The organism is Microbispora sp. NPDC049633 (assembly GCF_040675265.1).
Classification (GTDB): Bacteria; Actinomycetota; Actinomycetes; order Streptosporangiales; family Streptosporangiaceae; genus Microbispora; species Microbispora maris.
Map to the genome: position 1 here is coordinate 1 of NZ_JBFAOO010000027.1, position 54,599 is coordinate 54,599.

Sequence of the window (54,599 nt, forward strand, 5' to 3'; positions counted from 1 at the left end):
ACCGGCACGGGCAAGACCTATGCCTTCGGCGTCGCCATGCTGCAGCTCGTCGGCAAGCCGAGGAAGAACCGCAGCAGGCGGCCGGCACGCCGGGCGACGGCGCCGTCGCGTGGACGATCGAGCGCGCGGCGGTCGCGCTGGCGGCCGTGCAACTCGGCGTCGCCCAGGGCGCGCTGCGGCACGCCGTGACCTATCTGTCCGAGCGCACGCAGTTCGGCCGTCCGCTCGGCACCTTTCAGGCGGTGCAGCACCAGCTCGCCGACTGCTACATCGACGTCGAGGCGATGCGCGTATGCCTGTGGCAGGCCGTCACCCGCATCGAGGAGGGCGGGGACGCCGCGGCGGCCGTGCTGGTCGCCAAGTGGTGGGCGGGGGACGCCGGGCTGACCGTGGCGCACCGGGTGCAGCACGTTCACGGCGGCATCGGGGTCGACGTCGACTATCCCGTGCACCGCCACTTCCTGTGGGCCAGACAGATCTCCGGCACGCTGGGCGGGCCGAGCGCCGACCTCGCCAAGCTCGGCGCGGTCGTCGCCGCCGGAAGGACCGCCTCATGAACGCGCGGACGTACGACGAGGTGAGCGTGGGGGAGGAGCTGCCCGCGCTGCCGATCCCGCTGACCCGCACGCTCATCGTGGCGACCGCGATCGCGAGCCGCGACTACCAGGACGTCCACCACGACCCCGGCCTCGCGGTCGAGCGCGGGTCGAAGGACGTCTTCATGAACATCCTCACCACCAACGGGCTGGTGGACCGGTACGTGACCGAATGGGCGGGCCCGGCCGCCGTCGTCACGGCGATCAGGATCAGGCTCGGGGTGCCCAACTACCCCGGCGACACGATGACGCTGACCGGCACGGTGACCGCCAAGCACGACGAGGACCGCCGGGTCGAGATCGCCGTACGCGGCGAGAACGGCCTGGGCGCCCACGTCACCGGCACCGCCGTCGTACGGCTTCCGGCGAAGGGCGCGGCATGACGAGGCTTTCCGGCGCCGCCGCGATCGCCGGCATCGGCGCCACCGAGTTCTCCAAGGACTCCGGCCGCAGCGAGCTGCGGCTCGCCTGCGAGGCGGTGCTCGCGGCCCTCGCCGACGCGGGGCTGAAGCCGTCCGACGTGGACGGGATGGTGACGTTCACCGCCGACACCAGCGCCGAGATCCATGTCGCCCGCAACACCGGCATGGGCGAGCTGACGTTCTTCTCCCGCGTCCCGCACGGCGGCGGTGCGGCCTGCGGCACCGTCCAGCAGGCCGCGATGGCCGTCGCGGCCGGCGTCGCCGAGGTGGTCGTCTGCTACCGGGCCTTCAACGAGCGGTCCGGTGTCCGCTACGGCCTCGGCCAGGCGGACCGCCCGATCGAGACGGGCGCCGACAGCGCCGCGTACGCCTGGCTGAACCCGTTCGGCCTGTCGACGCCCGCGCAGTGGGTGGCCATGTTCGCCCGCCGCTACATGCACGAGTACGGCGCGACCAGCGAGGACTTCGGCCGGGTGGCGGTGGTGGACAGGAAGCACGCCGCGACTAACCCGGCGGCCTGGTTCTATCAGCGGCCCATCACCCTGGAGGACCACCAGGCGTCGCGCTGGATCGCGGAGCCGCTACGCCTGCTGGACTGCTGCCAGGAGACCGACGGCGGCCAGGCGCTGGTCGTGGTCTCGGCCGAGCGGGCGCGCGACCTGCCGCACCCGCCCGCCGTCGTCCTCGGCGCGGCCCAGGGATCCGGCGACGACCAGCACATGATGACCAGTTACTACCGTCCCCGCGTCACCGGCATCCCCGAGATGGGACTGGTCGGGCGGCAGCTGTACGCGCAGAGCGGCCTCGGCCCCGCCGACGTGGACGCGGCGATCCTGTACGACCACTTCACCCCGCTGGTGCTGCCCCAGCTGGAGGAGCTGGGCTTCTGCGCCCCCGGCGAGGCCAAGGACTTCGTCGCCGAGGGCAACCTGGAGCTCGGCGGGCGGCTGCCGTGCAACACCCACGGCGGCCAGCTCGGCGAGGCGTACCTGCACGGCGTGAACGGCGTCGCCGAGGCCGTGCGGCTGGTGCGGGGCACCAGCGTCAACCAGCCGGAAGGAGTGCGCACCGTGATCGTGACGGCGGGCACCGGGGTGCCCACCAGCGGCCTCGTCCTCGGCGCGGACCGGTGAACGCGGGCCAGACGAACGCCGCCGGGTGGGCCGGCCGTGAGCTCGGCGAGCGCACGGCCGCCTACGACGAGCGGGAGGCGATCCGGCGACGCGGTCGTGTTCGAGGCCGCGGTGAACGGCACGCCCGTGCTGACGGGCGGGCGTGCCGTCTTCCGCGCCGCTCAGCCGCGCGTCACTCCGGTCCCGGTCACGAGGTAACGGGCCGGCACCTCGCCTCCGCCGTGCACCGGGACGTCCGCCCCGGTCAGGTAGGAGGCGAGGTCGCTGGCGAGGAAGAGGCAGGCGTTCGCCACGTCCCGCGGCACCGCCATCCGGCGCATCGGGATCACCTCGGACAGCGCCGCTCCGCCGTCCTCGCCGTACATGGAGGCGGCGGCCTCGGTCCTGATGAGGCCGGTGGTGATGTGGTTGACCCGCACCTTGGGCGACCATTCCAGCGCCAGCGCCCTGGTGAGCACGAGCAGCCCGGCCTTGGCCGCCGAGTACGCCGCGGTGCCGGGCTGCGGGTCGGCGCCGGACACGCTGCCGATGTTGATGATCGAGCCGCCGGTCTCCTGCTCGCGCATGACGAGGTTGGCCGGCTGGGCCACGTAGAACGGCGCGAGCAGGTTGAGGTCCACGATCCGCTCGACGAACCGCGGCGAGACCGTCGCCGCGTCGGAGTTCGGCGAGCCCCCGGCGTTGTTCACCAGCACGTCCAGACGGCCCAGGTGATCCACGGCCCGCTCCACCAGCCGCGCCGCCTCCCCGGGGTCCCGGATGTCGGCGGCGGCGAAGCGCGCCGTCCTGCCGTCCGCGGCGGGCAGCGTGTCCGGCTCGTTCCGCCCGCACACCACGACCTCGGCGCCCGCGGCGAGGAACGCCTCGGCGATCACGAAGCCGATGCCCTTGGTGCCCCCGGTCACCAGCGCCGCCCGGCCGCCGAAATCCATCGTCACGTTCACCGCGTCCTCCCGCCTCTCGATACGCCCCAGGGAGGGTACGGCCGCCCGTCCGCCGACGGGGGAGACGTACCGGCCAGCGGGACCACGGCTGACGGGCCGGGCCGCGACGGCCACCATGACGGTCATGACCGACAACGAGGCGCTGACGATCCCGGGAGTGCTGGAGCGGGCGGCGCGGGAGTTCCCGGGCGCGGAGGCCGTGGTGGACGGCGCGTCCCGCCTGACCTACGCGGAGCTGCACGCCCGGGTGCGGGAGGCGGCCCGCGGCTACCTCGCGCTCGGCGTCAAGCCGGGGGAGCGGGTCGCGATCTGGGCGCCCAACAGCACGCGGTGGATCGTCACCGCTCTCGGCGCGCTCCGCGCCGGGGCCGTGGTGGTGCCCATCAACACCAGGTACAAGGGTGAGGAAGCCCGCTGGCTCCTGGCCCGCGGCCGCGCCCGGGTCCTGTTCACCGAGGACGGCTTCCTCGGCAACGGCTACCTCGCCATGCTCGGTGTCGCCGCCGCCGGCACGCCGGACCTGCCCGGCCTGACCACGGTGGTGGCGTACGACGGCCCGCGGCCGGGCGCGACGAGCTGGGACGATTTCCTCGCGGCGGGCGTGCGCGTGCCGGAGGAGGAGGCCCGGGACCGCGCGGCGGCGGTGCGCCCCGACGACGTGGCCGACATCCTGTTCACCTCCGGCACCACCGGCAGGTCCAAGGGCGCGATGTGCACCCACCGCCAGAACGTCCGCACCTACCTGGCCTGGAGCGCGCGGACCGGCCTGCGCCACGGCGACCGCTATCTGATCGTGAACCCGATGTTCCACACCTTCGGCTACAAGGCCGGGGTGTTCGCCTGTCTGCTGAAGGCGGCCACGATGGTGCTCCAGCCGGTGTTCGAGCCGGAGGAGACGATGCGGCTGATCGAGGCCGAGAAGATCACCGTGCTGCCCGGGCCGCCGACCGTCTACGTCTCCATGCTCGACGCCCCCGGCCGCTGCCGTCACGACCTGTCGTCGCTGCGGCTCGCGGTGACCGGCGCCTCGGTCGTCCCGGTGGCGCTCGTACGCCGCCTGCGGGCCGAGCTGTTCCCCCAGGTCGTCACCGCGTACGGGCTGACCGAGTCGTGCGGCACGGTCACCGCCTGCTCGGTGGAGGACGACGACGTGACCGTGGCCACCACCTCCGGCCGGCCGATCGAGGGCGTGGAGGTGAAGGTGACCGGCCGGGACGGCGCCCCGGTGCCCGTGGGGGAGGACGGCGAGATCCTGGTGCGCGGGCACAACGTCATGCTCGGCTACCTGGACGACGACGAGGCGACCGCGGCGGCGGTCGTGGACGGCTGGCTGGTCACCGGCGACCGCGGCCGCCTCGACGAGCGGGGCTACCTCGCCGTCACCGGCCGCTCCAAGGACATGTTCGTGGTCGGCGGCTTCAACGTGTACCCGGCGGAGATCGAGCAGGTGCTCGCCGCCCACGAGGACGTCGCCGAGGCCGTGGTGATCGGCGTGCCGGACGCCCGCATGGGCGAGGTCGGCCGCGCCTACGTCGTGCCCCGCCCGGGCACGGTGGTCAGCCCCGAGACGCTGACGGCCTACTGCCGGGAACGGCTGGCCGACTTCAAGGTCCCGCGCGAGGTCGTCCTCGTGGACGGCCTGCCGCGCAACGCCACCGGCAAGATCGACAAGGCGGCCCTATGGGAGCGTTTCGAAAAAACTGGTCCGGCCTCATTGTCCGAATAGGGCCGGACCGGATCCGGCGGCATCGAACGGAGAAGTTTCCAGGTTGTCAAACGCCGGGACGGAGCCCTTCCCGGCGGTGTCCGCCACGTGCGGAAACCGCCTGCCGTCCCGGCCGGGTCACGCCGGGCCGCGGCGAACGACGACAGAGGATCTTGACCGGCCCAGAGACGAAACCTAGCCTTCATGGGAGCGTTCCCACGGCTGCCCCGCACCACGCGTTCGCGCGGGCGGTGACCCAGGTCTGCGGCTGTCCGGGATCGGGGCCGCGGGCCGGAGATTTCGGAGTCAGACGTCTCTGACCGTCAAAGGAGAGGCATGCGGCTTACGGTGGACTTCGCCTCCGACCGTTCCGGTAGGGCGGAGCTCGCATGGGGACAGCGGGCCATCTGGGAGGCAATCCACGGAGTTGGGCCGGACGACGCCCACTACTTCAACGTGCCCCGGGTGCTCGCCGTCCCCCGCGCGGGCGATCCGCGCCGCCCCGAGGCCGTGGCGGCGGCCCTGGCCGAGGTGATGGGCAGGCACGACGGCCTGCGATCCCTGGTACGGCTGGGCGCGGACGGGCCGTACCAGGAGGTGGCGGCGGCCGGGACCCTGCCGATCGAGGTGGTCGAGGCGGCACGCGGCGACGCCGACGCCGCCGCTGCGGACCTCGTCGCCCGTCTGGCCGGTCGATCCTTCGGCGACGGGGAGCAGCCGCTGCGCGCCGGTTTCGTGGTCTCCGACGGCGCCGCCACCCACGTGGCGCTCGCGATCAGTCACGTCGTCGCGGACTGGCGCGCGGCCGACGTCGTGGTGCGCGACCTGCGGATGCTGCTGCTGCGCGGAGCGATCGCGCGACCGCCGTCGTCGCAGTTGCTCGACCTGGTACGGGAGGAGAAGGCCGCGTCGGCCCGCTCCGACCGGGCGATCGCGCAGTGGGAGGCGCTTTTGCGGACCGTGCCGTCCGGTATGTTCCCGAAAGCGGTCGGAGCGGGCTCGACGCCGAGGTACGCACGGGCCGTGTTGTCCTCGCCCCGGCTCAACCACGCCGCACATGTGCTCGCCCGCCGTACCGGCGTCAGCACAGCCACGGTGCTGCTGGTGGCGGTCACCATGCTGCTGCGCGAGCTGACCGGGCACGAGGTGTGCGCGATCACCCCGATCGTGCACAACCGCTTCGACGATCGGACCCGAGACCTGGTCACCAGCCTGAATCAGCTGGGACTGTTCACCCTGGGCTCGTGCGGAAGCCTCGGCGAGACCCTCGTGAGCGAGTATCCGGCGGTTCTCGCGTCTTACCGGCGCGCGCGTTTCGACACGCGGGCCTTCGACGCGATGATCGACCGAGTGAGCGCCGACCGGGGCGTCTCCGTGTTTCCGTCGTGCTGCTTCAACGACCTGCGTCCCGGCGAGGATCCGGGCGGCGCCGGCAGCGGGGACGGGGAGTCCGAGCTGGAGTGGCTTCCCGGCACGGACCAGCGCAGCTGCTACTTCTGCCTGGCCCTGATGCGCTGGAAGGGCACTCTCGGCGTGGAGCTGAGCGCCGACACCACCCGCCTGCCCGAGGGCGAGATGGCCGCCCTGCTGCACCGGCTGGAGTCCTTCGTGGTCGGCGCGGCTCAGTCGCCTTCCTAAAGGGGGTCGACACAGGGCAGTTCGACGGCGGCCGTCAGGGCCGCCCTCCTCGCGAGGGGTGGCGGTGACGGTGTAGATCTCGGCCTGCAGCCGGTTCAAAGTCTCCCTGCCCTCGGCGTCGTCGAGTTGCAACGGGGAGGTCGGTCCGAAAAGGTCGGCTCCTGTCTCGACGGCGTGCAGAACTCGGCCGTATCGCTCGAGCGTCGAGTGACGTCCATGCGCCGGCTGAGAAGGCTCGCGGCGAGGCGTTCGAGGTCGGCGAGGAACCGGTGCAGATCATGCGTGTGGACCGTCGGCCGGCTGAGGTAAAGGATCGCCGGGGGGATCCGATCGTCGTTGTCGAGGAGATTCAACCAGCGGAGCAGGCGGTCGACCTCGTCGGCTCCGGTAGCGGCCTTGTAGTCGGCTCGTCTGACCACCTCGTATGCGTCGGACAGCGGGACCAGTACTTCGTCGATGAATGCCCTGCCATCGTCGAACCTTGAAAGCACCGAGGTCAGATTTCATCGTCCCGCTGGTGCGCTCTTCCCTACAAACGATTCGGGTGGCGTAGACGCTCGGATGACGCCGCCGGGCGCGGTTTCACCAGGCCCAGGCCTCCGGGGCGGGGCCGCCCTTGCCGACCGGAGGGAACAGCTCGTCCAGCCGGGACAGGATCTCGGCGGACAGCCCGGTGCGCAGCGCGGTCAGCGGCAGGTCGAGCTGCCCGGGGGAGCGCGGCCCGATGACCGGGGCGGTCACCCCGGGACGCGACAGCAGCCAGGCGAGCGCGACGGTGGTGGGCTCCTCGCCGATCTCGGCGCACAGCTTCTCGTAGCCCTCGATCGCCGCCCGGTGCGGCTCGACCCGCTCGGGGGCGTGCAGCACGCTGCGGCCGCCCGCGCCCTCGCGCCGCTTGCGCAGCGCCCCCGACAGCGCGCCGAAGTGCAGCGGCGAGTAGGGCAGGATCCCGATCCCCAGCTCGACCGCGGCGGGCAGCACCTCCAGCTCGGCGTGCCGGGTGAGCAGGTTGTATTTGCACTGTTCGGAGACCAGGCCGAGGAAGTTCCTCCGATCGGCCGCCGCCTGCGCGCGGGCGAGGTGCCAGCCGGCGAAGTTGGACGAGCCCACATATCGCACCTTGCCCTGGACGACCAGGGTCTCCATGGCCTGCCAGATCTCCTCCCACGGCGTGTCCCGCTGCACGTGGTGCATCTGGTAGAGGTCGATCCGGTCGGTCCGCAGGCGGCGCAGCGACGCCTCGCAGGCGGCGATGATGTGCCGGGCCGACAGCCCGCCGTCGTTCGGCCACTCGGTCATCGGGGCGTACACCTTCGTGGCCAGCACGATCCTGTCCCGGTGGCCGGTCTTGTCGAACCAGCGGCCGATGAAGCGTTCGCTCAGGCCGTCACCGGTCTCCCGGCCGTACATGTTCGCGGTGTCGACGAAGTTCACGCCGTCGGCGTGCGCCCGGTCGAGGATCGCGTGGCTCTCGGCCTCGTCGATCTGCCAGCCGAAGTTCATCGTGCCGAGGCAGATCCGGCTGACGCGCAGGCCGGTCCGCCCCAAACGGGGGTATTCCATGCGCCGACCGTACGAACGCGGGGGCGCTGTCCGTCAGCCGTTCGAGCATGCTCGAATGGACGGGTGATCCGGATCGAGCTCGCCCCCGCCGACCTGCTGCGGCTCAGGTTCGCGCACAGCCCGATGGCGGAGGTCGTCGCCAGTTGCCTCGCGCTGCGCTCCCGCTCGGCGCGGCTGGTCCCCGCGTCCTGGCGGGCCCGGGCCGAGCCGTCGCTGCGGGGCCTGACCACCCTCGGCCCGCTGGTCCCCGGCCCCACCGGTTATGTGCCCGACTTCCTCACCCCCGCGCCCGTCACCGCCCGGCCGACCCTGGAGCAGGAGCTGCGGGTGGTCGCCGCGACCCCGCCCGGCCGGGCCGCGGCCGAGGTGGACCGAGCCTGGGCCGGGCACCGGGCGCCGCCGGAGATCGAGCGGTTCGCGACCGACCCGGCGGGCGCGCTGGCCGAGACGGTGCGGGAGGCCAGGCGCTACTTCGCGGTGGCGATCGCGCCGGCCTGGCCGCGGCTGCGCGCGCTCGCCGAGGGCGAGCTGACCCGCCGCGGGCTCCTCGCCGCCGAACGCGGGCCGCGGGCGCTGCTCACGGACCTGCACCCGCGCCTCGACTGGGACGGCGAGGCGCTGCGGCTCGCGTACGCCAAGGACGGCGAGTTCGGCCTGGACGGGCATCCGCTCACTCTGCTGCCGACCGGGTTCACCGGTCCGCACGTGTACACGATGACCGGCACCCCGTCGGGACGTGCCCTGTGGTACGCCCCTGGCGGTTACGGCCGGTTGTGGGACCGGCCCGTGCCGGCCGAGCCGCCCGCGGCGCTGGCCGCCCTGCTCGGCCCGACCCGCGCGGCCGTGCTCGCACTGCTGGCCGAACCGGCCAGCACCGGGCAGGTGGCCGCCGCCCTCCGGCTGGCTCCGGCGACCGCCTCGCACCACCTCACCACGCTCAGGGACGCCGGCCTGGTGACCGGCGAACGGGAAGGCCGCCGTCTGCGCTACCGCCGCACCGGCCTCGGCGAACAACTCGCCGGGGAGAGCCGGGCGCCCTGAGCGCCCGTCGCTCCCTGCCGCCCGCCGTTCCGGTGGCCGACCCGCCCTCGCCGGACAGGCTCAACCCGAGGTCGTCGACGACGACCCGGTCACTGCAGATCATCCCGGTCTCTCCGACCCGACAAGGGGCATCGCCTGCGGCGATCCGCTCTGCTAGCGTAATTTCTAACAAATGTTAGATGGAAAGGTGTCGCATGGGAATCTCGACCAGCCGTGACGGCGAGGGCGTCGCCGAGGTCGTGGTGGACGCCCCGCCGGTCAACGCGCTGACCGTGCGCGGATGGTTCGACCTGGCCGACGCCGTACGGGAGGCCGGGCGCGACCCGGAGACCCGCGTCGTGGTGCTGCGGGCCGAGGGCCGCGGGTTCAACGCCGGCGTGGACATCAAGGAGATGCAGGCGACCCCCGGGTTCGACGCGCTGGTGGGGGCCAACCGCGGCTGCTACGCGGCGTTCGAGGCGGTCTACGAGTGCGAGGTGCCCGTGATCGCCGCGGTGCACGGCTTCTGCCTGGGCGGCGGGGTCGGCCTGGCCGGAAACGCCGACGTCGTGGTCGCCTCCGACGACGCCTATTTCGGCCTGCCGGAGGTGGAGCGGGGCGCGCTCGGCGCGGCCACCCACCTCGCCCGGCTGGTGCCCCAGCACCTGATGCGCGCGATGGTCTACACATGCCGCAACGTCACCGCCACCGAACTGCACGCGTTCGGCTCGGTGCTGGAGGTCGTGCCGCGCGAGCGTCTGCGCGACGCGGCGCTGGAGGTGGCGGCGCGGATCGCGGCCAAGGACCCGTACGTCATCCGGCGGGCCAAGGAGTCCCTCAACGGCATCGACCCGGTCGACGTCAAGCGCAGCTACCGGTTCGAACAGGGCTTCACCTTCGAACTCAACCTGATGGGCGCCGGCGACCGGCACCGGGACGCCTTCGTCGCGGAAGGAGGCCGGTGATGGGCACTCGGATGACGATCGAGGAGATCGTCGGCTCGCTGGAGAGCGGCATGACGATCGGCATCGGCGGCTGGGGCTCCCGGCGGAAGCCGATGGCGCTGGTCCGGGCCGTCTACCGGTCCGCGCTGACGGACCTGACGATCGTGTCGTACGGCGGGCCTGACGTGGGCCTGCTCTGCGCGGCGGGCAAGGTGCGCAAGGTCGTCGCCCCGTTCGTGACGCTCGACTCGATCGCCCTCGAACCCCACTTCCGGGCCGCCCGGCAGCGCGGGACCGTCGAGTTCACCGAGTACGACGAGGGCATGTTCATGTTCGGCCTGCTCGCGGCGGCACACCGGCTGCCGTTCCTGCCGACGCGGGCCGGGCTCGGCTCGGACGTGATGCGGGTGAACCCCGGACTGCGCACGGTCCGCTCGCCGTACGACGACGGGGAGGAACTGATCGCGGTACCCGCGCTCACGATGGACGTGGCGCTGGTGCACGTGGACGTGGCCGACACCCGGGGCAACGGGCGCTACCTCGGCCCCGATCCGTACCTGGACGACCTGTTCGCGAAGGCGGCCGGGCGGTGCTTCGTGTCCTGCGAGCGGATGGTCGAGCCGGGCGAGCTGGGCGGACCGCCGCAGACGCTGCTGGTCAGCCGCATGCACGTGACCGGCGTGGTCGAGACCCCCGGCGGCGGTCACTTCACGGACTGTCACTCCACCCACGGGGGGCAGGGCCGGGACGAGATGTTCCAGCTGCACTACGCCGCCTCGGCGGCCGACCCGCAGGCGTGGGCGGCGTTCGCGGACCGGTTCCTGTCCGGCGACGAGGCGGCCTACCGGGAGACCGTGCGGCAGTGGCGTGAGGAGGGGCGATGAGCGCGACCCGGGCGGAGATCTGCGTCGTGGCCTGCGCGGAGGCGTGGCGCGGCGACGGCGAGATCCTGGCGGCGGCGATGGGCACCTGCTCGATCCTGGGCGCCCGGCTGGCCCGGCTCACGTTCGAGCCTGGCCTGCTGACCACGGACGGCGGCGCGCTGCTGACCGCCGAGGCGGTGCCGTTCGGCGCCCCCGCGGGGGCCGTGGAGGGCTGGCTGCCGTTCCGTGAGCACCTGTGGCTGGTGCAGAACGGGCGCAGGCACGTGATGATGGGCGCCTCCCAGATCGACAGGTACGGCAACACGAACATCTCGGCCATCGGCGACTGGGCGCGGCCGAAGTCGCAGTTGCTCGGCGTGCGCGGGGCCCCCGGCAACACGATCTGCAACCCGACCAGCTACTGGATCCCCAAGCAGTCCACCCGGGTCTTCGTGCCGGAGGTGGACGTGGTCAGCGGCGTCGGCCGCGACCGTGCGGCCGGGCTGGGCCCGCGGGCCGCCCGTTTCCACGACCTGCGCCGGGTGGTGACCGACCTCGCGGTGTTCGACTTCGGCACCTCCGACGGCTCGATGCGGCTGGTCTCGGCGCATCCCGGCGTCGAGGTCGAACAGGTGAAGGCGGCCACCGGCTTCGACCTGGTCGTCGAGGGCGACGTGCCGCGGACGCGGCAGCCCGCCGACGAGGAGCTGCGGCTCATCCGCGAGGTGCTGGACCCGAAGTTTCTGCGTGACCTGGAGGTGCGGGTGTGATCGGGCCGATGCTGGACACCCCGCTCACGCGGCTGACCGGCGTGCGGCACCCGGTCGTGCAGACCGGCATGGGCTGGGTGGCCGGTCCCCGGCTGGTGTCGGCGGTGGCGAACGCGGGCGGCCTCGGCATCCTCGCCTCGGCCACGATGACCGTGGCCCAGCTCGCGGCCGCCGTCGAGGAGGTCCGCTCGCGCACCGACGCGCCGTTCGGGGTGAACCTGCGCGCCGACGCGGGCGACGCGGCGGAGCGGGTCGACGTCCTCATCCGGAACCGGGTGAAGGTGGCCTCGTTCGCCCTCGCCCCGCGCCGGGAGCTGATCGCCAGACTCAAGGACGCCGGGATCGTGGTCATCCCGTCCGTCGGCGCCCGGCGGCACGCGGAGAAGGTCGCCGCCTGGGGCGCCGACGCCGTTCTCGCGCAGGGCGGCGAGGGCGGCGGCCACACCGGGGCGGTCGCCACGACGCTGCTGCTGCCGCAGGTCGTGGACGCCGTCGACATCCCGGTGATCGCCGCCGGCGGCTTCTTCGACGGGCGCGGCCTCGCCGCCGCCCTCGCGTACGGCGCGGCGGGCGTGGCGATGGGCACGCGGTTCCTGCTGACGGCCGACAGCTCCGTTCCGGAGGCGGTGAAGCGGACCTACCTCGGCATGTCCGAGACCGTGGTCACCCGGCAGGTGGACGGCATGCCGCACCGCGTGCTGCGCACCGACCTGGTGGACGGCCTGGAGCGGTCGGGGAAGGTGTCCGGACTGGTGCGCGCGGTGCGCAACGCGGCGCGCTTCCGGAAGATCTCCGGCATGTCGTGGCCGGGCATGATCCGCGACGGCCTGGCCATGAAACACGGCAAGGAGTTGAGCTGGTCGCAGGTGCTGATGGCGGCCAACACCCCGATGCTGCTGAAGGCGGCCATGGTGGACGGTCGCCCGGACCTCGGCGTGATGGCGTCCGGGCAGGTCGTCGCGCTCATCGACGACCTGCCCACGTGTGAGCAGCTGATCGACTCCGTCGTCACCCAGGCCGCCGGGGTCGTCCGCGGTCTCGGCGGGAATCTTGCCGAGACTATGTAGACCGGTCTAGTCTGAGGGTATGACGCGAAGGAACGACACGCGCGAGCGCGTCCTGCGCACCGCCGCCGGGCTCTTCCAGCGGCAGGGCTACAACGCCACCGGCCTCAACCAGGTGCTGGCGGAGAGCCGGGCGCCCAAGGGCTCGCTCTACTTCCACTTCCCCGAGGGCAAGGAGCAGCTGGCCGCCGAGGCGGTGGCGGTGGCGGGCGGTGAGCTCGGCGGGCGGATCGCCGCCGCCGTGGCCGCCGCCCCCGGCCCCGCCGAGGCCGTCGCCAGGATCGGCGACCTGCTCGCCCGCAACCTGGAGGAGTCGGGGTTCGAGGAGGGCTGCCCGGTGGCCACGGTCGCCCTGGAGGCCGCCGGCGGCAGCGAACCCATCCGATCGGCCTGCGACGCGGCGTACGCCTCCTGGCTGCGCGGCCTGGCCGACCACCTGCGGGGGCACGGTGTTGACGAGGCCGAGGCGCTCGCCGACCTGGTCCTGTCCTCGCTGCAGGGGGCGCTCCTGCTCGCCCGCGTGCGTCGCGACACCGGCGTCATCCACACGGTCACGCGACGGATCGGCGGACTGGTCGCCGACGCCGCCGGACGGAAGGGTTCCGAGTGAAGGTCCACCACCTCAACTGCGGCTCGATGCGGAAGATCGAGCCCATCGACGACGGCCGGGCTTCCGCACACGCGGTCAGCCACTGCCTGCTCGTCGAGACCGCCCGCGACGGCCTGGTGCTCGTGGAGACGGGGCTAGGGCTCGGCGACGTACGCGACCCGGCGGGCTCGCTCGCCGCGGACTGGACGGAGATGGTCGAGCCGGTGCTCGACCCGGCCGAGACCGCCGTGCGACAGGTCGAGCGGCTCGGTCACGCGCCCGCCGACGTGCGGCACATCCTGCTGACCCACCTCGACGTCGACCACTCCGGCGGCCTGCCGGACTTCCCGGACGCCCGGGTGCACGTCCTGGAAGAGGAACTGGCCGCCGCCGTGGCCGAGGCCCCAGCAGGCGCTACCGGCCGGCGCACTGGGCCCACCGGCCCCGCTGGACGACGTACGAGTCCGGTGCGGGCGAGGAGTGGTTCGGCTTCGGCGGGGTGCGGCAGCCGGACGGGCTGCCGCCGGAGTTCCTGCTGGTGCCGCTCGGCGGCCACACCGCCGGGCACGCGGCGGTGGCCGTCCGTGACGGCGGACGCTGGCTGCTGCACGCGGGCGACGCGTACTTCTACCACGGCGAGCTGCGGGCGGGGGAGCCGGAACCGCACCCGATGCTCGACATCGTGCAGACCGGCTCCCAGGTCGACGCGGAGCTGCGGCTGCGCAACCGCGACCGGCTGCGCGCGCTCGTCCGCGACCACGCGGGCGAGGTCGAGGTCTTCTCCGCCCACGACCCCTGGGAGTTCGAGCGGTACGGCCCCGCGTAGGCGTACCCGTCCACGGCGGGACCACCGGGGCGCGGGAACGTCACCCGCGCGTCAGCGCCGCCATGACGCGGGCCCGATGGTCCGACGGCGAGCCCCACGCCGTGTGCAGGGCGCGCGCCCTGCGGATCAGCAGGCTGGGGTCGTACTCGTCCGTGTAGCCGATCGCGCCGTGCACCTGCAGGGCGATCTTCGCCGCCGCGTACGCCGCCTCGGACGCCGCGGCCTTGGCCGCCGACACGTCCCGGGCGAAGTCCGGCGTCCCGTACGCCAGGGCGGCCCCGTGCACCAGCGGCCGGGCGTACTCCAGCCCGACCAGGGCGTCGGCCAGGTGGTGCTTGACCGCCTGGAACTCGCCGATCGGCCGGCCGAACTGCCGCCGGACCTTCGCGTGGTCCACCGACACCTCCAGCAGGCGGCGTCCCGTGCCGACCAGCTGCGCGGCGCACACCAGCACGCCCATGTCGTACGCCTCGGCCGCGGCGGCCGCGACGCGCGCTCCCTCGGCGAGCACCTCGCCCGGTGCGACGGGGAACAGCCGCCGGGCGGGGTCGAGGGACGCGCGCATCTCACCGGGGACGGCGGCGCACAGCCGCCCGCCGTCCACCAGCAGCGCCAGGTCGGCGGCGTCGGCGTCCGGCGCGTACGGCGCCGCCGGGGGCAGCGCGAGCGTGACGAGGGCCGCGCCCTCGGCGATCGCGGGCAGCCACCGGCCCGCGAGCGCCTCGTCGCCCAGCCGGTCGAGCAGCCGGTCGAGCAGCACGGCGGCGGCCACGGTCTCGGCGTACGGCCCGGGCACGCCGTGCCTGCCGAGCTCGTGGAACGCGGTCACCAGCTCGACCGGCAGCGGCCCGGCCCCTCCCGCAGACCGGGGCACGGCGATCGCGAACACCCCGGTCTCGGCCAGGGTGCGCCACAGCGCGAGGCCGCGCTCGCGCCGTCCGGCCGCCCAGTCGCGCACCACGCCCGGCACGGCCGCCCCGGCGAGCAGTTTGCCGAGGGTCTCGCCGAACAGCCGCTGCTCGGCGTCGAGGACGAATCTCATCGGCTTCCCGCCTTCGGCAGGCCGAGCACGCGCTCGGCGATCACGTTGCGCTGGATCTCGTTGGTCCCGGCGTAGATCGGGCCGGCCAGGGAGAAGACGTAGCCCTCCAGCCACTCGCCCGCCAGCTCGCCGTCCGGGCCGAGCAGGTCGAGGGCCGTCTCGTGCAGCGCCACGTCCAGCTCCGACCAGAAGATCTTGTTGACGCTCGACTCCGCGCCCACGTGCTCGGTTCGGGAGATCGTCTCGAAGCCCTTGAGCCGGTAGGCGCGTGCCTTGATCCACGCCTCGGCCACCCGGTCGCGCGTCGCGGTGTCGGCGGGGTCGCCGCGCTCGCGCCACAGCCCCAAGAGGCGGTCGGCGGCGGCCAGGAACCGGCCGGGGCTGCGCAGCGTGAGCCCGCGCTCGTTGTCGGCGGTGCTCATCGCGACCGTCCACCCCGAGCCCGGCTCGCCGATCACGTCGCGATCGGGGACGAACACGTCATCGAAGAACAGCTCGGCGAAGGCCGGCTTGCCGTCGATGCGGCCGATCGGCCTGCGGGTGATCCCCTCGGCGTCGAGCGGGAACATGAGGTAGGTCAGCCCCCGGTGCCGCTCGGCCTCCGGGTCGGAGCGGAACGGCCCGAAGCCCCAGTCGGCGAAGGCGGCCCGCGAGCTCCACGTCTTCTGGCCGTTGAGCAGCCAGCCGCCGCCGGTCCGGGTCGCGGTCGCGCGCAGGGACGCCAGGTCGCTGCCCGCCCCCGGCTCCGACCACGTCTGCGCCCAGATCACCTCGCCGGAGGCCATCGACGGCAGGACGCGGGCGAGCTGCTCGGGCGTGCCGTGCCGGAACAGCGTGGGCGCGAGCAGGTTGATGCCGTTCTGGCTGACCCGTCCCGGCGCGCCCGCCGCGTAGTACTCCTCCTCGAAGACGAGCCACTCCAGCGGGGTGGCGTTCCGGCCGCCGTAGTCCTCGGGCCACGACACCACCGACAGGCGGGCCTCGTGCAGCTCGCGCTCCCAGACGCGGTGGGCGGCGAAGCCCTCCTCGATCTCCAGGGACGGCAGGGGAGCGGCGGGCACGTGCTCGCGAAGCCAGGAGCGCACCTCCGCGCGGAACGGCTCCACGGACGACAAGTCAAGATCCATCGGCGGCCGCCTTCATGCTCTTGGGATCCATCCCGGCCAGGGAGTCGGCCGAGGTCTCGGCGTTGTGGGCGTGGGCGAGGTGGTGCAGGCCGAAGACCGAGTCCATCCCGGCGTGCATCCCCTGCAGGTCCTCGGCCTGGTTGACCGCCCTCTTGGTCAGCGCCAGGCCCATCCGCGGCATCGCCGCGATCCTCCCGGCCAGCGCGAGGGTCTCGGTCTCCAGGTCCTCGCGCGGCACGACCCGGTTGACCATGCCCACCTCGTACGCCCGCCGGGCGGGCATCCGGTCGCCGGTGAACAGGAACTCCTTGGCGATCCTGGGCGGCATCGCCCAGGGGTGGGCGAAGTACTCCACACCCGGGATGCCCATCCGTACGACGGGGTCGGCGAAGAACGCGTCGTCGGAGGCGACGATCAGGTCGCAGACCCAGGCGAGCATGAGCCCGCCCGCGATGCACGCGCCCTGCACCATGGCGATCGTCGGCTTGGGGATCTCCCGCCACCGCCGGCACATGCCCAGGTAGACCTCCGACTCCCGCGCGTAGCGGCTCTCGGCGCCCTCCTTGCCGACGTGGTCCCACCACAGGCTCGCCCTGCGCTCGAACGACACGTGGGCGTCCCTGCCAGGCGTGCCGATGTCGTGCCCGGCCGAGAAGTGCCCGCCCTCCCCGGCCAGGACGATCACCTTGACCTCGTCGTCGGCCACGGCCCGGTAGAAGGCCTCGTCCAGCGCGTACGTCATCGCCGAGTTCTGCGCGTTGCGGTACTGCGGGCGGTTCATCGTGACCACCGCCACCGGGCCGCGCCGCTCGTAGCGGACGACCTCCGTGGGACCCTTCTCGGAACCCTTCTCGGAACGCTCCGTCATGAGAACCTCCACGTCATGGGACTCTCGCTCTTTTCTAACAACTATTTGGTAGAGTAAATCACGAGGCGCACGGCGAGGAGAGGGCCTTCCGGGTCCGTGAAGGGGTAGGGGGCATGCCGACCTACGTGACCGGTCACGGTCTGCTGCGTGATCGGGTGGCCGTGGTGACCGCCGCGGCCGGCACCGGCATCGGGGGCGCCTGCGCCCGGCGCATGCTGGAGGAGGGCGCCCGGGTGGTCCTGAGCGACGCCCACGAGCGCAGGCTCGGCGAGAGCCTGGCCGTGCTGCGGGAGGAGTTCGGCGCGGACGCGGTGACCGCGGTGTCCTGTGACGTCACCTTGGAGGAGCAGGTCCAGCGCCTGTTCACCGAGGCGGAGGAGCGCTTCGGCCCGGTCGGCGTCGTCGTCAACAACGCCGGGCTCGGCGGCACGGCGACGCTCGTCGAGATGACCGACGAGCAGTGGGGCCGGGTGCTCGACGTCACGCTGACCGGCACCATGCGCTGCACCCGCGCCGCGCTGAGGCGCATGCAGCCGAGGGGCCGCGGCGTCGTCGTCAACAACGCCTCCGTGATCGGCTGGCGGGCGCAGGAGGGCCAGGCGCACTACGCGGCGGCCAAGGCCGGCGTCATGGCGCTGACCAGGTGCGCGGCGATCGAGGCCGCGCCGTACGGCGTGCGGGTCAACGCCGTCGCGCCCTCGCTGGCCATGCACCCCCACCTGGCCAAGGTCACGACCGAGGAACTGCTGGCCGAGCTGACCAGGAAGGAGGCCTTCGGCCGCCACGCGGAACCATGGGAGGTCGCCAACGTTATCGTCTTCCTCGCGAGCGACTACTCCTCCTACATGACCGGAGAGATCGTCTCGGTCTCCAGCCAGCATCCCTGAGAGGTCGACCAGCCATGAGCCCACGACGCAGAGACGCAGAGAGCACCGCCGCCGCCCGCGCCGAGCGGCGGGCCGAGCTGCTGGCCACCGCGGCCGAGGTGTTCGCGTCCCGGGGCTACGCGGCCACGACGGTCCGCGAGGTGGCGGAGGCCGCCGACATGCTCGGCGGCAGCCTCTACTACCACTTCGACTCCAAGGAGTCGATGGTCGACGAGATCCTCTCCGCGTTCCTCACCGAGCTGTGGGCGGCGTACGACAAGGTGACCGGCTCCGGTCTCGGCGCACGGGAGACCTTCGAGGCGCTGATCGTGGAGTCGTTCCGCACGATCCACCGGCACCGTCCGGCCGTCGTGATCTATCAGAACGAGTCCAAACACCTCGCGACGAGCCCGCGCTTCTCCTATCTGACGGAGTCGCAGCGGCGCTTCCGCGAGCTGTGGCTGTCGGCGCTGGACCGCGGGGTCACCGACGGCGTCTTCCGTGCCGACCTCGACACGGGCCTCATCTACCGCTTCATCCGCGACACCGTGTGGCTGGCCGCGAGCTGGTACCGCGGTGACGGCAGGCTGCCGGCCGAAGAGATCGCCAGGCAGTACATAGCGATGGTCCTGGAAGGGATCCTGACGACCTGAGGAGTTCCGCGATGGCGGAGGCATACATCGTCGAGGCGGTGCGCACCCCCGTGGGCAGGCGGAACGGAGGCCTTTCCGGCGTCCACCCCGCCGACCTCGGCGCGCACGCGCTCGCCGAGCTCATGAAGCGCTCCGGGGTAGATCCGGCCGCGGTGGAGGACGTGGTCCTCGGCTGCCTGGACACGGTGGGCCCGCAGGCCGGCGACATCGCCCGCACCTGCTGGCTGGCCGCCGGGCTGCCCGAGGAGGTGCCGGGCGTGACCGTCGACCGGCAGTGCGGCTCCTCCCAGCAGGCCGTCCACTTCGCCGCGCAGGCCGTGATGTCCGGCACCAGCGAGCTCGTCGTCGCCGGCGGCGTGCAGAACATGTCCCAGATCCCGATCGCCTTCGCCTCGCGCGGCGCCGCCGGCTCCCTCGGGCTCACCGAGGGCCCGTACGTCGGCTCGCGCGGCTGGCAGGCCCGCTACGGCAGGCAGGACGTGTCGCAGTTCCGCGGCGCCGAGATGATCGCCAGGGACTGGGACATCTCCCGCGAGGACATGGAGGCGTTCGCCTTCGAGTCGCACCAGCGGGCCGTCCGGGCGACCGACGAGGGCCGCTTCGCCCGCGAGATCGCCCCGCTCGAGGGCGTCACCGCCGACGAGGGCCCCCGCCGGGACACCACCCTGGAGAAGATGGCCGGCCTGAAGCCCCTGGAGGAGGGCGGGCGGCTCACCGCCGCCGTCGCCTCGCAGATCTCCGACGGCGCGGCCGCCCTGCTGATCGCCTCCGAGGCCGCCGTCACGGCGCACGGCCTGCGGCCCCGGGCCCGGATCCACCACCTGTCCGCCCGTGGCGAGGACCCCATCCGCATGCTGTCCGCGCCGATCCCCGCCACGGCGTACGCGCTGAAGAAGACCGGCATGTCGATCGGCGACATGGACGTCGTCGAGATCAACGAGGCGTTCGCGTCGGTGGTGCTGGCCTGGCTCAAGGAGACGGACGCCGACCCCGCCCGGGTCAACCCCAACGGCGGCGCGATCGCGCTCGGCCATCCGCTCGGCGCGACCGGCGCCCGGCTGATGACCACCATGCTGCACGAGCTGGAGCGCACCGGCGGCAGGTACGGCCTGCAGACCATGTGCGAGGGCGGCGGCCAGGCCAACGTCACGATCATCGAGCGCCTGTAGTTCCCCGCGTCCGCGGTGGGGACCGCCCCGGGCGGCGCCGATTCCGGAGCGCGGCGCCCGGCGCGGTAACCTCAACCGTCCACCGCTGTTTGGGAGCCCGGATGGCCTGCACGCACCACGACCGCACCACGACCCGCGTCTCGGGGATCCGCGTCTCGGGGATCCACGCTTCGGGGGTCCGGCGATGAGCGCCGTCACGGGTGAGGCGGCGCGCCGCCGCACGTTCGCGGTGATCAGCCACCCCGACGCCGGAAAGTCCACGATGACCGAGGCGCTCGCCCTGCACGCCTCGGCGATCACCCAGGCGGGAGCCGTGCACGGCAAGGCCGGCCGGCGGGGCGTGACGTCCGACTGGATGGAGATGGAGCGGGCCCGCGGCATCTCCATCACCTCGGCCGCGCTGCGCTTCGACTACCGCGACCACGTGTTCAACCTGGTCGACACCCCGGGCCACGCGGACTTCTCCGAGGACACCTACCGCGTGCTGGCCGCGGTCGACTGCGCGGTCATGCTGCTCGACGCGGCCAAGGGCATGGAGCCGCAGACCATGAAGCTGTTCGAGGTCTGCCGCCACCGCCGTATCCCGGTCATCACGTTCGTCAACAAGTGGGACCGGCCGGGCCAGGAGCCGCTGGAACTGCTCGACGAGATCGAGGAGCGCACCGGCCTGCGTCCCACGCCGGTCACCTGGCCGATCGGCGCCGCGGGGAACTTCCACGGCGTGGTCGACCGGCTGGAGGACCGCATCGTCCGCTACACCCGCACGCCCGGCGGCGCCACCAAGGCGCTGGAGACCGAGCTGTCCCCCGAGCAGGCCGCCGCCGAGCTCGGCGACGACTGGACCCGCGCGGGGGAGGAAGCCGACCTGCTCGCCGCCATCGGCGCCGAGCACGACCAGAAGGCGTTCGAGGCGCACGAGTCCACGCCGGTGCTGTTCGGCGCGGCGCTGTCCAACTTCGGCGTGGCGCGGCTGCTGGACGTGCTCGTCGACCTGGCCCCCGCCCCCGCGCCCCGGCTCGACGTCGAGGCCGCGGCCCGGCCGCTGGACGCGCCGTTCTCCGGCCTGGTCTTCAAGGTGCAGGCCAACATGGACCCCGCCCACCGCGACCGCATCGCGTTCGTCCGGGTCTGCTCCGGCCGGTTCGAGCGCGGCATGGTGCTCACCCACGCCGCCACCGGCCGCCCCTTCGCCACCAAGTACGCCCAGTCGGTGTTCGGCCAGGAACGGGCCACCATCGACGAGGCGTACCCGGGAGACGTCGTCGGGCTGGTGAACGCCACCGCGCTGCGGCCGGGGGACACCCTTTACGAGGGGAAGCCGGTGGAGTTCCCGCCCATCCCCAGCTTCGCCCCCGAGCACTTCGCCGTCGCCCGATCCCGCAGCACCGCCAAGGCCAAGCAGTTCCGCCGCGGCATCGACCAGCTCGACGGCGAGGGCGTGATCCAGGTGCTCCGCTCCGACCTGCGCGGCGACCAGGCTCCCGTGCTGGCCGCGGTCGGGCCCATGCAGTTCGAGGTCGTGCAGCACCGCCTGGCCACCGAGTTCGGCGCGGAGATCGTCCTCGACCGGCTGGAGTACACGCTCGCCCTCCGCACCGACGCCGAGTCCGCGGAGGTGCTCCGGCGCCAGCGCGGCGCGGAGGTCCTCGCCCGCAGCCGCGACCAGGCCCTGCTCGCCGTGTTCACCGACCAGTGGCGCATGCGCTCCATCCAGCGCGAACACCAGGGCCTGACCCTCGAACCCCTGATCGCCGGTCAAGGCCTCCCCGGCCCGTCCGCCTGACCGGCCGTACGCGTCAGGACAGCTCCTGGTGGACGTCCCGGATGAAGGCGCGCCAGCCGCCTCTGCGCGCGTACGGCCCGAGAGTCAGCTCCAGGGTCCTGCGCAGCGGGTGCGGAGATCCCATGATCGCCTCGTTCCGACGGGCCAGCCCGGTCAGCTCGGCGCCGTTGGGCGGGCGGCTGCTCTTGCGCAGGTTGCAGGCCGCGTGGGCGGGAGCGAGGTTCCAGATCGCGTCGAGGTCGATCGTCAGGCGGTATCGGCGCATGGCCGAGAAGGGGAAGACGTGGTCCACCGCGATCTCGTCCGTGCCGGGTGTGAGCGGTTCCGTGCAGATCAGGCAACGTCCGTGCTGGAAACCGATCACCGCCTCGGTCACCCCCGCCACGGATCTGCGCCCCAGCCTGTCCATGATTCGTAAGGTGTCCGGGTCGACCTGACGCCTTCCTCTATGAGACTGCGGCCGACACCGGCCGCGAAGGACGTCTCCACGATGCTCCACCGGGCGTCCAGTTCATCGCGCAGGCTCACCGTCTGCTCGCTCGCGGCGACGGCGCGCAGGTCTTCGCTCAGGCGGACGATCCGCTCTCGCGAGGTCCCGGTCACCTCGTAGAAGCGGTGCGGCACCTGCCCTGCGCCCCGCAGGTTGTGAAACTTCCGCATGACCATCTCGGGCATCGACTTCAGTGTCGCCGCCAGCAGCTTCTCGGTCGGAGACCCGAGCCGCAGGGACTCCGCCGCCTCGGCTTCGGCCACGGCCAGATAGTCCGTGGGGTTGCGCACTGTCTTCGGCTTCGCCTGGGGAGCCGCTTCCATACGTGCGACCAGACCCATCGCGTACGGTGCCGCGAGTTCGCGGAGCGGAATTCGCGTGCGGAACGGTCCGCGGCGCTACCCTCTGGACACCCGAACGAGGACATGAGGGGGACGCGAGGGCATGGGGAAGCTCGTACGCGACAAGATTCCGGACATCATCCGCCGGGACGGCCGGGAGCCGGTCGTGACCGTGCTGGACGAGGTCGCCTTCCGTGAGGCGTTGCTCGCGAAGCTGCTGGAGGAGTCGGCCGAGCTCAGCGAGGCCCCTCCGGCACAGGTGCCCGAAGAGATCGCCGACGTGCTCGAAGTCCTCCACGCCCTGGCACGGGTTCACGGCCAGGACTGGCGGGACATTGAGCGGCTCGCCGACGCCAAACGCGCGGAGCGTGGCGGGTTCCACGACCGCGTCTACCTCGGCTGATGATCGGGCCGCGGCCACCTCGGTCGTTGGCTCACCTGGATGCGCAATTCGGTGACGACATCAGCCGGCTGATTTAGATTCACCGGTGTGGCGGCGCCCCCGAACGCCTCGTCATCCTGCCTGATTGGGCGTCCCGAGGCGTACGGGAAGGTGGGCGAGGCGCCAGGAGACGGGGAAGAACTGGCGGTCGAGGTCCTCGGGCGCGACGGCCAGTTCGAGGCGGGGGTAACGGCGCAGGAGCGCGCCGAGGGCCACCTCGCCCTCCTGCCGGGCCAGCGCCGCGCCCAAGCAGTAGTGCAGGCCGTGACCGAAGCCGACGTGGACCTCCTTGTGCCCGTCGGGCTCACGGGCGATGTCGAGCCGGTCGGGGTCCTCGAACCGCCGGGGGTCGTAGTTGGCCGACACCAGCACCGCCATCACCGGCTCGCCCCGGCGCACCGTCATGCCGCCGATCTCGACGTCCTCGGCCGCGTAGCGGAACCGGGTGACCTGGACGGGCCCGCACCAGCGCATGAGTTCGTGCACGGCGGGGGGCAACAGGCCCGGGTCGGCCCGCAGCGCGGCGAGCTGGTCCGGGTGGGTCAGCAGCGCGGCGGTGCCGTTGCCGATCAGATGGGCGGTGGTCTCGTGCCCGGCGAGGACGAGCGTGAGGACCATGGTGACCAGTTCGGTGTCGGTCAGCCGGTCGCCGTCCTCGTCGTGGACGCGGATCAGGCCGGTCAGCAGGTCGCCGGCGGGCTCGGCGCGGCGGCGGGCGATGAGCTCGTGGATGTAGGTCACCATGTGCCGCAGGGGCTCGGCCATCGCCCCCGGTTCGAGCGACACCAGGCCCTTGCCCCATTCCCGCCACCGCGGGCGGTCCTCCTCGGGGATGCCGACCAGCTCGCAGATGACGGTGATCGGCAGGGGGTAGGCGAAATGCTCGATCAGGTCGGCGGCGCCGTCCACGGCGTGACCGGGCAGCCGGTCGAGGAGATCCTCGGCGATCTCCTCGACCCGGGGGCGCAGCTCCGCCACCCGGCGGGCGGTGAAGGCGCGCGAGACCAGCCTGCGCAGCCGGAGGTGGTCGTCGCCGTCGGAGTCGAGGATGCTGTCCAGCAAGTACACGGCGTACTCGGGTGGGATGCCGCGGGCCTCGATGAGCGCCTCGCGGATGTTGCCCACGTCCGCCCCCGGCACGCTGGCCGGGTTGTTGACGAACCGGCGGTCGCCCAGCACGGTCTTGACGTCGTCGTAGCGTGTGACGAGCCAGACGGGGGAGCCCAGGCCGGGGAAGGAGCCGCGCACCATCGGGGCCTGCTCCCGCAGGCGCGAGAAGCCCTCGAACGGATCGCGCGCCAAGTCCGCGTCGAACAGGTTGACGGGCTCCGTCGTGCCGGACGTGCTCATGACCACCCCCGTGGGTTCGGCATGGTGACCGGGGCTGTCAACGTACGTCAGGACGGGCGGCGGGGCAATGGTCACTCCGTCAAGGAGTGCACGAGAGCTGGTGGGGCATCAGCGCGGCCTCGGCTGGAGGGCGGGTCAGAGCCAGCCGTTGTGGCGGGCGACCCGGACGGCCTCCATCCGGTTGCGGGTGCCGGTCTTGGTGATGCAAGCCGACAGGTGGTTGCGTACGGTGCTCTCCGAGAGGTGGAGGCGCCGGGAGATGTCGGCGGCGGTGGAGCCGTCGGCGGCGGCGGCCAGCACGTCGCGCTCACGCGGGGTCAGCGGGTTCGGCCCGGCGCTGAGGGCGGCCGTGGCCAGCGCCGGGTCCACCACGACCTCGCCGGCCAGCACCCGCCTGATCGCCTGGGCCAGCTCGCCGACGGGCCGGTCCTTGACGACGAAGCCGCGGGCGCCCGCGTCCAGGGCCCGGCGCAGGTAGCCGGGCCGGCCGAACGTCGTGACGATGACCACCACGCATCCGGGGAGGGCGGCCCGCAGGTCCGCGGTCGCGTCGAGCCCGCTGCCGCCCGGCATCTCGATGTCGAGCAGGGCCACGTCGGGCTTGGCCCGCAGCGCGGCGGGCACGATCTCGTCCGCCGTCGCGACCTGCGCGACGACCTCGAAGTCGTCCTCCAGGTCGAGCAGCACGGTGAGCGCGTCGCGCATCATCGTCTGGTCCTCGGCGATGAGCACGCGCGTCACGGGCCGTCCCTTCGTTCGTCGTCGTCCACGCCCGCGTGCGGGATCTCGGCGGTGAGGACAGTCGGCGACGACGCGCACGCGGCGGCGGTCGGCGGGGTCGGGTTGCCGGTGCGCGTATCCGGCGCGTTCGAGGCGGTTCAGCACACCGGTCACCGCGCCCGTGGTCAGGCCGGCCTGCTCGGCGAGCGCGCCCGCGCTGATCGGGTCGTCCCCCGCCGCCAGGATGAAGCCCAGGCAGGTGACGTCGGTGACGTTCAGCCCGAGCCGCTGGGCGATGTCGTGCTGCCCGACCAGGCTGAGCGCGATCAGCTGATCCATGCCGGCCAGGGCCTGCTCGGGCGTCGCCTCCGGACGCGGCTTGCCGTCCATCCCCAATCTCCTTAGTATCTAAGATGTTTAGTTCGTGAGATAAGTTTCTCGCCGTCAAGGAGAATCATGAGCGCGATCCACGACGACGTCGATCTCGGGCACACGGTCGCGGGCTGGACCGGCTGCGTCGTCGTGCTGTGCGGCTGCGCGACGGCGGGGGTGGGGATGTGCGCCGCCTCGTCCCTCGGCGTCTGGCTCGGCATCGGCCTGATCGTCCTGGGCGGCCTGGTCACCTGGGCGCTGCACCTCGCGGGCTGGGGCAAGCCCAGCGGCCCGCGGCCTCCGGAGCAGTGGAACTGGCGGACGAGGGACCCGATGACGGGCCACGGCGACTGCCTCGCCTGCCGTCTCGCGGGCGGCGCCGGCCGCCGCGACCGCGTTCCCGCCCTCAACCCGGGCACCCACGTCACCCCGGGCACCTCCGTCGCACCGCCGCCGCCGTCGCCCTCGTCCGCACCGGAGAAGCCGCTCTCCCCCGCGCTCGCCGGCCGATGAGCGGCCCCCTGTCGTAGCGTCATGCGGTGCGCGACGGGGTGGTCGACCGGCAGTGCGACGACCTCCACCGCGCCGCGGAGGCCCACGACCCTCCCGGTTTCCTGGCGACCCTACAGGAGCTGCGGGAGGGAACCGCGGACTGGAGCGCTGCCGCGACCACCCTGCTCCAGCGGCCGGCGGCCATCTCGATGATGCGGCCGTCGATCACCCTCGACCGTGTGCGGTCCGAGGAGGGGACCCGCATGTGGTCGTCCCGGCTGGTCCCCGTCCCATGACCCTCCCCCGCGGGCAGGCCGTCTAGCGCGGCGCCGCGGGGGTAGTGAGCGCCGCCATGCGTGTGCTCACCCGCCTGATGCTGCCGCTCGTCCTGGCACCTGCCCTGACCTCCGGCTGCGGAGCCTTCGACGTACGAGGAACTCCTCGCACCGGGCGACGACGGCGATTAGCCTTCACCGCGTCGGCGACACACCGCTCGTCCGGTCGCCGTCGAACGACGCGGTCCGCCCGACGAGCGACTCGAACGGGGAGAGGAAGACCTTTGACCTATCCGCCGCCGTCCTACCACGGGGACACCGGCGAGCTGACGGCGTCGTACCGGCGCCCGGACGCGACGCCCGAGCTGGACTACCCGAGCGGCACCACGGTGCACTACCTGGCGACAGGCGCGACGACCAACGGGCAGTTCGGGCTCTACCGCTGGGACATGGGACCGGAGCCGAGCGGACCGGCGGAGCACTTCCACCGGTCGATCTCCGAATCGTTCTACATCCTCTCCGGCACGGTCCGGATCTACGACGGGCGGCGCTGGATCGACACCGGTCCCGGCGACTTCGTGCACGTCCCGGAGGGCGGCGTACACGCGTTCCGCAACGAGTCGGGAGAGCCGGCGTCGATGCTGCTGCACTTCGCGCCCGGCGCGCCGCGCGAGGGGTACTTCGAGGGACTGCTCACGCTCGCGACCATGAGCGAAGAGGAGAAGGCGGAGTTCTACCTCCGCCACGACACCTTCTGGCTCTGAGGAGCCTCCCCGCGCGATGAGCCGGGCCGGGCTGGGTCCTGGTTGCGCCTTGCGACTATGTCGCGCCTTACGGGCGGAGGCCCGTCCCGGGGAGCCGCAGCCCCGCCCAAGGTGTCCGGACCTCCGCCCGAGGCGTCTCACAGAATCAGCTCCGCAGGCTCCACTGCTGGTTGGCCTGTCCGTTGCAGGACCACAGGATGAGTTTCGTGCCGTTGGCGGTACCGGCCGCGTTGGCGTCGAGGCACAGCCCGGACTGCACGCCGGTGATGGTGCCGTTGGTGTTGACGTTCCACTGCTGGTTGGCCTGGCCGTTGCAGTCCCAGATGATCACCTGGGTGCCGTTGGCGTTGCCCTGCCCGTAGGCGTCCAGGCACTTGTTGCCGTACACCTGCAACTGCTTGCCGGAGGTGTAGGTCCAGCGCTGCATGGTGCCGCCCCAGCAGTCCCAGAGCTGCACCTGCGTGCCGTTGGCGCTGCTGGAGTTCGGCACGTCGACGCACCGGCCGGACTGGCCGCCCACGATCTGGACGCTCTGCTGCGGATCGCCGCCGCCCGCCGGCGCGTAGCCGGCGGCGGCGATGTTGGCCTGTACGGCGTTCTCGGTGGCCTCCGACGGGTAGCCCGAGGTCAATACGCCCTCGAAGAAAGTGCCGCGGCCGGAGACGCTGTTGTCGCCGCCGATGCCGAGCAGGATGGCGCCTTCCTTCTTCATCGGGTGGTAGCCGTTGGGGCGCCGTCCGTCGAAATAGGTCGTCAGACCGCCCGACTGCGCGTTGCCTCCCCGGATCGCCCAGTGGTTCGGCTCGCCCTTGACCATGGCGGTGACGAAACGGTGGTTGATCGAGGGAAGGTTGTTGTAGCCCGCGTTCACCCCGGAGAACAGTCCCCACTCCAGGTCGGCCATGATCCAGGGGCCGGCTCCGGCCCCGTAGCCCCACTGCTTGTTCGCGCCGAAGTAGACGGTCTCCATGATGGCGGGGGCGTCGGCCTGGCCATCCGTCTGCGCGTTGCCGTAGTCGAAGCAGCACCACTGGTTGTAGTGCGTGCCGTCGACGACGGCGTAGATGCCCTCGGGCTGGTCGCCGGTCGCGACGCCGTTGGTGTTGTTGTTGCGGTAGCCGGTGCCGGGCTCCACGCGGACACCGTACGCCTTCTGACCGCCGACAGTGATCGGGGCCGCCTTCGCGTCGGCGAGATTGTCCCATCCGCCCGGAGCGGGGCCCTTCCAATACCCGGGAGGCGCCTGGGTGAGGCGGTTGTTGCGGCCGGACTGGTCGTAGATGATGGTGATGACGCAGTTCGTGCCGGCGCAGAACGAGTCCTGGGCGGCGGCGTTGACGACTCCGCCCGCGCTCAGCACGCCGATGTCGCGGGTGGTGTTGTCCGAGGCGCGCCGGACCTGGTACAGCGGGCCGTTGTAGGCGCCGTACAGAGCACGGGTCGTGCTGTGCGCCGCCACACACGGCGTCCCACCTGCGGCGTAGATGTCACACGGCTGCGACGCCGCGGCCTGGGCCGTACCACCGCCGACCAGGCAGACGGCGGCGATCAACGCGCTCGCCCCCGCCGCGAGCGCCCTTCTCCGGCTTGCGAAAAGCATCATGCCTTCTTCCCTCGATCAGGAGTCACGATCGGACGGCACCGATACGGCAGGCCTCGCCAAGCTATGTTAGCGCTAACATTGCTGCACGTCCGAATCGATTCGACGGTTGACGGTGATCCGGAGTCAATTCAATGAAGGTCCCGGCGTCAAGTACGTGGATCGAACCTCTCGGACGCCCGGATGCCCTCGGCCCACCGTCTGCGCCTCACCGTGACGCGTTCGCATCGGTTCGACGAGGTGGCGTGAAACTTTCATCCCCCGCGCCCGCCGGCCGGCGTTTTACGGCCTCGGACGGAACTGGCGGCGTCGGCATTCCGGGCTTCCTCAGACCGCGCGAGCTTCAATGAAGTAGCTGAGCCCTGGGGCTTGCGGCCCGTAACCCAGGGTTGCACTTACCTGGGGCCATGTTTCGGTACCGACTGGGTAGCAGCCGGCTTCCATCCACTCGTCGTCGCCCCGGTCGAAGAGATCTCGAATCTGCTCAATCTGCTCGCGTGTGATGGGCTGATCAAACCGACCGTGAGCTGGGCTTACAGGTTCCAGCAGTTGTCAGCAGATTCGGAGATCTTCCACGCTCTGGCGGAACAGAGATGGAACAGGCTCCGACGCGTATCCACCCGCCTTGCTGTTGGAACGCGACCGCAGCGCGCCTCTACAGCCCGGCGGGGTGCGCAGACAGCCAGTCCGCGTGGCGGTCCTTCAGGACGTCACGCTCATAGGCGGTGGGGGCGATGACGTCGGCTCCACCGTCGTAGGGGTGGTAGAGCCATCGGAGATCCAACGGAGCGATGATCGCGTAACTGATCTCGTCATCGGCCACGCCCCGCAGCAGCGGATCCAGAATCCGCCGGTCATGCGAGGTCGTGCTGACATAGAGCCGCAGCGGGATCACGAAGAACGAACAGTCGTCAGGCTCGATCGTCAGCCACGGGACAGCGCCCGGATGACGTGGATCGGGTGAGATGCCTCCCTGCGCGTCTTCGAAGTATCCGGCGATCACATAGAGGCCCTCCTCGGAGCCGAGTTCTGTGAGCACCCGGTGATGGCGATCCAGGATGATCTCGTACTCGTCTTCGGTCTCGGCGTACCGCTTGGACTCGGGAAGACTGTGGAAGCGGACCCAGCGGTCGGCGTGCCGGTCGCGCAGTTCATAGGCGATCGGGCTTCCACCCCACCGCGTTCGCCATGCAGCGGTGAGCGACTCCACCTCGTCGTCCGTCACGGTCATCCTCATCTGGAGAGCGGCGGCGGCCGGCCGTAATCTCAGCCGCAGACGAACGATAGATCATTCAGCCGGAGTGTCACCCCGCCTCCTGAACAGGATCTGTCGGACGGGTCCTGAGCCCTGACACAGGACCTTGGGGCCGAGTGTGTTCGGCGCGGAATTCGTCGAGGAGGGCGAAGAACATCTCCATCGGCGGCGTATTGGACTTCTCCGCCGCTCGCTCGATTTCCACCGCCCAGCCCAAGGCGCTGCCATACGGCATGTCCAGCCGTTTCCAGAGCCACTCCGCGAACGGGCCACCGTTGAAGAAGTCGAAGGGCTCATCGATGCCATGGATTTCCGCAGCGAGCCTGTAGCCGACCAGCATGGAATCCAGATGCTGGAGGGAACTGCGGCGGACCCACATGCCCGGCCGGAGCCGTACCTCCTCCAGGAACTCGTAGACATCGTGCAGCTCACTCGGCTTCCGGACTGGTCGTCTCGTCTTCTCAACGTCCGTCATGCCTGCACCTTGCCTGGTGAGCAACGAGGCTGTCGAACTCGGTTGCTGCCGACACCTTCTGCCGGCACTCAAGTCGCCTGTCCAAGCGCGTCAGCTCGGTTCTGATCCGGGCTGAGCCGGTGGCAGGGCGGCTGCGGCCTCATGGTCCCCGAGAGCTGCGAGACACCGCGGCGTCGGCGTGACTCGGTGTCGGTCGACATTCGCACGGTCGCTGAACACCTCGGTCCACCCACCTGATGCCGAACGCAGCGGGTCGGACGCGCAAGACGGTGGACGCGTTCTTCTCAGAAGCGAACCGGGTCGAGTGCTTTGATTGTGCCCGCGGGAAGATCGAGATGAAGTTTGTCCTGGTAGGCGCGCGGCGCCCTTACTTCCACTGGAAGTAGACGAACAGGCGGCCGTGGTTCTTGGCGTCCTTGTCGATCCGGTGGTAGAGCGCCTTGATCTCCTTCTGCTCGAGGAAGCGCAGCACCTTCTTCTTGAGCTGGCCGGACCCCTTGCCCGGAATGATCTCCACCTGGGTCGCCTTCTTGCGTACGGCCTCCTGGATGATGCCGTGCAGCGCCTTGTCGATCTCGCTGCCCTTGTTGTAGATGTCGTGGAGGTCCAGCTTCAGCTTCACGCCAGCGAGTCTAAATCGCCGCTCGCCGTGAAGCGCGGGGCGCAGAGTACCGGGGCGCTGGGCGCAGAGGGCCGGGGCGCGGGGCGAGGCGCCGACCGCGCCCCACGCCGGCGCCCTCCTCAGCCGTTGATGTAGCCGACCAGAGCCTCCTTCTCGCTCTCCAGCTCCTGGATGGAGGTCTTGACGACGTCGCCGATGCTGACGATGCCGGCCAGTTTGCCGTCGCGGACCACCGGCACGTGCCTGATCCTGTGATTGGTCATGGTGCGGCGCAGGTCCTCGACGTTGGCGTCGGGGCCGCAGGTGCGCACCTCCGCGGTCATGATCGATGAGACGGGCATGGTGAGCAGCGCCGCGCCGTGCTCGTTGAGCCGCCGCACGACGTCGCGTTCCGACACGATGCCCGCGATGGACAGGCCGTCCTCCGAGACCACGACCGCGCCGATGTTCAGCTCGGCCAGCCGGGCGAGGAGCTCGGACACCGTGGCGTGCGGAGGAACGGTCGCCACGCCTGTTCCCTTACTCTGCAAGATCGTCCCGATGAGCATCGGCACCGCCTCTCAGGGGCATCCGGGGGACATGTCCCCACTTCCGCTCCCGCCGGCCGGCCGGAGCGGCCAATCCTGTTTCCCCAGGCAACAGCGGCCGTCCTACCTCGTCAAGAGTCCCCACCCCTACGATGGCGAAATATCACCGCACCCTGGGGGCACTGGATGGCCGAGAAGCTCAACACCGGGAGCCACGACCTCCCGATCTCAGACGCGCTCGCGGAGTTCATGCGCGGCGGCTGGGCCGACGGCCACGAGGACGTGGCCCCGCTGCCGGTCGCCGCGTACGCGGCCAAGCGGCGGGCGCGGCTCGCCGAACGGCTGCCCGGCGAGCGGCTCGTCATCCCCTCGGGCACGCTGCGGGCCCGCAGCAACGACGACGACCACCGGTTCCGTACGCACAGCGCGTTCGCGTACCTGACCGGCGGCCAGCAGCCCGACGACGTCCTGGTGATCGAGCCGTCGGGCGCCGCGCGGCTGTTCCTCCATCCCCGCCCGTCCCGCGCCGGATCGCAGGAGTTCTACCGCGACCGGCGGTACGGCGAGTTCTGGGTGGGCCGCCGCTTCGACCTCGCCGAGGCCGAGTCGGCGTACCAGATCGAGTGCGCGCACATCGACACGCTGCCGGCGGCGCTGAGCGGACCGGCCCGCGTGCTGCGCGGGGTGGACGCCTCGGTCGACGCGCTCGTGTCCGCCGCGGGAGACGACCGCGACGCCGACCGCGACGCCGAACTGGCCACGGTCCTGTCGGAGCTGCGGCTGGTCAAGGACGAGTGGGAGATCGCGGAGCTGCAGCAGGCGGTGGACGCGACCGCGCGCGGGTTCGAGGACGTCGTGCGCGCGCTGCCCGCGGCCCTCGCGCACCCGCGCGGCGAGCGGTACGTCGAGGGCGTCTTCGGCCTGCGCTCCCGGCTGGAGGGCAACGCCGTGGGCTACCAGTCCATCGTGGCCTCCGGGGCGCACGCGTGCGTGCTGCACTGGATCCGCAACGACGGGCGGCTCGACCCCGCCGAGATGCTGCTGCTGGACGCCGGGGTCGAGGGCGACAACCTCTACACGGCCGACGTCACCCGCACGCTGCCGCTGTCGGGCCGGTTCAGCCCCGTCCAGCGGCAGGTGTACGAGCTGGTCTACGAGGCGCAGACGGCCGCCATCGCGGTGCTGCGGCCGGGGGCGCGCTTCCGCGAGTTCCACGAGACCGCGATGCGGGTGATCTCCGACGGGCTGCGCGAGTGGGGCCTGCTGACGCGGGCTCAGGCGGACGCGGGCCTGCACCGGCGCTACACGCTGTGCAGCAGCGGCCACATGCTGGGCCTGGACGTGCACGACTGCGCCCGGGCGCGGGCGGACGCCTACCTGGACGGCGTGCTGGAGGAGGGCCAGGTGCTGACGGTGGAGCCGGGGCTCTACCTCCAGCCCGACGACCTGACGCTGCCGCCGGAGCTGCGCGGGATCGGCGTCCGCATCGAGGACGACCTCGTCATCACCGCCGACGGCGCGCGGCTGATGTCGGCCGCGCTGCCCCGCCGGCCGGACGAGGTCGAGTCGTGGATGGCCGCCCTGGCCGGCTGAGCACGCCCCCGGTCCGGGCCGCGCGGCCCGGACCGGATCCGCCGCAGGCGGAGCGCCCCAGTTCACTTGATCGTCACATCGCTTCCCTACAGTTGCCTTGTGCGCCCTCCACTGGCCGTGGCCGGCCACACCGACGACGTGCTGGACATGGTCGCCGGCACCTTGAGCGAGGCCGAGCGCGAGCGCGCCGCTCGGTTCACGCGCAAGCGGGACCGCCTCGACTTCGTCGCCGCCCACCTGCTCGTACGGCACTGCGCGGCGGAGCTGCTCGGCACCCGCGCCTGCATGCTGACCGTGGTGCAGCGTTGCGAGGGCTGCGGCCAGGCCCACGGACGGCCCTGGCTGGCCGAGGCCCCCGAGGTGTCGATCAGCCTGGCGCACACCTCGGGCTACGTCTGCGCGGTGGCCGGGCTGGGGCGGGTGGGTGTGGACGCCGAGCACGCCACGGACGGACCGGCCGACGAGAGGCTGGCGGCGCTCGCGCTGACGCCCGCGGAGGCCACGCTGGTCGGCGACGACAACCGCGGGCTGATCCGCCAGTGGGTGCGCAAGGAGGCGCTGGTCAAGCGGGGCGAGCTCAGTCTCGACCGGCTGCGCGAGGCCGACCTGTCGGCCCTGCCGCTCGACGACGGGCCGTCGATCGCGCTGGAGTGGCGGGGCCGCCACTTCCTCGAGTGGACGGCCGGCACGGTGATCGCCTCAGCGGTCACCGACGAGCCCGCCAAGCTACGCCTCCTTGGCGGCTGACCGGCCCGGGGTGGGGTCGAGGAAGACCTGCCTGATCTCCGGGAACCGCTCGGTGAGCCGGCGCTCCACCTGGTCGGAGGCGAGCTCGAGCCGCTTCCCGGACGTCTCGTCGAGGAAGTCCACCTTGGCGGCGACCATGACCTGGCCGGGGCCCATCATGACGGTGACCAGTTCGACGACGGCCTCGACCTCCGGCTGGGCGGCCAGCTCGCCGCGGATCTTCTCCTGCAGCCCCGGTGGCGCGGCCTGGCCGATCAGCAGCGAGGCGTTGGTCCTGATCAGGGTCAGCGCCACGCCGAGCAGCAGCAGCCCGATGACGATCGACGCGACGCCGTCCCACGCGGCCGAGCCGGTGAGCTGCGACAGCAGCAGGCCGAGGCCGGCGGTCGCGATGCCGATCAGCGCGGCGGAGTCCTCCAGCACGACGGCCTTGAGCACGGTGTCGGAGGTGCGCTTGAACAGCCGCCCGGGGCTCACCCGCCAGCGGCGGGCCTCGCCGCGCAGCTGGTGCAGGGCCCGCCACAGGGAGACCGACTCGATCGCGAAGGACACCGCGAGCACGAGGTACGACACGCGGATGTCGCCCAGGCTCTCCCCCTCGGTGATCGTGTGCCAGCCGTGCGTCAGGGAGAACCCCGCCCCCACGACGAGCGTGAAGCATGCCGCGACGATCGCCCACAAATAGGCGGCCCGCCCGTGGCCGAGCGGATGGCGGGCGTCGGCGGGCCGTTCGCCGTGCCGGATCGCGGCGAACAGCACGACCTCGGTGGCCGTGTCGGCCGCCGAGTGCGCGGCCTCCGACAGCATCGCCGAGGACGAACTGATCAGGCCGGCCACCAGCTTGGCCAGCGCGATGGCGAGGTTGGCCGCACCCGCGACCACGACGGTGCCGACGCTCTCGCCGTTCTCGCTGTCAGGCATGCCGCTCCGTCCGTGCAACTGATCTTATGCTGGTCGTCATGGACGCCCCCCAATGGCTCACCCCGCAGGAGCAACGCGCCTGGCGGGCTCATCTGGCCGCCCACCGCCTGCTCTTCCTCCAGCTCGACCGCGAGTTGCAGGGCACCGGGCTGTCGCTGAACGACTACGAGATCCTCGTGAACCTCTCCGAGAGTCCCGGCCGCCGCATGCGCATGAGCGAGCTGGCCGACGCCACCATCCAGTCGCGCAGCCGGCTGTCGCACCAGATCTCCCGGATGGAGGCCGCCGGTCTGGTGACCCGACAGGACTGCGAGGACGACCGGCGCGGCACGTTCGCCGTGCTGACCGACCACGGCTGGGACACGATCCAGCGGGTGGCGCCGGACCACGTCGCGAGCGTCCGACGGCACTTCGTCGACCTGATGACGCCCGAGCAGGTGTCCGCCCTGGAGCAGATCTACGCCCCGATCATCGACCACCTCCAGGCGGTCCGCGGCGCCCGGTGAGAGGACACCGCAGGCGGCGGGACGGCGCGGGTTGAGCACCGGTCCCGACTTCCCCCGGCGGGCGGCGCCAAACCGAATCCCTCGGCGGGCGCGTGCGCTCCCCGCCCGCTCGCTACGATCCGGCTGTGCGAACAATCCTCGGGCTCGTCGTGGCCGGCCTGCTGCTCGTGACCGCCTGCAGCGCGAAGAGCGAGACGGCCCTGCCGGACGGCCCCGCGCTGCTGAAGCGCTCGGCCGAGGCCATGCGGACGGTCAAGACGGTCGCCTTCACGATCGAGACCAAGGACAAGCCGGCCGTGCCGGTCCGGCACGCCGAGGGCAGCCTCACCAGGGAGGGCGACGCCAAGGGCACCCTGCAGATCGAGATCGTGGGGCTGCAGGAGATCGAGTTCGTGCTCGTCGGCGACAAGGTCTACTTCAAGGGACCCACCGGCGGCTTCCAGACGATGACCCGGCAGCAGCTCATGGCGCTCTACGACCCCTCCGCCGTGCTGACCGGCGTGCCCGGCCTGCTGGCCACCGCTCAGGACGCGCGGACACAGGCGGAGGAGAAGGTCGGCGACGCGGCCGCCTACCGGGTGACGGCCACGCTGACGCAGCAGGCGCTGGCCAAGCTGGTCCCCGGCGTCCAGCAGAACGTCACCGGCACACTCTGGATCGACAAGGCCGCCGGCCGCCTGCTCAAGCTCGACCTGCCGCTCACCGGCGGCTCCGTGGCCGTTACCCTGGGTGACTACGACGCCCCCGTGACCATCGCCCCGCCCGCGTCGTGACCGGCGCCACCGATCCCTCCACCGAGGCCGCCGGCGCGACCGGGACCACCGGGCCCTTCCCGCGGCACCGGCGTCTCGCGCTCGGCGTCGGCGGGGCCGCCGTGCTGCTCGCCGCGCTCGACGCGTACGTCGTCGTCACCGTGCTCGTGGACGTGGCCGCCGACGTCGGCGTGCCGCTGAACCGCCTGGAGCGGGCGACCCCGATCGTGACCGGGTTCCTGCTCGGCTACGTCGCGGCGATGCCGCTGCTCGGCCGGCTGTCCGACCGGTACGGCAGGCGCGCGCTGATCCACGCGTGCCTGGCCGGCTTCGCCGCCGGTTCCCTCGTCACCGCCCTCGCCGGAGGCGTCCCCGCCCTGGTCGCCGGCCGTACGCTCCAGGGCGTCGCGGGCGGCGCGCTGCTGCCGATCACCATGGCCCTCATCGGCGACCTGTGGGACGAGCGCGCCCGGCCGGTGGCGCTCGGCGCGGTCGGCGCGGCGCAGGAGCTCGGCAGCGTGCTCGGCCCGTTGTACGGCGCCGGGCTGGCCGCGCTCGCCGGGTGGCGCGGCATCTTCTGGGTCAACCTCCCGCTCACGCTGCTGGCCGCCGTGGCGGTGCACGTGGCCGTCCCCGCCGGGCGCGAGCCGTACGGCCGACGGTCCGGCGAGGCGGGCACCGGGAAGGTGGACGCAGGGCAGGCGGGCGCCGGGAAGGTGGACGCGGGCGGCGGCGCCCTGCTCGCGCTGGCGCTCGGCCTGCTGGTCGCCGGGCTCTACAACCCCTCCCCCGACACGTCCGTGCTGCCGCCGTGGGGACTGCCGTGCGTGGTCGCGGGGGCGGTCACGCTGGTGCTGTTCGTGCTGTGGGAGATCCGCTCGCCGGTCCGCCTGCTCGACCTGACGGGCGTGCGCCGGCGGCCGCTGCTCGCCACGCTGGCGGTGAGCCTGCTGGCCGGGGCGGCGCTGCTGGTCACGCTGGTCGACGTGCAGCTCGCCGCGCAGACGCTGCTCGGCAGGGACGCCGTGGGCGGCGCCCTGGTGCTCACCCGTTTCCTCGCCGCGCTGGCGGTCGCCGCCTTCCTCGGCGGGATCCTGGTGCGGCGGTTCGGCGAGCGCCCGGTGGCCGTGGCGGGGATGGCGGTGGCCGCCGCCGGCTACTGGATGATCTCCCGATGGCCGCTCGACCTGGCCTCGGCCGGGATGCGGATGGACGTCGACCTCGTGGTGGCCGGCCTCGGCCTCGGGGTGGTGATCGCCCCGGTCTCGTCGGCGGTGCTGCGCCTGGTGCCGGCGGCGCAGCACGGCGTGGCGTCGGCGGCGGTCGTGGTGGCCAGGATGATGGGCATGCTGCTGGGCGTGGCCGCGCTGTCGGCCTGGGGCTTCCACCGGTTCCAGTCGCTCACCTCGCACCTGGACACGCCGCTGCCGTTCGGCGTGGACGCGGCCGAGTACGCCCGCAGGCTCGCGGACTACACGGCGAAGGTCCAGGCGGCGCTGCACGCGGAGTACACGGAGATCTTCCTGATCACCTGCGGCCTGTGCGTGCTCGGCGCCGCCGCGTCCCTCGCCCTGCCCGGCCGCCGCGCCTGATCCGGCGCCTGATCCCACTCCTGATCCCGCATCGGCGGCCGGTCAGGCGCCGAACCAGCCGGGCACGTCGAGGCGGAAGACGTCGGGCGGCGTGACCTTCCGCAGGTCGGTCTCCAGCTCCCTGAGCCGCTCGTCGCCGATGACGGCGGCCCAGCGCGCCCGCAGGTCGTCGAAGATGCGGGCCGAGCGCAGCAGCATGTCCAGACCCGACGGCGTGAGCCGTACGATCTTGCGGCGCGTGTCGCGGGGGTCGCGGGCGCGCTCCACGTAGCCGATGCGCTCCAGCGTCTCGATGGTCTTGCCCGCCGCCTGTTTGCTGACGCCCAGCGTGCGGCCCAGGTCCACCGCGGTGGTGCCCTCGGCGCCGATCGCCTGCATGACGAACCCGTGCATGGGACGGGCGTGCGGGTGCCCCTGACGGGCGAGCTCGGCGTGCAGTTCGTCGATCAGGACGCGGAAGCCCAGGAAGAGCCGCAGGGGCAGCTCGAAGCCGGGCGGGTCGTTTGACACAGATAGACAACCAGGTTCACTATTAACGACAACGACGTTGTCTATCTTAGGAGACGCCGGCGATGCCTGTCATCCGTCATGCCCAATGCCGCAGATCCGAGACCCCCGCCGGGGTCATGACCACCCTCGCCTCCCCCACTCTCGGTGACGCCACCCGAGCCGTCTGGCGCGTCGAGGCGACCCCCGCGACGAGCGGGCCGCTGCACGACTTCGACGCCGAGCAGGTGTGGACGTTCCTCTCCGGCGCCGCCACGGTCGAGCTCGGCGGCGAGACGTTCGCGGTCGCGCCCGGCGACACCGTGGTCATGCCGCCCTCGACCCCGCGCCGCGTCACCGCGGGCGCCGAGGGGGGCTTCACCGCCGTCGTCACGGCCCCCGCGGGGGCCAAGGCCATCCTGCCCGACGGCACCGTGCACGGCGTGCCGCCGTGGATCGCCTGAACCCGGTCCCTCCTCCTCTCTCCCCGCCCTGCCCTCTCGCAAGGAGTCACCCATGCCCCTCGTCCGTTCCGCCGACAGCCGCGTCAGCACCACGCCCAACGGCGTCATGACCACCCTCGCCTCGCCCACCCAGGGAGGCGCCGCCCAGGCCGTGTGGCGCGTGGACATGCCGGCCGGAAACAGCGGCCCCTACCACGCCTGCGACGGCGAGCAGGTGTGGACCCTCCTCACCGGCGCGGCGACCGTGGAACTCGACGGCGAGACCCTCGGCGTCGAGGCCGGGGACACCCTCGTCATGCCCGCCGGCGTGGGCCGTCAGGTGCACGCCGGCGCCGGGTCGGGCTTCAGCGCCATCGTGGTCGCGCCGGCCGGATGCGAGGTCTACAACCCCGGGGGCGTCTCCGCCCCGGACGCGTGCGATCTCGCCCCCCGGGGGAGCGATCGGCTCGTGCCGCCCTGGGTCCGCTGACGAGTCCGCACGCCTCCCCGCGCGAGGCGGGCGCGAGCCGTACGCGCGGGCCTTCCCGGGCGGTGAACTTCCCGGTGGACAGGGGCGGATGTCCCGGGCGCCCGGGACACCGCACGGTCCACCATTGCGGGCGTACCGTTCCGGCTCTCGCCGCCGCCCCGCAGAACCCCCGGGGCTCGTCCCTTCCTACTGAGGAGGCCCCACATGCGCAAGGTGTTCTTCGGGTTCGCCGTTCTGCAGCTCGTCGCCGTGCTCGCCCAGTTCTACCTCTCCACGTTCGGCGCGTTCGAGACGCCGCACCCGGCGCCGGGCGACCCTAACGCCGCCATCGGCTACCACGCCATGAACGGCACGATGATCATGCCGCTGCTGTCGTTGCTGACGACGGTCGTGGCCCTGATCGCCCGTGCGGGCGGCAAGCTGGTGGGCCTGTCGATCCTGCCGTTCGTGCTGGTCGCGGTGCAGCTGTTCGTCATCTTCTCGCTGGCGGAGATCGCGGGGTGGACCGAGAACTCGACCACGACCGGCAGTCTCGTGGTCCTCGGCTTCCACGCCCTCGACGGCGTGGCCATCCTCGCCGTCGCCGTCATCCTGGTCCAGCGGGCCCGCGCCCTGATGAAGGGCACGGCCGCGTCCCCGGCCGCGGAACGCGTCGCGGCGTGACCACCGCACGGCTGATCGCTCTCGATCAGATCCTGTTCGTCCTGGTCGCGGCCGCCTGGGCCGCGACCGCCGGGGTCGCCCTGGCCGGTCTGCGGCAGCCTGCCGCGGACGGGCGGCGGACCCTCCTGATCGCCGCGGCGCTGTGCGCCGCGGCGATCGTCGTGACCGCGCTCCGGGTCGCCGTCACGCTCGGTCTCGCCCGGGCGGGCTGGTGGTTCGTGGCGGAGAAGGTCACCCTGGCCCTGCCCCTGGTAGTCCTTCCCGCGCTCGCCTCGGCCGTCGTCAGCCTGCCCCGGCTGCTGCGCGTGCCGCCCGGCGACGCCCCCGTCCCCTCCCCCCGGCTCGTCGCGTTCCCCCTGCTGATCACCGCGTACGGCGCGGTGACCGGGGTCGCCTGCGGGGTGGTCGTCTCCTACCCGGTCACGGCCGGCGGGGCGGCGGCGGTGCTCGCGCTGTTCGCCGCGGCGGCTGTCGTGTCATGGCGGCTGCTCGGCCCGGTCCGCACGCCGCACCACCGCTGGCAGACCGCGGGGACCGGCGTGCTCGCCCTCGCCGTCGCTTTGGCGGTGGGAGGCGGCCGGCCGGGTGGCGCCCCGCACTCCGGTCACGACGGCGGCGCGGCCGCCCCGGGCCTGTCCGTCGACCTGCTGCGCGGCCCGGCGGCCTCGGCCGCGGGCGGGCCGGCCGGGGCGAGGCCGCGGGTCCGCCGGTTCACGCTCACCGCGCAGCCCGCCACCGTACGGCTCGCCTCCGGCGCCGTGGACGCGTGGTCGTTCGACGGCCAGGTGCCCGGGCCGGTGCTGCGGGTGCGGCAGGGCGACCTGGTGGAGGTCGTCCTGCGCAATCGGATGACGGACGGGCAGGCGGTCACGATCCACTGGCACGGGTACGACGTGCCGTCCGGCGAGGACGGGGTGCCCGGCGTCACCCAGGACGCCGTGGCCCCCGGGCAGACCCACGTCTACCGCTTCCGCGCCGAGGACGCCGGGACGTACTGGTACCACAGCCACCAGGACTCCAGCGTCGCCGTGCCGCGCGGGCTGTTCGGCCTGCTGGTCGTCGACCCCGCGGTCCCGCTCCCGGAGAGCGAGGACCACCTCCTCGCGCTGCACACGTTCGGCACGCGGCCCACGCTGTCGGTGGACGGCGCCGCGCCGGTCGACGGGCTCGCCCGTCTCGCGCTGCCGCCGGGGACCCGGGCGCGGCTGCGCGTGGTGAACACCGACACGCGGCCCGTGGTCCTCGGGCTGGCCGGGGCGCCGTACCGGATCGCGGCGGTGGACGGCGGCGACGTGCCGGGGGCGACCGACCTGGACGGCGCCCGCCTGCACCTCGCCGCGGGCGGCCGCTACGACCTGACCTTCACGGTGCCGTCCGGCCCGGTGCTGCTGACGGCGGGGGACCGCCCCGCCCTGCTCGTCAACGGGCCGGCGACGCCCCCGGCTGCGGCCGGGGCCATCGTGGACATCACCCGGTACGGCGCGGCCACCGCCCCGCCGGCCCGGTTCGACCAGGAGATCACCTGGGTGCTGGACAAGACCCTCGCCTTGGCGGACGGCCTGCCGAGGCTCGCGCAGACGGTGAACGGCAAGGCCTGGCCGAACATCCCGGCCCCCGTCGTACGGCGGGGTCAGACCGTCAGGATCACGGTGGTGAACCGGGGCACGGACACCCACCCCATGCACCCGCACGGCCACCACGTGCGGATCCTGTCCCGCAACGGCGTGCCCGCGACCGGGCTGCCGATGGACACCTTCGACGTGGCTCCCGGCGAGGTCTGGGAGGTCGCCCTGACGGCCGACAACCCCGGCATGTGGATGTCCCACTGCCACGACCTGGCGCACGCCGCTCAGGGGATGGAGTTCCACCTCGCCTACGAGGGGATCACCACGCCGTACGAGATGGGCGGCCGCAACCGCCCGGCCTGACGCGTACGGTCAGGAGCGCAGGTAGGCCAGCACCGCGAGGACGCGGCGGTGCTGGTCGCCGTCCTCGGCGTGCAGGCCGAGCTTGGCGAAGATGCCGCGGATGTGCTTTTCCACCGCGCCCTCGGTCACGACGAGGCGGCGGGCGATCGCGGGGTTCGACCTGCCCTCGGCCATCAGCTCCAGGACTTCGCGTTCGCGCGGCGTCAGCGAGGCCAGCGGGTCGTCGCGCCGCCGCCGCACCATCAGCTGGGCGACGACCTGGGGGTCGAAGACCGTCCCCCCGGCGGCGACGCGCCGCAGGCCGTCCATGAACTCCTCGACGTCGACCACGCGGTCCTTCAGCAGGTAGCCGACCGCACCCCGGGCGTCGGCCAGCAGGTCGTCGGCGTAGGACACCTCGACGTACTGCGAAAGGATCAGCACGGGCGTGCCCGGCACCTTCTCGCGCGCCTCGACGGCGGCGCGCAGGCCTTCGTCGGTGAACGTCGGCGGCATCCGCACGTCGACCACCGACACGTCGGGCCGGTGGGCGGCCACCGCCTCGACCAGGCCCTCCCCCGTGCCCGCGGTCTCGACGACCTCGCAGCCGAACTCCTCCAGCAGGCGGACGAGCCCCTCCCTGATGAGGACGGCGTCGTCGGCCACCACTACGCGCACGGAACCTCCGCCGTGATCAGTGTCGGCCCGCCCGCCGGCGACCGCACCGACAGCTCTCCGTCGACGGCCCGCAGCCGGTCGGCCAGGCCGGACAGACCGTGTCCCTTGGCGACGTGGGCGCCGCCGACCCCATCATCCCCGATCGTGAGGATGAGCGTGTCGCCGATCCTGGTCAGCCCGACCGAGCAGGACGTCGCCCTGCTGTGCTTGGCCACGTTGGTGAGCGTCTCGGCGGTCACGAAGTAGATCGTGTTCTCGACGAGCGCGGGATACCGCTCGGCCGTCTGGACGTCCAGCTCCACGGGGACGGTGCAGCGACCGGCCAGGGCGGCGAGCGCCGGGGCGAGACCGCGGTCGGCGAGGATCGGCGGGGCGATGCCGCGCGACAGCGCCCGCAGCTCGTCGAGGGTCTCCCGGGTGGCGCTGATGGCCTTGCCGATCGTGTCGTGCGCGGCGGTGGCGTCCTTCTGTAGTTCCCGCTGGGCCCGCGACAGCTCCATCGCCAGGTGGACCAGGCGCTGCTGGGGACCGTCGTGGATGTCGCGCTCCAGGCGGCGCAGCGCGTTCGCCTCCGCGTGGGCGGCGGCCTGGCGGCCCTCGGTGAGGTCGTCGATGCGCTCCTGCAGGGCGGCGACACCGGTCAGCAGCGCCCGGCCCAGCGACGCCTTGATCAGCGCGCAGGAGCGGACGACCGGGTAAAGCGTGAGCGCGAAGACCGCCCCCATGGCGACGTAGAAGACGCTGTTGACGACGTAGCCGCGCCCGAGGCCGAGCAGTTCGGGGAGCTCGTGGTTGTCCGGAATGCTCGACAAGATCCACCCGAACAGCGGGTAGGTCAGCCCGAAGACCGTCACGGCCCACCAGGTGACGGTCACGCAGAACGCGACGACCGCGACGGGGAAGGCCAGCAGCGCGTGCAGCGCGTCGAGCCAGGGCTGCCCCCCGGCGAGCGGGGTCACGGTCCTGCGGAACACCCCGGCTCCGGGCGGGGACGTGGGGTACCGCGGCCGGGGCAGCTCCTGGCCCAGCACCGCGCGCATGCGGAGCCGTTCGACGTCGCCCATCCCCCGGGCTATGAGGAGGGTGAGGGCGAGGACGGGCACGCCGAGCCAGACCACCAGGAGCCCGGCGCCGGCCGACAGGCCGGCCACCGTGAGGCAGAAAGTGATCGTCGCGAGGGGGAAGCCGACGAGGATGTATATCGTGTCGCCGCCGAGGCGGGAGAGGAGTCTGCGCATGTCTCCAACGCTATTGAGCCGCCCACCGAAGATCGATCCGGCGGACGGCAGTCCCGGGGGTAGGGCATTCCCTACCAAGAGGCCCCGGCGGCCTCGATCAGTCGAAGTCTGGCAGACGGTTCGGACCCGCGAGCAGTCGCGGTGGCGTATCCAAATCGGACGACTCGGGGCCCATGAGCTGCTCGCTCAGGCAGGCCGGAAGCCGCTCGTGGCGCTCCTCCCCGTCGACGTCCCCGTCACGCCGGGCGTCGTCGCGGAGCCTCTCCACCGCTCGCGGCAAGCGGACGCGGGCCGCCTGCGGCGAGGGAGCGGGGCCCGTGGGCGCCCGCTCCCCGCGCGCGTCGCCGTGCCGTGACGCACGGCCGTACCGGTCAGCCGGTGGCGCAGGCCGAGCCGTTGAGGCTGAAGGCCGAGGGGTTGGGGTTGCCGCCGGAGTAGGTGCCCTGGAAGCCGAACGAGGTGGTGGCGCCGGGGGCCAGGGAGCCGTTGTAGGACACGTTGCGAGCGGTCACCGACGAGCCGCTCTGGCTCACCGTGGCGTTCCAGGAGTTGGTGACCTGCTGGCCGCCCGAGAAGGACCAGGCCAGCGTCCAGCCGTTGATCGTGCCGCTGCCGGTGTTGGTGACGGCCACTTCGGCGGTGAACCCGTTGTTCCACTCGTTCTTCGTGTAGGACACGCGGCATGCGCCGGTGCCTCCCGGCGAGAGCGAGGGCGAGGGGCGGGGGGAGAGCGAGAGCGAGGGGCGGGGGGAGGGCGAGGGCGAGGGCGAGGGATCGGTCGTGCCGCCGATGGTGATGTTGGAGCTGCCGCTGCTCTGGTAGCCCTCGGTGGCGAGGATCTGGTAATCGTGATTGCCCAGGGGCATGCCGTTGCGGGCCCACGCGTCGAAGTGGTTGCCGATGGTGATGGTGCCGCCGGTCCTCTTCTGCTGGCGGACGCTCCAGTACTGGTTGAAGGTCTGGTTGCCGTCGATCGAGGGCGCGTTGTAGCGGGTGGTCTGGTAGATGTCGTAGGTGCCGCCGTCGGAGGTGACGGTGCCCTTGTACGTCCCGGTGGGCCGCCAGGTGCCCCAGTTGTCGACGATGTAGTACTCCACCAGCGGGCTCCGCGTCCAGCCGTACAACGCGAGGTAGGCGTTGCCGGAGGGGTTGAAGCTGCCCGAGTAGGTCACGGTCCTGCGGGTGCCGGGCTTCCAGCCCTTGCCGGCGACGAAGTTGTTCGTGTTGCGCCAGGACGTGCTGTAGTTGCCGCCGGAGCCCAGCTCCATGGAGACCGTGCCCTGGCTGTCGGTCCAGAACGAGAAGAAGTACCCGTTGTTGGTGCCCGTCTGGTTCGTGGTCACGGCGGCGTGGGCGACGCCGGGCAGCAGCGCCACGGCCGCGGCCAGCGCCACGGCGCAGACACGGCCGATCAACACCCGCACACCGCCGCGCCCGCGGCTTCTCGTCCGAATGGGGATCTGAGTCATGTACGTACTTCCTCCTCAACGGGCCCACGGCGACCGGGTTGTGATGCCGGCGGCCGGGGTGACGGCCACCGTGCGGCGGAGGTCGGCCATCGTCACGCGGTCGCCGGCCTGAGGACCATGTCGCGGCTCGTGACCCGGATCGACGGTGGTCGAGGCCCTTCGTGCGGGCGAAATTATCGGAAAGACGCCGAAAGTGTCAGCCCGGCCCCGCCTGGCTGTCAACGACACACGTAAAGCCGGTCTCGCCCGGAAGGGCGTCTCGGCGCAACGACCCTGGTCACGCGTGGTCGACGACGGGGCGGACGTCCCCGGACGCGTTGAAAGTTACGCGACGGCCGCGGCGTGGCCGTACAGCGCGCCCCGGCGAGCAGAGAGGTGTACGAGAATGGAAATGGCGCACAGTTGCCGGAGTTCATTTCCGGTCGGGTCGATATCGGTTTTCCGCGCATTTGCCTCTATAGCGTTTTTCAGCGGCATAGTAGTTTGCGTTCATGTTCAGCCCACTCGCCGCATGCCGCGCGGCCGCCCTGCGACCCCCTGTCGTCTGGGCGGCCGTCGCCGGGGTCATCGCCGCCGGGTCGCCGATCGCACTTGGCCCGTCCCCCGCGTACGCGAGGGATTCGGGCTCCTCCGCCAACGCCGTCGTCGTCTGGGACCGTAACGCTCAGACCGCGATCTGGGACATCGCCGGTCAGCAGCCGCAGGTCCAGGCGCGCAGCTTCGCGATGGTGCACGGGGCGGTCTACGACGCGGTGAACGCGATCGCCGGTGCTCCCTATCAGCCATACCTGGTCGCACCGGCCGCCAACGGCACCGAATCGACGGACGCGGCCGTCGCGACCGCGGGTTACCTGGTGCTGAACGCGCTGTTTCCCGACCAGCAGGCGAGGTTGAAGACCCAGTACGACGAGTCGCTCGGCGAAATACCCGACGGTGCGGCGAAACAGCGTGGAATCACCGTGGGCACTCAGGCGGCCGATGCGATGATCGCCGCGCGACGGGACGACGGGGCGTTCGGCGACCAGACCTGGCCCGTGGGCAGCCGCCCTGGTCAGTGGCGGCCGACGCCGCCGACGTTCGCCTCGGACGGGGCATGGGTCGGTCACCTCAAGCCGTTCCTCATCCCCAGGGCGTCCATGTTCCGTACGGCCGGCCCGCCGGCCCTCACCAGCCGCCGGTACGCCCGGGACATCAACGAGCTCAAGACGGTCGGCTCGGCCACCAGCACGGTCAGGACGGCCGACCAGACGCAGGCCGCGATCTGGTGGCACGACCGGCATCTGGCCGAATGGGAGATCAAGCGTCAGCTCGCGACGCGGCAGCGGCTGAACACCCTTCAGACGGCGCGGATGTTCGCGATGGTCGACCTGGCCGAAGCCGACGCCACGATCGCCTGTTACAACGAGAAGGCGGCGTGGAGCTTCTGGCGGCCGATCACCGCGATCCGGCTGGCCGACACGGACGGCAACCCGGAGACGTCCGCCGACCCCGAATGGACGCCGTTGCTCGTCACGCCGCCGCACCCCGACTACACGTCCGGGCACACCTGTTTCACCGCCGCGAGCATGTCGGCGTTGCGACACTTCTTCGGCCGGGACGACATCCCCTTCAGCGGCTACAGCGCCGGCTCGGGTACCACCAGGTATTTCCGCGGTTTCTCCCAGGCGCTCGCCGAGGTCGTCGAGGCCCGGGTATGGGGCGGCATCCACACCCGCACGGCGGACGTGCAGGGCGCGAAGATCGGCACGCAGGTCACCGCCTACATGGTCGCGCACTACTTCAAGCCGAGGCCGAGGAGCCGGTAGAGGTGGCGGGGGTCATTCCTTCATCCAAGCCGGGAACTCCTCGCCGGTGAGAACGAGATACTCGTCGGCCACAGCGGCGGTGTCCTCCGCATAGGCGCGACGCAGCAGGTCGGCGGCCGCGCGGACGATGCCCTGGGCGACGTCCTCGGGCAGTACCCGCGACAGCACCAACGCCTCGATCAGCGGGGTGATACCGGCACGGAATCGGCGGTCTTCGATCAGCGCATATCCTCGGACCACGAGACTTTGCAGGTAGTCGGGCAGGTACGCGTCCCGGTTCAGCTCGACCAGCTCCCGGCGCAGACGGACGGCCTCCTCACTCACCGGCAGCGCCTCGGCCCGCCGCCCGACCTCCCCCAGCAAGGCGGCGTAATTGTTCAACGACATCGCCAGGTCGGGCAGGTGGGCGTCCCGGTCGAGCTCGATCAGTTCGCCATAGAGGCGAACGGCCTCCTCACTGACCGCAACCGCCTCGGCCCGCCGCCCGGCCTCCGCCAGCCGCAGAGAGTGGTTGTACAACGAGGCCGCCAGGCCGGGCAGGTAGGCGTCCCGGTTCAGCTCGGCCAGCTCCCGGCGCAGACGGACGGCCTCCTCACTGACCGCAACCGCCTCGGCCCGCCGCCCGACCTCCCCCAGCAAGGCGGCGTAATTGTTCAACGAGATGGCCAGGCTGGGCAGGTAGGCGTCCCGGTTCAGCTCGGCCAATTCCCGGCGCAGCCTGACAGCCTCCTCACTGAAGGGAAGCGCCTCGGCCCGGCGCCGCATGCCCACCAGCAAGGCGGCGTGGTTGTTCATCGAGGTCGCCAGGCCGGGCAGGTAGGCGTCCCGGTTCAGCTCGGCCAGCTCGCCGTGCAGACGGACGGCCTCCGCACTGACCGCAACCGCCTCGGCCCGCCGCCCGACGTCCGCCAGCCGGTTCGCGTGGTTGTTCAACGACATCGCCAGGTCGGGCAGGTAGGCGTCCCGGTTCAGCTCGGCCAGCTCCCGGCGCAGACGGACGGCCTCCTCACTGACCCCAACCGCCTCGGCCCGCCGCCCGGACTCCGCCAGCCGCACAGCGTGATTGTTCAACGAGCCCGCCAGGGCGGGCAGGTAGGCGTCCCGGTTCAGCTCGGCCAGCTCGGCGCTGAGGCGGACGGCCTCCGCACTGACCGGCACCGCCTCGGCCCGCCGCCCGGCCTCCGCCAGCCGCACAGCGTTATTGTTCAACGAGCCCGCCAGATCGGGCAGGTAGGCGTTGCGGTTGAGCTCGGCCAGCTCGCCGTAGAGGCGGACGGCCTCCGCACTGACCGGCACCGCCTCGGCCCGCCGCCCGACCTCCGCCAGCCGCAGAGCGTAGTTGTTCAACGACAACGCCAGGGCGGGCAGGTAGGCGCCCGGGTCGCGGTCGGTCAGCTCGAAGTAGATGCCGACGGCCTGCTCACTGACCGGCACCGCCTCGGCCCGCCGCCCGACCTCCGCCAGCCGGCCGGCGTGGTTGTCCAGCGACATCGCCAGGCCGGGCAGGTAGGCGTCCCGGTCCAGCTCGGCCAGCTCGCCGTAGAGGCGGACGGCCTCCGCGCTGACCGGCACCGCCTCGGCCCGCCGCCCGACCTCCGCCAGCTGATGCGCGTGGTTGTGCAACGACATCGCCAGGCCGAGCAGGTGGACGTCCCGGTCCAGCGCGGCGAGCCGGCGCCAGAGCCGGACGGCCTGGTCGCCTTCGGCCAAGGCGCGTGCGTGCAGCCCCGCGTAGAGCAGACGGACAGCCAGGTCGTCATGGATGTGGGCACGGGTGACCGGATCGGTGGCGGCGGCCAGCCGGTGCCCGGCCAGGCGGGTGGCTACCGCGGCGGCCCCGATGTCGAGATCGATGTGCCGATGACCGGGCAGCATCGCCTCAATGGCCGTCAGCAGCCCCACATCGATGTCGTCCAGGGCTGCCAGCCTGGCCAGGGCAGCGCCCCCGGCGTGCACCGCCAGATGAGGGGCATCGGCCAGCAGCGGATACAACTGCCGCTGCGCCAGGTGGGGCCATCGGTGCGCGGCCTCGATCAGCGTGGTCACCGCATGCCGCGCCCACACCGGCACCTCGCCCTCCTCGCCCGGTCCGCCATCGGCGCCGGCGGGCGGGGCCAGCAGCCGGGCGGGCGCCGTCTGCGCCCACAGGTCGACGGGAAAATCGCAGGAATGGCCGGGGGCGGACAAGGCGATGAAATCCTCACCCAGCCGGTCGGGATACAACGGCTCCAGCACCGTGGCGCTTGTATGAGGAGCCGAGACCCCCTCCGGTGCAGCGGGCCCGGCGGGCGGGTAGCACACCGCGTGGTCCTTCAGCAGCTGCCCGATCGCCTGGGTGGACTCGACCTCGGCGCGTGCCAGGGCGGCTTTGCCGTCCTCATAGCCGAGCCGACCGGTCAGCGTCGCGACATAGACGACCTGCCCCATCGCCTCCGGCGAAGTCGCCAGGGGTCTGTCCCGGCGCGCAGAGGTCATCGCCTCCCAGTGATCCCGCTCACGCGCCAGCAGGAACTGCGAGACCCGCACCGGGTCGACGGGCGCATCCTGACCACGCTCGGCGGCCAGCACCGCCGCCAACGCGGCCATGTGCACACTCAGCACCAGCCGGTAGGCCTCATGCCGCTCCAGCGCGGGCGGCGCGGCCACCGAGCCGGCCCCGGGCACCCCCAGCAGCTCGGCGAAGCGATCACGAGCCGCGGCGAACAGCCCCGCACGCGTGATCCCGCTCTCCCGCTCCAGCGGCTCCAGCTCCCCCCTGCTGGGCGCCAGACCCAGATCCCGCCGCATCCGCCCCTTCAGGCTGTCCCACCAGGTGCCGGCCGGGCGGGCCAGCAACAACACCCGCACCGGCACCCGCCCCGACACATGCGCATCACGCAACAGGGTGAGCAGATCGGCGATGTCCCACCGCTCGGCGTAGTCCACCACCACCAACACCCCGGCCGCCCCGTCCAAGGCGGGAACCTCGAACTCCGCCGCGGTGGAGCGATCACGCCGGTGATGGGCCGCCAGCACCACCCACCCCTGCCGCGCCCACAGCTGCGCCACATGCCCGGCCAGCCGACTCTTGCCCTGCCCACCCGGCCCATGGATCAGACGCACCGCCACCTTCTGCCCCGTGGGCGCATCCCGCCAGTCCGCCAGCTCCGCCAGCAGACCACGGCGGCCGGTGAAGGCGATCAGGCCATGAGAGGCCCGCAGCAACTCACTCGGCTGCGCCCACGCCTCCCCCACCGACGGAGGCGGCACCGGCTCAGGCCACAACGCCCACCGATACGACTCCTCGCCCCCATACACGATCAGGTCCCCGGCCGCCTGATAGATCCGGGCCAGCCCCGAACCCTCCGCATGCTGGATCACCTTGCGTGACCCACGCGACGGCCTCACCGCTCGTTGATGTCGCGGCCGGCCTGGTCCACCTGGCCGTCCTCGGCGGCCGTGGCCCGCTGCCGCACCGAGGGTGCTTCGCCTGCGGCGGCGCCACCCGCCACGGCATCGTCGTCGCTACCTCCGGGCCGCCGCGGCCGCCCGGTGTCGATGTCGCGGCCGGCCTGAAAGACGCGGCCACGCCCGGTGGCGATGGCTCGCTGCCGCACACCGCCGCCACCGCCGCTCCGCTCGGCGATCAGCGCGTATACCGCCACCCCCAGCCCGGCCAGGGCGACGAACAGCCCGATCACGCTGGCAAGCTTGTCCGCCTTGTCCAGCCCCACCTGCGACAGGTAGACGCCCAGCGCCGCCAGGGCCGCCACCGCGACCCCGGCTCCACCCCATACCGGTCCCCATCCGCGCATACCGGCATCATCAAGCAACCATCAAGGTCACGCCATACCCTGGCCGCCACCCGTCCGGCCAGGGTCACTTCTTCTTGCGCTTCTCCCGGATCTTCATCGTCACGTCGATCGGGGAGCCCGCGAAGCCGAATTCCTCGCGGATGCGGCGCTCGAGGAAGCGGCGGTAGGTCTCCTCCAGGAACGCCGAGGTGAACAGCACGAACTTCGGCGGCTCGGTGGACGCCTGAGTGGCGAACAGGATCTTGGGCTGCCGTCCCCCGCGCACCGGCGGCGGGGTGGCCTGCACCAGCTCGGTGAGGAACTGGTTGAGCCGGGCCGTCGGCACCCGCGTGCCCCACGAGTCCAGGGCACGTTCGATGGCCGGTGCCAGCTTCTCGACGTGGCGACCGGTCTTCGCCGAGATGTTCACCCGCAGCGCCCAGGGCGTGCGGACGAGCTGCCGGTCGATCTCCTTCTCCAGGTAGTAGCGCCGGTCCTCGTCGACCAGGTCCCACTTGTTGAACGCGACCACCATCGCCCGGCCCGACTCGATCACCAGGCCGATGATCCGCAGGTCCTGCTCGGTCAGCACCTCGGAGGCGTCGATCAGCACGACCGCGACCTCCGCCCGCTCCAGCGCGGCCCGCGTGCGCATGGCCGCATAGAAGTCGGCGCCCTTCAGCTCGCGGTCGCGCCGCCGGATGCCCGCGGTGTCGATGAACCGGTACGTCGTGCCACCCAGCTCGACCAGCTCGTCCACCGGGTCACGGGTGGTGCCGGCCATCGGGTCGACCAGCACCCGCTCCTCCCCGGCGAGCTTGTTGAGCAGCGACGACTTGCCCACGTTGGGCTTGCCCAGCAGCGCGATCCTGCGCGGGCCCCGCTGCGCGCCGAACGTCTGCGGCGGCGTCTCCGGCAGCGCGTCGAGCACGACGTCGAGCAGGTCGCCACTGGCGCGGCCGTGCAGGGCCGAGACGGGGTGCGGCTCGCCCAGGCCGAGCGACCACAGCCCGCTCGCCTCCAGCTCCATCTGCTGGTTGTCGACCTTGTTTGCGGCCAGCACGACCGGCTTGCCCGACCGGCGCAGGACCGCGCCGACGGCCTCGTCGGAGTCGGTTACCCCGACACTGGCGTCCACCACGAAGAGGATCACGTCGGCCAGCTCGGCCGCGATCTGCGCCTGCTCGGCGATGCGCAGGGCCATGCCGGTCGCGTCCGGGTCCCAGCCGCCGGTGTCGACCAGCGTGAAGCGCCGGCCCCGCCAGGTCGCCTCATAGGTGACCCGATCGCGGGTCACGCCCGGCACGTCCTCGACGACCGCCTCACGACGGCCGATGATGCGGTTGACCATCGTCGACTTGCCGACGTTGGGGCGCCCCACCACGGCGACCACCGGCAGCGGGCCCGAGTCGGGCTCCCGCTCCGCCTCCTCGGCGGAAAGCTCGGCGAGCTCGGCCTCGATCCAGCCGCCCTCGTCCTCGTCGTACTCCCCCGTCACGTCCATACCCTGCCTCATCGGCTGCTCTTCCGTTCTCCCCGGCCACCCCGGACCGTCTACGGGGCCGGGCTCGTTCGTATGTCGCACCGCGTGGCCTGCCCCGGCTTCCTTCAGGAACGCGGCGCGCGGCGCCGGGGGAGGTCAGGCGGGGCACGCGGGCGTCAGACCCGCTCCTTGACCAGCCGGAGCACCTCGGCGATCACCTCGTCCAGGTCCAGCGGCGTCGTGTCCAGTTCCACCGCGTCCGCGGCCTTCGCCAGCGGATCGGCCTTGCGCGTCGAGTCGAGGGTGTCGCGCCGGGCCATCGCGGCTTTCTGCGCCTCCACGGTCGTCCCGTCCAGCTCGGCCGTACGGCGCAGGGCGCGGGCCTCGGCGCTCGCCGTCAGGTAGATCTTGACGGGCGCGTCCGGCGCGACGACCGTGCCGATGTCGCGGCCCTCGACCACGATCCCCCCGCCGGGGAGGGACTCGGCGATGATCTCCCGCTGCAGGGCCACCAGGCGGCGGCGGACCTCGGGCACGGCGCTCACGGCCGACACCGCGCCGGTCACCTCGACGCCGCGGATCGGCCCGCTGACGTCGGCGCCGTCCACGGTGACGCCCGGCGCGTCGGGGTCGGTGCCCATCACCAGCGCGGGCTCGGCGGCCCTCGCCGCGATCTCGGCGGCGTCCTCCAGGTTCACGCCCCGCTGGAGCATCCACCAGGTGACCGCGCGGTACATCGCGCCCGTGTCGAGGTATCGCAGGCCCAGCGCCCGCGCGACGCCCCGCGAGGCACTCGACTTGCCCGATCCCGAGGGACCGTCCATGGCGACGACCAGACCCGACACCGGCTCTCCTTCTCCCCTTCGAATCGTCGTCCCCGAGGCTACCGGGATACGGCCGGAAAGCGTGCATCGGCGGCCGGACCGGGCTTCCCGCGCGCGATCGATCCACGCCCGGGTCCGGCGCGTGTTGACCTTGCCCCTGGGTGAAGCGCCAGCATCGTCGCACCGGCCATGGCGGCCGGGACGAGGAGGAGTCGTGGGGGAGCTGCTGACCATCGGGACGTTCGCGCGGGCCGCCCGGCTGTCGCCCAAGGCGCTGCGGCTGTACGACGAGCTCGGGCTGCTGCGCCCGGCCGCGGTGGACGGCGAGTCGGGATACCGCTACTACGACCCCGGCCAGTTGGAGCAGGCCCGTCTGATCGCCTGGTTGCGACGGCTCGGCATGCCGCTGGCGCGCATCCGGCAGGTGTGCGACCTGCCCGCGCCGGACGCGGCCGAAGCGGTGGCGGCCTACTGGCGGCAGGTCACCGCCGAGACCGCTGCCCGCGGCCGGCTCGCCGCCTTCCTCGTCGATCACCTGTCTGGAACGGGAAGGGGCGGCGCCGTGGAGGACACCACGACCACGCTGGGGATCCGGTACGCCGCCCGGTCGGAGCCGGGGCAGGTGCGGACGAGCAACGAGGACGTCGCGTACGCCGGCGAGGGGTTGCTGGCGGTGGCCGACGGAATGCGCGGCCCGGGGGGCGACCGCGCCGCCGCGGCGGCCGTCGACGCGCTCAAGCGCCTGCGGACCGTGTCCCCGTCCCCCGAGGACCTGCTCGGCGCGCTCGCCGACGCCGTCGGCGACGCCGAGCGCGCGATCCGGGACGTCGCCGCCTCGACCCCGTCGGGGCAGGCGGTCACCACCCTGACCGCGCTCGTGTGGTCCGGGGCGCGGCTGGGACTGGTGCACATCGGCGACACCCGGGCGTACCTGCTGCGCGACGGTGGCCTGTTCCAGCTGACCCACGATCACACGTACGTGCAGTCGCTGATCGACCAGGGCCGGCTCACCCCGGAGGAGGCCGTCTCCCACCCCCGGCGCTCGCTGCTGGTGCGCGCGCTGACCGGCACGGGAGCCTCTCCGGCCGACCTGTCGGCGCACGACGCGGCCTCCGGCGACCGGTACCTGCTCTGCTCGGACGGACTGCCGGGAGTCGTGCCGGCCCGCGTGCTGCGCGAGACGCTCACCGGTCCCGGCGGCCCACGGCAGGCGGTCGACGAGCTGATCGACCTCGCGTACGCCGCCGGAGCCCCCGACAACCTCGCCTGCGTGGTCGCCGACGTGGTGGCGGAGGAGGAATCCACGGCGGCCGAGGAGAGCCCGCGGTGAGCGCCACGACGGTGCGGCCGCCCCGTTCCCGGACTCTCGGCGTCGACCGCCGGCCGCTGGCCGTCCCGGCGTTCCGGCGAATGTGGATCGCCTCGGTGATCTGCGCCGTGGGCGGGTCCTTCAGCGTGGTCGCGGTGCCGACGCAGCTGTTCAGGGTCTCCGGCTCGTCGGCGGCCGTGGGAGCCGCCGCAGGGGTGTCGTTCGCCGCGCTGGTCGCGGCGGCGCTGGGGAGCGGCGCGCTCGCCGACGTGATGGACCGGCGGACGATCCTGCTGGCCGCCGATCTCAGCCTGGCGCTGACGTACGCGGCGCTGTGGGCGCAGGCGTCACTGGGCGGCCGCTCCGTCCCCGTCCTGCTGGTGGCGGTGGCCTTCCAGGGGCTGGCCTACGGGACGGTCATGACGACGACGGGGGCCGCCGTGCCCCGCCTCGTCCCGGCCGAGCTGCTGCCGGCGGCCAACAGCCTCAGCTCGCTGGTCCGCTACGGCGGGTCCGTCCTGGGGCCGATGCTCGCCGGGGTGCTGGTCCCGGTCGTCGGGCTCGGCATGCTGTACCTGTTCGACGCCGTCGCGCTGCTCGCCGTGGTGTG

The 54,599-nt window shown here is 72.3% G+C and carries 57 protein-coding genes and 2 pseudogenes (1 of these 59 running past the window's edge); 34 read left to right on the plus strand and 25 right to left on the minus strand.

Going from position 1 to position 54,599, the window contains the following annotated elements; all coding sequences use genetic code 11:
- The 4 genes from AB0J39_RS09905 to AB0J39_RS09920 form a co-directional block, all read left to right on the plus strand.
- On the plus strand, nucleotides 1-189 hold a 189-nt coding region (locus AB0J39_RS09905), incomplete at its 5' end, for a hypothetical protein (RefSeq protein WP_363463024.1).
- Nucleotides 147-557, plus strand: a complete 411-nt coding sequence (locus tag AB0J39_RS09910) for an acyl-CoA dehydrogenase family protein (protein ID WP_363463025.1) — start codon at nucleotides 147-149, stop codon at nucleotides 555-557. The genes AB0J39_RS09905 and AB0J39_RS09910, both read left to right, overlap by 43 nt.
- Entirely contained in the window at nucleotides 554-979 is a 426-nt protein-coding gene (locus tag AB0J39_RS09915; protein WP_363463026.1) for a MaoC family dehydratase, read from the plus strand. The genes AB0J39_RS09910 and AB0J39_RS09915 overlap by 4 nt, the downstream gene beginning before the upstream one ends.
- Entirely contained in the window at nucleotides 976-2,151 is a 1,176-nt protein-coding gene (locus tag AB0J39_RS09920; protein ID WP_363463027.1) for a lipid-transfer protein, read from the plus strand. The genes AB0J39_RS09915 and AB0J39_RS09920 overlap by 4 nt, the downstream gene beginning before the upstream one ends.
- Nucleotides 2,152-2,312: 161 nt before the next feature.
- On the opposite strand, the gene AB0J39_RS09925 is transcribed toward AB0J39_RS09920, so the two are convergent.
- The gene (locus AB0J39_RS09925; protein ID WP_363463028.1) at nucleotides 2,313-3,221 is read right to left on the minus strand and encodes an SDR family oxidoreductase; all 909 of its coding nucleotides are present in this window, start codon (nucleotides 3,219-3,221) and stop codon (nucleotides 2,313-2,315) included.
- Here AB0J39_RS09925 and AB0J39_RS09930 point away from each other — a divergent pair.
- Nucleotides 3,220-4,821, plus strand: coding sequence for a FadD3 family acyl-CoA ligase (locus tag AB0J39_RS09930; protein WP_363463029.1), 1,602 nt, complete (start codon nucleotides 3,220-3,222; stop codon nucleotides 4,819-4,821). The genes AB0J39_RS09925 and AB0J39_RS09930 overlap by 2 nt on opposite strands.
- Before the next feature lie 315 nt (nucleotides 4,822-5,136).
- Nucleotides 5,137-6,438 (plus strand): condensation domain-containing protein, encoded by a 1,302-nt coding sequence (locus AB0J39_RS09935; protein ID WP_363463030.1) that lies wholly within the window; start codon nucleotides 5,137-5,139, stop codon nucleotides 6,436-6,438.
- Nucleotides 6,439-6,533: 95 nt separating this feature from the next.
- Here AB0J39_RS09935 and AB0J39_RS09940 read toward each other — a convergent pair whose 3' ends face one another.
- Together AB0J39_RS09940 and AB0J39_RS09945 are read right to left on the minus strand one after the other, a co-directional pair.
- Nucleotides 6,534-6,929, minus strand: a complete 396-nt coding sequence (locus tag AB0J39_RS09940; RefSeq protein ID WP_363463031.1) for a hypothetical protein — start codon at nucleotides 6,927-6,929, stop codon at nucleotides 6,534-6,536.
- Between the two features lie 91 nt (nucleotides 6,930-7,020).
- Nucleotides 7,021-8,001, minus strand: coding sequence for an aldo/keto reductase (locus AB0J39_RS09945; protein WP_363463032.1), 981 nt, complete (start codon nucleotides 7,999-8,001; stop codon nucleotides 7,021-7,023).
- 63 nt (nucleotides 8,002-8,064) lie between these two features.
- Between AB0J39_RS09945 and AB0J39_RS09950 the strand changes: the two genes are divergently transcribed.
- From AB0J39_RS09950 to AB0J39_RS09985, 8 genes and pseudogenes are all read left to right on the plus strand, one after another.
- Nucleotides 8,065-9,042, plus strand: a complete 978-nt coding sequence (locus AB0J39_RS09950) for a transcriptional regulator (RefSeq protein ID WP_363463033.1) — start codon at nucleotides 8,065-8,067, stop codon at nucleotides 9,040-9,042.
- A gap of 194 nt (nucleotides 9,043-9,236) precedes the next feature.
- Nucleotides 9,237-9,986, plus strand: a complete 750-nt coding sequence (locus AB0J39_RS09955; RefSeq protein WP_363463034.1) for an enoyl-CoA hydratase family protein — start codon at nucleotides 9,237-9,239, stop codon at nucleotides 9,984-9,986.
- On the plus strand, nucleotides 9,986-10,849 hold the full coding sequence (locus AB0J39_RS09960) for a CoA-transferase (RefSeq protein WP_363463035.1): 864 nt from the start codon (nucleotides 9,986-9,988) through the stop codon (nucleotides 10,847-10,849). The genes AB0J39_RS09955 and AB0J39_RS09960 overlap by 1 nt, the downstream gene beginning before the upstream one ends.
- Nucleotides 10,846-11,598 (plus strand): CoA-transferase, encoded by a 753-nt coding sequence (locus AB0J39_RS09965; protein ID WP_363463036.1) that lies wholly within the window; start codon nucleotides 10,846-10,848, stop codon nucleotides 11,596-11,598. The genes AB0J39_RS09960 and AB0J39_RS09965 overlap by 4 nt, the downstream gene beginning before the upstream one ends.
- Nucleotides 11,599-11,606: 8 nt before the next feature.
- A complete protein-coding gene (locus AB0J39_RS09970; protein ID WP_363463078.1) occupies nucleotides 11,607-12,665 on the plus strand; it encodes a nitronate monooxygenase in 1,059 nt (352 codons plus the stop codon).
- Nucleotides 12,666-12,684: 19 nt separating this feature from the next.
- Nucleotides 12,685-13,272: a TetR/AcrR family transcriptional regulator gene (locus AB0J39_RS09975; protein WP_363463037.1), complete on the plus strand. Its 588-nt coding sequence runs from the start codon at nucleotides 12,685-12,687 to the stop codon at nucleotides 13,270-13,272.
- A gap of 26 nt (nucleotides 13,273-13,298) precedes the next feature.
- Nucleotides 13,299-13,586 (plus strand): annotated as a pseudogene (locus AB0J39_RS09980) (MBL fold metallo-hydrolase); the annotation flags it as partial.
- Between the two features lie 164 nt (nucleotides 13,587-13,750).
- Entirely contained in the window at nucleotides 13,751-14,077 is a 327-nt protein-coding gene (locus AB0J39_RS09985) for a hypothetical protein (RefSeq protein ID WP_363463038.1), read from the plus strand.
- A gap of 40 nt (nucleotides 14,078-14,117) precedes the next feature.
- Here AB0J39_RS09985 and AB0J39_RS09990 read toward each other — a convergent pair whose 3' ends face one another.
- The 3 genes from AB0J39_RS09990 to AB0J39_RS10000 are packed head-to-tail and all read right to left on the minus strand — an operon-like array spanning nucleotide 14,118 to nucleotide 17,114.
- Nucleotides 14,118-15,119 carry an acyl-CoA dehydrogenase family protein gene (locus AB0J39_RS09990; protein ID WP_363463039.1) on the minus strand — a complete coding sequence of 334 codons (1,002 nt, stop codon included), beginning with the start codon at nucleotides 15,117-15,119 and terminating at the stop codon, nucleotides 14,118-14,120.
- The gene (locus tag AB0J39_RS09995; protein ID WP_363463040.1) at nucleotides 15,116-16,246 is read right to left on the minus strand and encodes an acyl-CoA dehydrogenase family protein; all 1,131 of its coding nucleotides are present in this window, start codon (nucleotides 16,244-16,246) and stop codon (nucleotides 15,116-15,118) included. Before AB0J39_RS09995 ends, AB0J39_RS09990 begins: the two co-directional genes overlap by 4 nt.
- A complete protein-coding gene (locus AB0J39_RS10000) occupies nucleotides 16,236-17,114 on the minus strand; it encodes an enoyl-CoA hydratase (RefSeq protein WP_363463041.1) in 879 nt (292 codons plus the stop codon). Before AB0J39_RS10000 ends, AB0J39_RS09995 begins: the two co-directional genes overlap by 11 nt.
- Nucleotides 17,115-17,227: 113 nt before the next feature.
- Here AB0J39_RS10000 and AB0J39_RS10005 point away from each other — a divergent pair, with 113 nt between their 5' ends.
- From AB0J39_RS10005 to AB0J39_RS10020, 4 genes are all read left to right on the plus strand, one after another.
- On the plus strand, nucleotides 17,228-18,001 hold the full coding sequence (locus tag AB0J39_RS10005; protein WP_363463042.1) for an SDR family oxidoreductase: 774 nt from the start codon (nucleotides 17,228-17,230) through the stop codon (nucleotides 17,999-18,001).
- A gap of 14 nt (nucleotides 18,002-18,015) precedes the next feature.
- Nucleotides 18,016-18,633 (plus strand): TetR/AcrR family transcriptional regulator, encoded by a 618-nt coding sequence (locus AB0J39_RS10010; RefSeq protein WP_363463043.1) that lies wholly within the window; start codon nucleotides 18,016-18,018, stop codon nucleotides 18,631-18,633.
- An 11-nt stretch (nucleotides 18,634-18,644) separates the two neighbouring features.
- Nucleotides 18,645-19,802 carry an acetyl-CoA C-acetyltransferase gene (locus AB0J39_RS10015; protein WP_363463044.1) on the plus strand — a complete coding sequence of 386 codons (1,158 nt, stop codon included), beginning with the start codon at nucleotides 18,645-18,647 and terminating at the stop codon, nucleotides 19,800-19,802.
- Between the two features lie 184 nt (nucleotides 19,803-19,986).
- A complete protein-coding gene (locus tag AB0J39_RS10020; RefSeq protein WP_363463045.1) occupies nucleotides 19,987-21,585 on the plus strand; it encodes a peptide chain release factor 3 in 1,599 nt (532 codons plus the stop codon).
- 13 nt (nucleotides 21,586-21,598) lie between these two features.
- Here the strand turns inward: AB0J39_RS10020 and AB0J39_RS10025 are convergent, their stop codons facing one another.
- The gene (locus AB0J39_RS10025; RefSeq protein WP_363463046.1) at nucleotides 21,599-21,994 is read right to left on the minus strand and encodes a hypothetical protein; all 396 of its coding nucleotides are present in this window, start codon (nucleotides 21,992-21,994) and stop codon (nucleotides 21,599-21,601) included.
- Nucleotides 21,958-22,416 carry a hypothetical protein gene (locus tag AB0J39_RS10030; RefSeq protein ID WP_363463047.1) on the minus strand — a complete coding sequence of 153 codons (459 nt, stop codon included), beginning with the start codon at nucleotides 22,414-22,416 and terminating at the stop codon, nucleotides 21,958-21,960. Before AB0J39_RS10030 ends, AB0J39_RS10025 begins: the two co-directional genes overlap by 37 nt.
- 103 nt (nucleotides 22,417-22,519) lie before the next feature.
- Between AB0J39_RS10030 and AB0J39_RS10035 the strand changes: the two genes are divergently transcribed.
- On the plus strand, nucleotides 22,520-22,819 hold the full coding sequence (locus tag AB0J39_RS10035; protein ID WP_363463048.1) for a nucleoside triphosphate pyrophosphohydrolase: 300 nt from the start codon (nucleotides 22,520-22,522) through the stop codon (nucleotides 22,817-22,819).
- Nucleotides 22,820-22,930: 111 nt separating this feature from the next.
- On the opposite strand, the gene AB0J39_RS10040 is transcribed toward AB0J39_RS10035, so the two are convergent.
- The 3 genes and pseudogenes from AB0J39_RS10040 to AB0J39_RS10050 all read right to left on the minus strand — a co-directional run.
- Nucleotides 22,931-24,208, minus strand: coding sequence for a cytochrome P450 (locus tag AB0J39_RS10040; protein WP_363463049.1), 1,278 nt, complete (start codon nucleotides 24,206-24,208; stop codon nucleotides 22,931-22,933).
- A gap of 135 nt (nucleotides 24,209-24,343) precedes the next feature.
- The gene (locus AB0J39_RS10045; protein WP_363463079.1) at nucleotides 24,344-24,949 is read right to left on the minus strand and encodes a response regulator transcription factor; all 606 of its coding nucleotides are present in this window, start codon (nucleotides 24,947-24,949) and stop codon (nucleotides 24,344-24,346) included.
- 87 nt (nucleotides 24,950-25,036) lie between these two features.
- A pseudogene (locus AB0J39_RS10050) lies at nucleotides 25,037-25,318 on the minus strand (MarR family transcriptional regulator); the annotation flags it as partial.
- A 66-nt stretch (nucleotides 25,319-25,384) separates the two neighbouring features.
- Between AB0J39_RS10050 and AB0J39_RS10055 the strand changes: the two are divergent.
- The 3 genes from AB0J39_RS10055 (at nucleotide 25,385) to AB0J39_RS10065 (ending at nucleotide 26,831) form a co-directional block, all read left to right on the plus strand.
- Entirely contained in the window at nucleotides 25,385-25,813 is a 429-nt protein-coding gene (locus tag AB0J39_RS10055; protein WP_363463050.1) for an HGxxPAAW family protein, read from the plus strand.
- Nucleotides 25,814-25,839: 26 nt separating this feature from the next.
- On the plus strand, nucleotides 25,840-26,088 hold the full coding sequence (locus tag AB0J39_RS10060) for a hypothetical protein (protein WP_363463051.1): 249 nt from the start codon (nucleotides 25,840-25,842) through the stop codon (nucleotides 26,086-26,088).
- 263 nt (nucleotides 26,089-26,351) lie between these two features.
- Nucleotides 26,352-26,831, plus strand: a complete 480-nt coding sequence (locus AB0J39_RS10065; RefSeq protein WP_363463052.1) for a cupin domain-containing protein — start codon at nucleotides 26,352-26,354, stop codon at nucleotides 26,829-26,831.
- A 145-nt stretch (nucleotides 26,832-26,976) separates the two neighbouring features.
- Here AB0J39_RS10065 and AB0J39_RS10070 read toward each other — a convergent pair whose 3' ends face one another.
- The 5 genes from AB0J39_RS10070 to AB0J39_RS10090 form a co-directional block, all read right to left on the minus strand.
- Nucleotides 26,977-28,434, minus strand: a complete 1,458-nt coding sequence (locus tag AB0J39_RS10070; RefSeq protein ID WP_363463053.1) for an arabinofuranosidase catalytic domain-containing protein — start codon at nucleotides 28,432-28,434, stop codon at nucleotides 26,977-26,979.
- A gap of 652 nt (nucleotides 28,435-29,086) precedes the next feature.
- Nucleotides 29,087-29,656 carry a hypothetical protein gene (locus tag AB0J39_RS10075; protein WP_363463054.1) on the minus strand — a complete coding sequence of 190 codons (570 nt, stop codon included), beginning with the start codon at nucleotides 29,654-29,656 and terminating at the stop codon, nucleotides 29,087-29,089.
- 79 nt (nucleotides 29,657-29,735) lie between these two features.
- Complete coding sequence (locus AB0J39_RS10080) at nucleotides 29,736-30,161, minus strand: hypothetical protein (protein WP_363463055.1); 426 nt, start codon at nucleotides 30,159-30,161, stop codon at nucleotides 29,736-29,738.
- Nucleotides 30,162-30,528: 367 nt separating this feature from the next.
- Nucleotides 30,529-30,783 (minus strand): Smr/MutS family protein, encoded by a 255-nt coding sequence (locus tag AB0J39_RS10085; protein WP_346227803.1) that lies wholly within the window; start codon nucleotides 30,781-30,783, stop codon nucleotides 30,529-30,531.
- A gap of 119 nt (nucleotides 30,784-30,902) precedes the next feature.
- A complete protein-coding gene (locus AB0J39_RS10090) occupies nucleotides 30,903-31,331 on the minus strand; it encodes a CBS domain-containing protein (RefSeq protein ID WP_363463056.1) in 429 nt (142 codons plus the stop codon).
- 165 nt (nucleotides 31,332-31,496) lie between these two features.
- Here AB0J39_RS10090 and AB0J39_RS10095 point away from each other — a divergent pair, with 165 nt between their 5' ends.
- Nucleotides 31,497-32,903: an aminopeptidase P family protein gene (locus tag AB0J39_RS10095; RefSeq protein ID WP_363463057.1), complete on the plus strand. Its 1,407-nt coding sequence runs from the start codon at nucleotides 31,497-31,499 to the stop codon at nucleotides 32,901-32,903.
- A gap of 99 nt (nucleotides 32,904-33,002) precedes the next feature.
- Entirely contained in the window at nucleotides 33,003-33,650 is a 648-nt protein-coding gene (locus tag AB0J39_RS10100) for a 4'-phosphopantetheinyl transferase superfamily protein (RefSeq protein ID WP_363463058.1), read from the plus strand.
- Here AB0J39_RS10100 and AB0J39_RS10105 read toward each other — a convergent pair.
- A complete protein-coding gene (locus AB0J39_RS10105; RefSeq protein ID WP_363463059.1) occupies nucleotides 33,630-34,571 on the minus strand; it encodes a cation diffusion facilitator family transporter in 942 nt (313 codons plus the stop codon). The genes AB0J39_RS10100 and AB0J39_RS10105 overlap by 21 nt on opposite strands.
- 38 nt (nucleotides 34,572-34,609) lie before the next feature.
- Between AB0J39_RS10105 and AB0J39_RS10110 the strand changes: the two genes are divergently transcribed.
- From AB0J39_RS10110 to AB0J39_RS10120, 3 genes are all read left to right on the plus strand, one after another.
- Nucleotides 34,610-35,077, plus strand: coding sequence for a MarR family transcriptional regulator (locus tag AB0J39_RS10110; protein ID WP_363463060.1), 468 nt, complete (start codon nucleotides 34,610-34,612; stop codon nucleotides 35,075-35,077).
- 125 nt (nucleotides 35,078-35,202) lie between these two features.
- Nucleotides 35,203-35,850, plus strand: coding sequence for an LppX_LprAFG lipoprotein (locus tag AB0J39_RS10115; protein WP_363463061.1), 648 nt, complete (start codon nucleotides 35,203-35,205; stop codon nucleotides 35,848-35,850).
- Nucleotides 35,847-37,421 carry an MFS transporter gene (locus AB0J39_RS10120; RefSeq protein ID WP_363463062.1) on the plus strand — a complete coding sequence of 525 codons (1,575 nt, stop codon included), beginning with the start codon at nucleotides 35,847-35,849 and terminating at the stop codon, nucleotides 37,419-37,421. Before AB0J39_RS10115 ends, AB0J39_RS10120 begins: the two co-directional genes overlap by 4 nt.
- A 42-nt stretch (nucleotides 37,422-37,463) precedes the next feature.
- Here AB0J39_RS10120 and AB0J39_RS10125 read toward each other — a convergent pair whose 3' ends face one another.
- On the minus strand, nucleotides 37,464-37,931 hold the full coding sequence (locus tag AB0J39_RS10125) for a MarR family winged helix-turn-helix transcriptional regulator (RefSeq protein WP_363463063.1): 468 nt from the start codon (nucleotides 37,929-37,931) through the stop codon (nucleotides 37,464-37,466).
- 62 nt (nucleotides 37,932-37,993) lie between these two features.
- On the opposite strand from AB0J39_RS10125, the gene AB0J39_RS10130 reads away from it, so the two are divergent.
- From AB0J39_RS10130 to AB0J39_RS10145, 4 genes are all read left to right on the plus strand, one after another.
- Complete coding sequence (locus tag AB0J39_RS10130) at nucleotides 37,994-38,371, plus strand: cupin domain-containing protein (RefSeq protein WP_363463064.1); 378 nt, start codon at nucleotides 37,994-37,996, stop codon at nucleotides 38,369-38,371.
- 52 nt (nucleotides 38,372-38,423) lie between these two features.
- Nucleotides 38,424-38,840 carry a cupin domain-containing protein gene (locus AB0J39_RS10135; RefSeq protein ID WP_363463065.1) on the plus strand — a complete coding sequence of 139 codons (417 nt, stop codon included), beginning with the start codon at nucleotides 38,424-38,426 and terminating at the stop codon, nucleotides 38,838-38,840.
- A 204-nt stretch (nucleotides 38,841-39,044) separates the two neighbouring features.
- Nucleotides 39,045-39,503: a DUF6220 domain-containing protein gene (locus AB0J39_RS10140; protein WP_363463066.1), complete on the plus strand. Its 459-nt coding sequence runs from the start codon at nucleotides 39,045-39,047 to the stop codon at nucleotides 39,501-39,503.
- Complete coding sequence (locus AB0J39_RS10145) at nucleotides 39,500-41,431, plus strand: multicopper oxidase family protein (RefSeq protein ID WP_363463067.1); 1,932 nt, start codon at nucleotides 39,500-39,502, stop codon at nucleotides 41,429-41,431. Before AB0J39_RS10140 ends, AB0J39_RS10145 begins: the two co-directional genes overlap by 4 nt.
- 9 nt (nucleotides 41,432-41,440) lie before the next feature.
- Here the strand turns inward: AB0J39_RS10145 and AB0J39_RS10150 are convergent, their stop codons facing one another.
- The 3 genes from AB0J39_RS10150 to AB0J39_RS10160 all read right to left on the minus strand — a co-directional run bounded on the left by AB0J39_RS10150 (nucleotide 41,441) and on the right by AB0J39_RS10160 (nucleotide 44,795).
- Nucleotides 41,441-42,088, minus strand: a complete 648-nt coding sequence (locus AB0J39_RS10150; RefSeq protein ID WP_363463068.1) for a response regulator transcription factor — start codon at nucleotides 42,086-42,088, stop codon at nucleotides 41,441-41,443.
- Nucleotides 42,079-43,326 (minus strand): sensor domain-containing protein, encoded by a 1,248-nt coding sequence (locus AB0J39_RS10155; RefSeq protein ID WP_363463069.1) that lies wholly within the window; start codon nucleotides 43,324-43,326, stop codon nucleotides 42,079-42,081. Before AB0J39_RS10155 ends, AB0J39_RS10150 begins: the two co-directional genes overlap by 10 nt.
- Nucleotides 43,327-43,697: 371 nt before the next feature.
- Nucleotides 43,698-44,795 carry a glycoside hydrolase family 11 protein gene (locus AB0J39_RS10160; RefSeq protein ID WP_363463070.1) on the minus strand — a complete coding sequence of 366 codons (1,098 nt, stop codon included), beginning with the start codon at nucleotides 44,793-44,795 and terminating at the stop codon, nucleotides 43,698-43,700.
- Nucleotides 44,796-45,286: 491 nt separating this feature from the next.
- Between AB0J39_RS10160 and AB0J39_RS10165 the strand changes: the two genes are divergently transcribed.
- Nucleotides 45,287-46,600, plus strand: coding sequence for a hypothetical protein (locus tag AB0J39_RS10165; protein WP_363463071.1), 1,314 nt, complete (start codon nucleotides 45,287-45,289; stop codon nucleotides 46,598-46,600).
- A 12-nt stretch (nucleotides 46,601-46,612) separates the two neighbouring features.
- On the opposite strand, the gene AB0J39_RS10170 is transcribed toward AB0J39_RS10165, so the two are convergent.
- From AB0J39_RS10170 to cmk, 4 genes are all read right to left on the minus strand, one after another.
- Nucleotides 46,613-49,987 (minus strand): tetratricopeptide repeat protein, encoded by a 3,375-nt coding sequence (locus AB0J39_RS10170; protein ID WP_363463072.1) that lies wholly within the window; start codon nucleotides 49,985-49,987, stop codon nucleotides 46,613-46,615.
- Nucleotides 49,984-50,394: a hypothetical protein gene (locus AB0J39_RS10175; protein WP_363463073.1), complete on the minus strand. Its 411-nt coding sequence runs from the start codon at nucleotides 50,392-50,394 to the stop codon at nucleotides 49,984-49,986. Before AB0J39_RS10175 ends, AB0J39_RS10170 begins: the two co-directional genes overlap by 4 nt.
- Before the next feature lie 64 nt (nucleotides 50,395-50,458).
- On the minus strand, nucleotides 50,459-51,889 hold the full coding sequence (gene der, locus AB0J39_RS10180; RefSeq protein WP_363463074.1) for a ribosome biogenesis GTPase Der: 1,431 nt from the start codon (nucleotides 51,887-51,889) through the stop codon (nucleotides 50,459-50,461).
- A 143-nt stretch (nucleotides 51,890-52,032) separates the two neighbouring features.
- Complete coding sequence (gene cmk, locus AB0J39_RS10185; protein ID WP_363463080.1) at nucleotides 52,033-52,680, minus strand: (d)CMP kinase; 648 nt, start codon at nucleotides 52,678-52,680, stop codon at nucleotides 52,033-52,035.
- Between the two features lie 214 nt (nucleotides 52,681-52,894).
- Between cmk and AB0J39_RS10190 the strand changes: the two genes are divergently transcribed.
- Nucleotides 52,895-54,010 carry a MerR family transcriptional regulator gene (locus AB0J39_RS10190; protein ID WP_363463075.1) on the plus strand — a complete coding sequence of 372 codons (1,116 nt, stop codon included), beginning with the start codon at nucleotides 52,895-52,897 and terminating at the stop codon, nucleotides 54,008-54,010.
- Nucleotides 54,007-54,599 carry the 5' portion of an MFS transporter gene (locus AB0J39_RS10195; RefSeq protein ID WP_363463076.1) on the plus strand. Its footprint extends 778 nt past the window's final position, so only the first 593 of its 1,371 coding nucleotides appear in the window; the start codon lies at nucleotides 54,007-54,009; the stop codon falls past the right edge of the window. The genes AB0J39_RS10190 and AB0J39_RS10195 overlap by 4 nt, the downstream gene beginning before the upstream one ends.

Coding starts and splice junctions, on each gene's coding strand:
- AB0J39_RS09915 (WP_363463026.1), top strand. CDS start 554: ATGAACGCGCGGACGTACGACGAGGTGAGCGTGGGGGAGGAGCTGCCC.
- AB0J39_RS09920 (WP_363463027.1), top strand. CDS start 976: ATGACGAGGCTTTCCGGCGCCGCCGCGATCGCCGGCATCGGCGCCACC.
- AB0J39_RS09930 (WP_363463029.1), top strand. CDS start 3,220: ATGACCGACAACGAGGCGCTGACGATCCCGGGAGTGCTGGAGCGGGCG.
- AB0J39_RS09925 (WP_363463028.1), bottom strand. CDS start 3,221: ATGACCGTCATGGTGGCCGTCGCGGCCCGGCCCGTCAGCCGTGGTCCC.
- AB0J39_RS09935 (WP_363463030.1), top strand. CDS start 5,137: ATGCGGCTTACGGTGGACTTCGCCTCCGACCGTTCCGGTAGGGCGGAG.
- AB0J39_RS09945 (WP_363463032.1), bottom strand. CDS start 8,001: ATGGAATACCCCCGTTTGGGGCGGACCGGCCTGCGCGTCAGCCGGATC.
- AB0J39_RS09955 (WP_363463034.1), top strand. CDS start 9,237: ATGGGAATCTCGACCAGCCGTGACGGCGAGGGCGTCGCCGAGGTCGTG.
- AB0J39_RS09960 (WP_363463035.1), top strand. CDS start 9,986: ATGGGCACTCGGATGACGATCGAGGAGATCGTCGGCTCGCTGGAGAGC.
- AB0J39_RS09965 (WP_363463036.1), top strand. CDS start 10,846: ATGAGCGCGACCCGGGCGGAGATCTGCGTCGTGGCCTGCGCGGAGGCG.
- AB0J39_RS09970 (WP_363463078.1), top strand. CDS start 11,607: ATGCTGGACACCCCGCTCACGCGGCTGACCGGCGTGCGGCACCCGGTC.
- AB0J39_RS09975 (WP_363463037.1), top strand. CDS start 12,685: ATGACGCGAAGGAACGACACGCGCGAGCGCGTCCTGCGCACCGCCGCC.
- AB0J39_RS09990 (WP_363463039.1), bottom strand. CDS start 15,119: ATGAGATTCGTCCTCGACGCCGAGCAGCGGCTGTTCGGCGAGACCCTC.
- AB0J39_RS09995 (WP_363463040.1), bottom strand. CDS start 16,246: ATGGATCTTGACTTGTCGTCCGTGGAGCCGTTCCGCGCGGAGGTGCGC.
- AB0J39_RS10000 (WP_363463041.1), bottom strand. CDS start 17,114: ATGACGGAGCGTTCCGAGAAGGGTTCCGAGAAGGGTCCCACGGAGGTC.
- AB0J39_RS10005 (WP_363463042.1), top strand. CDS start 17,228: ATGCCGACCTACGTGACCGGTCACGGTCTGCTGCGTGATCGGGTGGCC.
- AB0J39_RS10010 (WP_363463043.1), top strand. CDS start 18,016: ATGAGCCCACGACGCAGAGACGCAGAGAGCACCGCCGCCGCCCGCGCC.
- AB0J39_RS10015 (WP_363463044.1), top strand. CDS start 18,645: ATGGCGGAGGCATACATCGTCGAGGCGGTGCGCACCCCCGTGGGCAGG.
- AB0J39_RS10020 (WP_363463045.1), top strand. CDS start 19,987: ATGAGCGCCGTCACGGGTGAGGCGGCGCGCCGCCGCACGTTCGCGGTG.
- AB0J39_RS10025 (WP_363463046.1), bottom strand. CDS start 21,994: ATGGACAGGCTGGGGCGCAGATCCGTGGCGGGGGTGACCGAGGCGGTG.
- AB0J39_RS10030 (WP_363463047.1), bottom strand. CDS start 22,416: ATGGGTCTGGTCGCACGTATGGAAGCGGCTCCCCAGGCGAAGCCGAAG.
- AB0J39_RS10035 (WP_363463048.1), top strand. CDS start 22,520: ATGGGGAAGCTCGTACGCGACAAGATTCCGGACATCATCCGCCGGGAC.
- AB0J39_RS10040 (WP_363463049.1), bottom strand. CDS start 24,208: ATGAGCACGTCCGGCACGACGGAGCCCGTCAACCTGTTCGACGCGGAC.
- AB0J39_RS10055 (WP_363463050.1), top strand. CDS start 25,385: ATGAGCGCGATCCACGACGACGTCGATCTCGGGCACACGGTCGCGGGC.
- AB0J39_RS10070 (WP_363463053.1), bottom strand. CDS start 28,434: ATGATGCTTTTCGCAAGCCGGAGAAGGGCGCTCGCGGCGGGGGCGAGC.
- AB0J39_RS10080 (WP_363463055.1), bottom strand. CDS start 30,161: ATGACGGACGTTGAGAAGACGAGACGACCAGTCCGGAAGCCGAGTGAG.
- AB0J39_RS10090 (WP_363463056.1), bottom strand. CDS start 31,331: ATGCTCATCGGGACGATCTTGCAGAGTAAGGGAACAGGCGTGGCGACC.
- AB0J39_RS10095 (WP_363463057.1), top strand. CDS start 31,497: ATGGCCGAGAAGCTCAACACCGGGAGCCACGACCTCCCGATCTCAGAC.
- AB0J39_RS10105 (WP_363463059.1), bottom strand. CDS start 34,571: ATGCCTGACAGCGAGAACGGCGAGAGCGTCGGCACCGTCGTGGTCGCG.
- AB0J39_RS10110 (WP_363463060.1), top strand. CDS start 34,610: ATGGACGCCCCCCAATGGCTCACCCCGCAGGAGCAACGCGCCTGGCGG.
- AB0J39_RS10130 (WP_363463064.1), top strand. CDS start 37,994: ATGCCTGTCATCCGTCATGCCCAATGCCGCAGATCCGAGACCCCCGCC.
- AB0J39_RS10135 (WP_363463065.1), top strand. CDS start 38,424: ATGCCCCTCGTCCGTTCCGCCGACAGCCGCGTCAGCACCACGCCCAAC.
- AB0J39_RS10140 (WP_363463066.1), top strand. CDS start 39,045: ATGCGCAAGGTGTTCTTCGGGTTCGCCGTTCTGCAGCTCGTCGCCGTG.
- AB0J39_RS10155 (WP_363463069.1), bottom strand. CDS start 43,326: ATGCGCAGACTCCTCTCCCGCCTCGGCGGCGACACGATATACATCCTC.
- AB0J39_RS10160 (WP_363463070.1), bottom strand. CDS start 44,795: ATGACTCAGATCCCCATTCGGACGAGAAGCCGCGGGCGCGGCGGTGTG.
- AB0J39_RS10165 (WP_363463071.1), top strand. CDS start 45,287: ATGTTCAGCCCACTCGCCGCATGCCGCGCGGCCGCCCTGCGACCCCCT.
- AB0J39_RS10175 (WP_363463073.1), bottom strand. CDS start 50,394: ATGCGCGGATGGGGACCGGTATGGGGTGGAGCCGGGGTCGCGGTGGCG.
- der (WP_363463074.1), bottom strand. CDS start 51,889: ATGAGGCAGGGTATGGACGTGACGGGGGAGTACGACGAGGACGAGGGC.
- cmk (WP_363463080.1), bottom strand. CDS start 52,680: ATGGACGGTCCCTCGGGATCGGGCAAGTCGAGTGCCTCGCGGGGCGTC.